Here is a 55,939-nt window from a genome sequence, read left to right as displayed (position 1 = left end):
AGGAGACTGTGGACACGCTCTTCGAGCGTGGACTGCGAGAACGCCTGCGAGCTTGCCTTAGAGGCGTCCCCGCGGTCTGCGGCACTGAGGTCGGCGGAGTTCTGGGACGGGGAGACGTTCTGCAGCAGGAAGACACTCACACCGACCGCGGCGGCGCCCAGTGCGGTGCAGAGCACCGCCGTGCGATGCCGTCGCCGTGCCGACCGGCGGCCGGGACCGGTGGCGGCACGTGAATGTCCGGCGGGGCGGTCCGCGAGTTCCTGCACCGTGGCGGCGTGCTCGGTTTCACGTGAAACATCGGTCTCCGTGTCGGATGCGAGGGAGACGGCACGGGCTTCGTCAGCCAGTGCGGCATCGATGCGGTCCGCTACATCGACGGGCATGGGCTGTGGGGCAGGCATGGAGCCCAGCAGATCGCGGATCTCCTCCAGCGACGCCTGGACGTCGGAGCAGAGCTCGCAGCCGTCCACGTGCCGACGGACGTCCGCTGAGCGTGACGGTGAGAGCACGCCTTCGGTGAGGTCGGAGATCTCCGAGACGTCCGGGTGCTGGGTCGTGTCGGTCGTTGATGTCATGTGCGCCCACCTCCGCCCTTCACTCCAGCTGGATCGCTCGTTCCCGCGTCTCTTGGTTTCGCTGCCGGTGGGACGGATGTTCTCGCCGTCCGGTTCCTTTCCACGCTCCGCTCATCGCTGTCGCCGTTCCCGGCTCGGAGGTGTGTCAGTAGTGGGGCCAGCCGGGCGCGTCCCCGGGCGCAGCGGCTCTTCACTGTGCCGACCGGCACATCGAGGATGCGACCTGCCTCTGCCACCGGATACCCCTGCATATCGACGAGGACGAGTGCCGCGCGCTGCTCGGCGGGGAGGGTGGCGAGGGCCGCGAACAGTTCGCGGTGCAGATCCTGCCGCTCGGCCGGCGCCTCGGCGGACTCGTGCGGCTCCAGGAGCTGGTCGAGCCGCGCCGGGTCGTTGACGGGCGAGGTTTTCCGCGAGGATGCCTTGCGGACCCGGTCGAGACAGGCGTTGACGGTGATCCGGTGCAGCCAGGTGGTGACGGCGGACTGGCCCCGGAAGGTATGGGCGGCGCGGAACGCGGAGACCAGGGCGTCCTGCACGGCGTCGGCAGCCTCTTCGCGGTCGCCCAGTGTTCGCAGCGCCACGGCCCACAACCGGTCGCGATGACGCCTGACGAGCTCACCGAAGGCGTCGGGGTCGCCGGCTACATGGCGAGCGAGGAGGTCTGAGTCGCTGAGTTGCTCGGACGGCTCGGCGGCCACCTCCCCCTCCCTCTCTTTCTGAGTCAAGGTCCGTCTGTCTATCACGGTTCGCGTGGGGAGGGGGAGGGGGAGAGGCGGTCAGCCGAGAACTGAGATCTCCGAGATGCCGCCGCGGTAGCCGCTGCCGGTGTCGTCCGAAGGGAGCTCAGTGATGTGGATGAGGACGTAGCGGGTCCGCACCGGCTTGGTCAGGGTCTTCTTGAGGTTGCTTCCCGCCGTTCCGAGCTGGGTGAGGCGCTGGGGGAAGTCCGAGAGGGACGAGGGGGCGGAGGCATCCTTGTCGGCCGCCAGTACCTCGGCCTTCTGCCCGCTGCGGTACATGCTGATGTCGATGCCCGAGACGTCCTTCACGCTCCCCAGGTCAACGACTATGCCGCTGCCGTCCTTGCGGGAGGGGAGGTTGCCGAAGTTCGCAAAGCCCTGGTAGCGCGGAGTGATCCACGCGGTGTCCGGCTTGCCGTCGATCGCGTTCGGGACGGCCTCCTGCTTGATCCCGGAGCCGCTGGGCATGAACTCCGCCGCATCGGTGATCCGCAGAGGTACGGCAGGCGGCGGCTTGACCTCGTCACCGTTCTTCGGGGTGGTCTGTGTGGTGCCGGGGTCACCCGAGTTGTTGTTCCGGCCCAGGAGGGTCTCGGCGAGCTGCCAGCTGCCGAGGCCCAGCGCGGCGATGAGCAGCGCGGACACGGTCCACTTGAGCGCCTTGCCCGTGCGGCTCTGGAGTGGGGCGGGCGGTATGGCGTGCACGGTCTGGGTGGGCGGGATGCCGGGCCCGGCCGGGCGGCCGTAGGTGCCCTGCTGGTACGTGGTCCGCTGGTACTCGGGCGGTGCGGTGAACGTGGGCTCGGGCGGGCGGATGCGTGGCATCGCCGCGACGGCCCTCGCGAGCTCGTCGGGGGTGGTGCACGGCTGCTCCTGGCGGGAGGCCGTCGCTCCGTCGTTGGCGAGCGCGCGCATCGCGATCTCGGAGAGACCGCGATGGACCCCGGCCCGTACCTGGTCGGGTGCGATCAGGCCGACACCCTTGGGGAGCCCGGTGAGGCCGTAGGCATCGCTCTCGTACGGCCAGCGCTGGGTGAGCGAGGCGTAGAGCAGGGCGCCGATGGCTTCGGTGTCGGCGCGCTGGGGACTGTCGGAGGTGATGCCCCGCAGGGCGGCGTTCACCGCGAGGCCGCGGATGCGGTACTGACCGGAAGAGCTGCGCAGCACCGCTCCGGGAGTGAGCCTCAGATGGGCCAGTCCCTCACGGTGCGCGGCCGCCATGGCCTGGGAGATCTGGCTGACGAGCTGGTACGCGTCATGAGCCTCCATCGGGCCCGCGCCCAGCAGGGCGGTGAGCTCGGTGGCGTCCGGAAGCCACTCGTGGACGACATAGACGAGGTCGTTCTCCTCCACGGCGTCGAGGACCTGCACGAAGCGGGGGTCGCCGAGCAGTGCGGAGGAACGGGCCGCGGCCAGCACGGAGCGGGCTCGTGGGTGGTCTGCGGGAAGGAGATGGACGCCCACCGCGCGGCGCAGTTTCTCGTCGACAGCGCGCCAGCTGCTGAACCCGTCCAGACGGGTGACGCACTCCTCCAGCCGGTAGCGCCCGGCAAGCTTGTGCCCGCTGTGCAGGTCGGGGGGCGACGCGGCGCCATCGGAGCCTGTCGGCTCGTCCCCCGCTTCTTGGGGGCCTGCGCCCGTTGAATCCTGGGCTTCTGCCGTGCCGTCGGTCGTGGCCTTGTCCGCCTTGGCGGACAGCGGCTCGTCGCCGCTGTTGTCGGCCACGTCAACGGCAGCCGTGCTACGTTCCGCCACCGTCGTTCCTGCCTCCCCATCCGTTGCGCGATGTCAGCCAGCTCTGCACAGTCACGCCAATTGTGCCCATACTCCGGCACCATGCACGACACGCGGGAACCGGCGATGGTTGTGCGGGCCGGCGACACTCAGCGGCCGAGCCGTCCCCGGATCATGCCGACCATGCTGTTGATCTCTTCGATCCTCATCCGCTTCGCCGCGACGACGAAGACTCCCAGCAGCACGATCCCACCGCAGATCAGCGCGACGAGCGAGCCCGAGGCGCCGTCCCCGAGCGCGTGGAGAAGAGCGAACCCCACACCGCCGCCGATCACTGCTCCAGGGATCGCGGCGAGGCACAGCCGGGCGTAGGTGCGCAGGACGTGGGCGCCGTCCAGATCGCCGCCCAGACGGTTGCGCAGCCGGCGCCACGCGATACCGACGCCGACGGCGTAGGCGAGGCCGTACGAGCCCGCCATGCCGACCACGGCCCACTGGGCAGGCAGAACGAGGTAGCAGATCGCCGAGGCGGCTGCGTTGACCACGGCGACGATGACCGTGTTGTAGAAGGGGGTGCGGGTGTCCTCGTAGGCGTAGAACCCGCGCAGCACCACGTACTGCACCGAGTAGGGGATCAGTCCGAGGCCGAAGGCCATCAGGATGAATCCCATGGAGCGGGCGGCCTCGGGGCCGCTGGAGGCGTAGAGCAGGGTGCACATCGGGACACCCAGGGCGAGGAACGTGAACGCGACCGGCACGATGGCCACGGCGGAGTTGCGCAGGCCCTGCGAGATGTCGTCGCGGACCGCGCCCGGGTCGTTGTCGTGTGCGGCACGGGAGATGCGGGGCAGCAGGGCGGCCATGACCGAGACGGTGATGATCGCCTGCGGCATGCCCCAGATCAGCTGGGCGTTGGAGTAGGCCAGGATGCCCGCCCCGTTCCTGCCCGACTCCTTGCCGGCCGCGGTCGCGAGCTGGGTGACGATGAGGACGCCGGCCTGGTTGGCGAAGACGAACAGGACCGTCCACTTGGCCAGCTTGATCGTCTTGCCGAGTCCGTGGCCCTTCCAGTCGAAGCGCGGGCGGAACCTGAATCCGGCCTCGCGCAGGTACGGGATCATGGCCAGGGACTGGACGATCAGGCCCAGCAGAGTGCCGATGCCCAGCAGCCGGACGCCTTCCGGCGGGATCGTCTGGACGCCCATGTGGGATTCGTGCGAGGTGCCGTAGACCCAGATGAACATGCCGAAGGTGAAGATCATCACGATGTTGTTGAGGACCGGGGTCCACATCATCGCGCCGAACTTCCCGCGGGCGTTGAGGATCTGGCCCATCACGACGTGCACACCCATGAAGAAGATGGTGGGCAGGCAGTACCGGGCGAAGGTCGTGGCCACGTTGTTGGCGGCGGGGTCGTTCGCGATCGGCAGCGACATCAGCCGGATGAGCCAGGGCGCGGCGAAGACCGCGAGGGCGACGATCAGGCCGAGCGCGACCATCACGAGGGTCAGCAGCCGGTTCGCATAGGCCTCGCCGCCGTCCTCGTCGTCCTTCATGGAACGGACGAGCTGGGGGACGAACACCGAGTTGAGGCCGCCGCCCACGGTGAGGATGTAGATCATCGTCGGCAGCGTGTAAGCGATGGTGAAGCTGTCGCCGAGGAGGGCCGCACCGAGCGCCGCGGTGATCACCAGACTGCGTACGAACCCGGTGAGCCGTGAGACGAGGGTGCCGGCCGCCATGACCGCGCTGGACTTCAGCAGGCCGGAGGCCCGGCCGCCGCCGCCGGACTTCGGCGGTACGGGTGCGGGGGCCGGCTCGGGCCGGGCCGGGCCGGGTGAGCTCGCCGGGCCCTCCTGGTCCCTGAAGAGGTGGGCGAACGCATCGGGTTCGTCGCGGCCCGCCGACGCCTGGGTGACGAGATCGTCCACGCCGACGAACTGGGTGGTCGCCGCGTCGTCGCCGTACGGCAGGTGACGGGACGGACCGTCGGGCTCGGGCGGCGGGGTCTGTGCCCAGATCCGGGGGTCGGGGGCGTACGGGGCCGCGGGCGGCTGCTGGTAGAGCGGCTGGGGCTGCTGGTAGGTGCCAGGAGGCGGCGGCGGATGCGCGGCGCGGTCGTACAGCGCCTCGCCCACCGGATCCTGTGCCGAGAGGTCCTGGGCCCGGTAGGGGTCGTAGTCGTACGCAGCCTGCAGATACGGATCGGGTGCTTGTGGCACCTGTTCCGGTCCGGGGGGCACCGGAGGACCGCCGGAAGACCCAGCTCCGCCCGTACCCTGACCGCGATCACCGTCGTACGGCGCGTTCATCGAAACCCCACCTCATCGTCCCCGGCCGACCGGCCACGACAGACATCGCTCAACGGTCCACTTTCTCACCCGTGCCCGAGGGCTCCGTGCTTTCGGGACCGGTGTCCGGCCTCGGGTCACTCGGCTGCTCGGGTTCACTGCCGTCGTCGCCCGCCGCGCCGCCCGCGTTGGCACGCTTGCGATGTGCATACATCCTGATGCCGGCGAGGACCAGCAGCAGCAGCCCACCGGCGATCACGAGGAGCACGGTCGGCGTCAGCTCCGACACCTTCACGGTGAAGTTCATCTCCGCGCCGTACGGTGTCCCGTCCTCGGTGTAGAGCTGTGCGGTCATCTGGACCTGGCCGTTGATGTTGGCCGCGGCGTCGAACTTCACGGACTGACTGTGACCGCCGGCGATCTGGATCGGCTGCTCCGCCACGGCACCGTCGTCGTTCAGCTTGAGGCGCGTCGCGTTCTCCGACCTCAGGCGCAGCACCAGATGGTCGACGTCCTGCAGCAGTCTGTTCTGCACCGTCACCGGGATCGTGGCGCTGCGGCCGGACAGGGTGACGTCCGACTTCGAGATGAGCTGGACCTCGTTGACGAGGCTCTGCAGGTAGGTGCGCACCGAGTCCCGGTACTGCTGGGCCTCCACGGGCCTGCCCCGCCACGACGTCGACATGGAGCGGTTGATCGCGTTGCCGAAGGGGGTCACCACCCGCTCGGGCTGCGTCAGGATGACCTGGAAGTTGTTGAGGGAGGCCTGGGTGGACTTGATGTCCTGGAAGGCCTGGGTGGGCAGCTCCTGGCTGCGCAGCTTCTTCGGGTACCGGGACGTCGGGGGGACCTGTGTGGTCGCCTTCGCGTCGGGCTTGGCCTCCGCGGCCTGGATCAGCCCCTGGGACTGCGTCCAGCGGCCGTCGTCGAGGGTGCGCAGGGCGCGGGCCATCGACTGGGCCTGGGCGACCGTCGGCATCCGCTGGGGTGTGACGACGACGCTTCGGTCCTTGTCCGTGTCCTGCTCGGCCAGAGAGAGCGTGAGAGCGAGGAACTTCTGCACGGCGAGCGTGGAGTCCCCGGCCTTCGTCATGTCGCCCTGGAACGCCGTGGAGAGCCGGGCGTCGGAGACCACGGCGGTCGTGCCGCCGCCGATCGGCCGGGCAGCGGTGGGCGTGTACACCAGGCCGCCGGTCTCCTGAAGGCTGTCGCTGCGGGCGATCACGTTGTGGGCACCGGCCGAGGTGGCGACGTCCACGATGGACGGGTCGACAGCGCCGTCCACCGGCCACGCGAAGTCCGTCGACGGCTTCAGGTGCAGGATCGTCTGCACGGTCGGCGTGGCCACCTCGCTGGCGTTCTGGAGGTGGCTCAGGGTGCCCGAGACGTTCTTGGCACGGTGCGCGATCGATGCCAGATCGGGATCCCCGAACGGCAGCGCGATGACCTTGCCCTCGGACACCGCGGCTTCCAGCGAGGTGAGCCACTGCTTGGCCACGTTCTGATTCGTACCGGCGATCGTGGTGTCGCCGGACTTGACCCGGTAGTCCCGCGTCATCGCGTCGACACTGGCCAGCAGATCCGGATCGATGATCCAGGTCACGGGTAGCTGCCGGCCCAGCGACACCATCTGTTCCAGGCGACCGCCGGGCGCGATCTCGGCGGCCAGGCCGTCATCGGCGAACACCGGGGTCTGCTGGGAGTCGGAGCCGGTCTCCGCGGTGAGGTGGGCCGCTGCGATCAGGGGCCAGGCGTAGCTGATCCGGGGCTTGGAGTCACGGTCCTCGCTCTGCCAGGGGAGGAAGGTCCGCTGGATCCCGAGCACCTGGTCGTACAGGGCGTGGGGCGTCCGGCCCGACAGGGTGACGCCGAGCTGGTAGACGCCGTCGTCGCCCAGTCCCAGCTTGCTGACGGGCACGGACAGGGTGAAGTCGTGGCTGACCCCCGAGGGAAGCTTGGCGATCTTCACCGTGTACTTGCCGCCGACCGGGGACGGATCGGCGCCGGACAGGTATCCCTTGCGCTGGTTGGCCGCGTCGATCGAGGTCCTGCTGAAGAGCCGGGGCCCCACACGCAGATCGACCTGAGCCGCGGTGACGGTCTCCTTGCCCTTGTTGGTCAGAGTGCCGGAGACCGTGAGGGTGTCCCCCTTCACAGGGGCGCTCGGAGTCACCGTGTCCAGGGTTACCGCGACAGTGCCGGACCCCGTCGGAGCCTTGTCCGTCACGCCGGCCTGCGCCACCGGGGCGGTCGCCCCGGCCAGCAGGGCAGCGACGAGCGGAGCCCCGGCGAGCACGGCGGCTGTGCGCCGCAGCCACCGGCGGGCAGGAGAGTGGTTCTTCCCCTGGAAGTCTGCCGCCTCGGCCACGCGCCTACCCGTCCCTCGTCGTCATGAGCTGCTGTCGATCGTCGTCCGTTGCTGCGTCCACGCATGGTAACGATGTGCGCGGGGGCTAAGTGCTGGGGAGTACGACACATGATCGGCAGAGTCTCGCAGGGCTGAAGGAAACCATGACGCCCGGACCGGTCCGGGCACGTACCCTTTTCTGTTGTGCCGAACGCCAATGAAGACAACTCCAGCGCCCTGACCCAGGTACAGCACCGCGCAGTCAGTGAACTGCTCCGGGTGTCCCCGGTCGCCGACGATCTCGCCCGCCGCTTCCAGGATGCCGGATTCAGTCTTGCCCTGGTCGGCGGCTCGGTTCGGGACGCACTTCTCGGCAGGCTCGGGAACGACCTGGACTTCACCACCGATGCCCGTCCCGAGGACGTCCTGAAGATCGTCCGGCCATGGGCGGACTCGGTGTGGGAGGTCGGGATCGCCTTTGGCACGGTGGGCGCCCAGAAGGACGGTTACCAGATCGAAGTCACCACATACCGGTCCGAGGCGTACGACCGAACCTCGCGCAAGCCGGAAGTTTCCTACGGTGACTCCATCGAGGACGACCTCGTCCGCCGTGATTTCACAGTCAACGCGATGGCCGTCGCGCTGCCTCAGAAGGACTTCATCGACCCGCACGGTGGCATTGAGGACCTGGCGGAGCGCGTCCTGCGCACCCCCGGAACACCCGAGGAATCCTTCTCCGACGATCCGCTGCGGATGCTGCGCGCCGCGCGCTTCGCCGCGCAGCTCGACTTCGAAGTGGCTCCCGATGTCGTCGCGGCGATGACGGAGATGGCGGGCCGGATCGAAATCGTCTCCGCCGAGCGGGTCCGTGAGGAGCTCAACAAGCTCCTGCTCTCCTCGCATCCCCGGAAGGGATTGGCGCTCCTCGTCGACACCGGACTGGCACAGCAGGTCCTCCCCGAGCTCCCTGCGCTCCGGCTGGAAAGTGATGAGCATCACCGTCACAAGGATGTGTACGAGCACTCTCTGACCGTTCTGGAGCAGGCGATCGACCTTGAGGAGGAAGGCCCGGACCTCGTTCTGCGTCTTGCCGCCCTTCTTCACGACATCGGCAAGCCGAGGACCCGGCGCTTCGAGAAGGACGGCCGGGTCTCGTTCCATCACCACGAGGTGGTGGGCGCCAAGATGGTCAAGAAGCGAATGACCGAACTCAAGTACTCCAACGAGATGGTCAAGGACGTCTCGAAGCTGGTGGAGCTGCATCTGCGCTTCCACGGGTACGGAGACGGGGAGTGGACCGACTCGGCGGTCCGCCGCTATGTGCGTGACGCCGGCCCTCTGCTGGAGCGGCTGCACAAGCTCACCCGCTCGGACTGCACCACGCGCAATAAGCGCAAGGCCGCCGCCCTCTCGCGGACCTACGACGCGCTGGAGGAGCGCATCGCTGAGTTGCAGGAGAAGGAGGAGCTCGACGCGATTCGGCCGGACCTGGACGGCAACGAGATCATGCAGGTCCTGAGCGTCGAGCCCGGACCGGTCATCGGCAAGGCGTATGCGTTTCTGCTGGAACTGCGCCTGGAGAACGGGCCGATGGAGCACGACGAGGCAGTGGCGGAGCTCAAGAAGTGGTGGGAATCGCAGAGCTGAGTCCCACGACGACGGTAGGACCGGAAGGGCTGCCGGTCATGTTTCACGTGAAACATGACCGGCAACGAGCACACCGAGGGCGCTGTTTCACGTGAAACAGCGCCCTCGGTGTGCTCGTTGCCGGGTTTCGATTCCGTTGGATCAGCTCGCCGACTTGACCGGCGCGAGGCGGAACAGGGCCGCGGCCACCAAGGCGTAGAGCGCAGCCACTCCGATGACCACCGCGGTCGACTTCCCGTCAGGAGGCAGCATCAGGGCGGAGACCGCGGCGGCGCCCACGAACGCCACGTTGAACAGCACGTCGTAGAGCGAGAAGACCCGGCCGCGGAAGGCGTCGTCCACGGAGGTCTGCACCACCGTGTCCGTCGCGATCTTCGCCCCCTGGGTGACGAGTCCGAGCACGAACGCGGCGACGAGCATCGGCGCGGGGGTGAACCACAGCCCCAGCGCCGGTACGAGGACAGCGGCCGCCGCCGTGCACACCGTCATCCAGCGGAACCGGCCGAGCCGTGCCACCGCCCAGGGAGACAGCACCGCCGCTGCGAAGAACCCGGCACCGGATACGCCCACCGCCAGCCCGAGCAGTGCCAGTCCATGGGACTCCGTGTCGGCCCAGGCGTACCGGCACAGCATCAGGAGCGTCACGGTCAGCGCCCCGTAACAGAAGCGGATCACCGTTATGGCGGCCAGTGCCTGTGCGGCGTGCTTGCGTTCCGCCAGATGCCGCAGTCCGTCGCCGAGCCCACGGGCGGTCACGGCGAGAGCCTTGCTCAGGCGGAGATGGACATGGCTCCGCTCCGGCCCGAGCAGTCCGGTGGCAAGGCTCAGGGACGCCAACGCCGAGGCGAGGTAGAGCCCCGCACCCAGCAGCACCACCGCCGCATCGGAATCCGACAGAGTCAGCCGTACGGCGAAGGCGAGGCCGCCGCCTGCTGTCGCGGCGAGTGTGCCCGCGGTCGGGGAGAGGGAGTTGGCCAGCACCAGCCGGTCCCGGTCGACGACGCGCGGCAGCGCGGCGGAGAGGCCGGCCAGGACGAACCGGTTGACCGCGGTGACGCACAGGGCCGAGGTGTAGAAGAGCCAGTCGGGGGCGGAGCCGAGGATCAGGACCGCGGTGCAGCACGCGAGCGCGGCGCGGAGCAGATTGCCGTAGAGGAAGACCTGGCGGCGGGGCCAGCGGTCCAGGAGCACTCCGGCGAACGGCCCGATGAGCGAGTAGGGCAGCAGGAGCACGGCCATCGCGGAGGCGATGGCGCCCGCCGACGTCTGCTTCTCCGGGGAGAAGACCACGTGTGTGGCGAGGGCCACCTGATAGACGCCGTCGGCCGACTGGGACAGCACCCGTACGGCCAGCAGGCGGCGGAAGTTCCGGAGACGCAGGAGAACGCGCAGGTCACGCACGACGGGCATGGGAGCAAGGGTCACATACGTTGAGGGTCCCCGGGCGGATTGCCCGGGGACCCTCAACGGTGCGGGAGCCGAGGAGCGTTGCCGCTCCTCGCTGTGCCGCGCCGACGCGCCTGGGGCCGTCCGTCCGCAACCGGACGGGAGACCCTATTCAGGTGGCGTCAGTGGGAGACCTCGCCCCTGATGAACTTCTCGACGTTCTCGCGGGCCTCGTCGTCGAAGTACTGGACCGGCGGGGACTTCATGAAGTACGAGGACGCGGAGAGGATCGGGCCGCCGATGCCGCGGTCCTTGGCGATCTTCGCTGCGCGGACGGCGTCGATGATGACACCGGCCGAGTTCGGGGAGTCCCAGACCTCGAGCTTGTACTCCAGGTTCAGCGGAACGTCACCGAAGGCGCGGCCCTCGAGGCGCACATACGCCCACTTGCGGTCGTCCAGCCAGGCCACGTAGTCCGACGGGCCGATGTGGACGTTGTCCGCACCGAGGTCGCGGTCACGGATCTGCGAGGTGACGGCCTGCGTCTTGGAGATCTTCTTGGACTCAAGGCGCTCACGCTCGAGCATGTTCTTGAAGTCCATGTTGCCGCCGACGTTCAGCTGCATCGTGCGGTCCAGGACAACGCCCCGGTCCTCGAACAGCTTCGCCATCACGCGGTGCGTGATGGTGGCGCCGACCTGCGACTTGATGTCGTCGCCGACGATCGGGACACCGGCCTCGGTGAACTTGTCCGCCCACTCCTTGGTGCCGGCGATGAAGACCGGGAGGGCGTTGACGAACGCGACCTTGGCGTCGATGGCGCACTGCGCGTAGAACTTCGCAGCGACCTCGGAGCCGACGGGCAGGTAGCAGACCAGCACGTCGACCTTGCGGTCCTTGAGGATCTGGACGATGTCGACCGGGGCCTCGGTCGACTCCTCGATGGTCTCGCGGTAGTACTTGCCGAGCCCGTCGTGGGTGTGGCCGCGCTGGACGGTGAGTCCGGCGTTCGGCACGTCGCAGAGCTTGATGGTGTTGTTCTCGCTGGCGCCGATGGCGTCCGAGAGGTCGAGGCCGACCTTCTTCGCGTCGACGTCGAAGGCGGCGACGAACTCGACGTCCCGTACGTGGTACTCGCCGAACTGGACGTGCATCAGACCGGGCACCTTGCCGGCCGGATCGGCGTCCTTGTAGTACTCGACGCCCTGGACCAGCGAGGCGGCGCAGTTGCCCACGCCGACGATGGCTACGCGAACCGAACCCATTCCGGTTGCTCCCTGTGTGTAATGGATGTTCCTGATGAGGCCCCGCGGATCTGCGGGTATCTCACTTGGCGGTGTCGCCGGACGGATCCGGCGGGTTGTTACCCCGCCGGGGCAGGCCGTCCGGCTCTCCTGCGGTGTTCTGCTGAGCTGAGCCCTCGGGCGAGGATCGTCGCTGATCCCGTCCCGACCGCTCGCTCTCGATGAGCTCGTTCAGCCAGCGCACTTCGCGCTCCACGGACTCCATGCCGTGTCGCTGAAGCTCAAGTGTGTAGTCGTCGAGACGCTCGCGGGTGCGGGCCAGAGAGGCACTCATCTTCTCGAGGCGCTCCTCCAGTCGGCTGCGACGGCCTTCCAGCACCCGCATCCGCACCTCGTGCTCCGTCTGTCCGAAGAAGGCGAAACGAGCAGCGAAGTGCTCGTCCTCCCAGGAGTCGGGGCCGGTGTGCGAGAGCAGCTCTTCGAAGTGCTCCTTACCTTCCGCCGTCAATCGATAGACGATCTTGGCGCGGCGCCCTGCCAGAGAAGAGGAAGGGGCCACCGCACGGCCGGAGCCGGGCGGAAGGTCTGGTGGAGCGTTTCCCGGCTCCTCGATCAACCAGCCGGTGGCGACCAGCGTCTTGAGGCAGGGATAGAGGGTTCCGTAGCTGAAGGCACGGAAGATCCCCAGTGATGTGTTGAGACGTTTGCGCAGCTCATAGCCGTGCATCGGGGACTCTCTGAGCAGTCCGAGGACAGCGAACTCGAGGATGCCGGAGCGTCTGCTCAACCTCGCCTCCTCCTTCTCCGAGTGCTCTCGGTGTCCCTGTGCCGAGCTGATATGCCGAGCCGATGTACCGAGCTGATGTATCGACTCGATACATCAGCACGATAGATCGGACTCTCCGTCGGGGCAAGGGGGGCCTTAGTGAACGGCGTCACATCGCGAATTCTTAGGAACCGACTTGCGTAATTTGAGGTGAAGTTCGGTCCTAGAAGGGTTTTGACCGTGCGTAGTCTGTCCGGCATGCAGACCACCGGGAACCGTGTGACGCCCGACCGCGTCAGTCTCCGCGGACTGACCGGATGCACTGCGGACGAGCCCGTCGCAGGGATGGTCCGTCATTCGGGGGGACCGGATCTCAACTGCCGCTTCCAGGCGTTCTCGCCTGCCCGAGGAGTAGTCGTTCGATGAGCGAGCACCGTCGCAAAACGCCGCAACCGCAAGGTGGCGGGCGCGCCGCGACCAGACGAGCCACCCAGCAGTCCTCAGGACGCCGTGCGGCACCGTCACGCGGCGTCACCGAGGAATCACCTTCCGGTTCGTCCGGCGAGGACGCCCCGTACGGAGGGCGTGCCGCCGCGAGACGAGCCGCACAGCGCGGCGCCGGCGGCGGTCGTGGTGGTTCCGACGGCGGAGGACGGCGCCGCGGCGGTGGCGACGACGGGGCGGAGGGCCCCGGCCGGGGCCGCGGGCGCGGAAACCAGCGCCCGGTCAAGAAGCGCTTCATCGACTACCCGCGCGCCGGCAAGTACGGCGTGCGGCGCTGGGTGCCCTCGTGGAAGCTGGTCTCCAGCCTCTGCATCGGCTTCCTCGGCCTGCTGATGGGCCTCGCCGGCCTCGCGTACGCGATGGTCGCCAAGCCCGAGGTGAACGCGGCCGCGAAGGCGGAGAACAACGTCTACTACTGGTCCGACAACTCACAGATGGTCGCCACCGGTGGTCAGGCCAACCGTCAGGTCATTGCCTACGAGCAGATCCCCGAGGCGATGCGCAACGCGGTCATCTCGGCGGAGAACAAGTCGTTCGACCACGACAAGGGCATCGACCCGATGGGTATCGCCCGAGCGGTCTGGAACATGGCCAAGGGCGGCCAGACACAGGGTGGCTCGACGATCACCCAGCAGTACGTGAAGAACTCACGGCTCTCCCAGGAACAGACCCTGAGCCGCAAGTTCGAGGAACTCTTCATCACGCTGAAGGTCGGCAAGGAAGAGAACAAGAAGACGGTCATGGCCGGGTACCTCAACGTCTCGTACTACGGGCGGGGCGCGTCAGGTCTCCAGGCGGCGGCCCGTACGTACTACGGCATTGACGCCAACAAACTGAATCCGAGCCAGTGCGCCTTCCTGGCGACCCTGCTCAAGGGCGCCAGCTACTACGACCCGGCCGGTGCCCCGGAGATCGACGCGAAGGAAGCCACCGCGGAGAAGAACCGGGACCGGGCGGAGAAGCGTTGGCGGTGGATCCTCGACGAAGAGGTGAAGGACGGCCGGATGACGAAGGCCGACCGTCTCAAGTACACGAAGTTCCCGATGCCCGATCCACTGAAGAAGGAAGCCCAGCTGGGCGGCCAGACCGGCTACCTGGTCGACCTCGCGAAGTCGTACTTCCTCAACAACAACGACCAGGGCGTCACCGAGGAAATGCTCCGCCTGGGCGGGTACGAGATCCACACGACCTTCGACAAGAAGAAGGTCAAGCAGCTCAACGCTGCGGTCAAGAGGGTCTACGACGAGAGGATCGACCCCAAGAAGCGCCCCGACAAGGACAAGCACGTCCAGTTCGGTGGCGGGTCGGTCGATCCGGCGACCGGCGCCATCAAGGCGATCTACGGCGGCAAGGACGCGACCCAGCACTACACCAACAACGCGGACCCGACGGGCGCCGCGGTCGGTTCGACGTTCAAGCCCTTCGTGCTGGCGGCCGCGATGGAGTACGGCAAGCGGGACCCCGAGCTCAGCGCCGACCAGAGCGACTCGGCACGCGAGAAGGTCTCGCCGATGAGCATCTACAACGGCGACGACAAGCTGAAGATCAAGAAGTACAACGGCGAGGTCTGGACCAACAAGGAGGGCAAGGAGTGGCTGCAGACCAACGACGGGCACAAGTCCGAGGGCGACATCACCCTTCGTAAGGCGATGGAGGTGTCCGCCAACTCCCCCTACGTCCAACTGGGCATGGACGTGGGCACCGACAAGGTGAAGAAGGCGGCCATCGCGGCCGGTCTGAAGGACGACAGGAACATGGCGGACTCGAACGTGCCGTCGTTCTCCATCGGCACGTCCTCGCCGAGCGTGATCCGGATGGCCGGCGCGTACGCCACGTTCGCGGCCAGCGGCCAGCAACGCGAGCCGTTCTCGGTCACCCAGGTGAAGAAGGCCGGCAGGGTGATGTACCAGCACGAGACGGTCACCAAGCGCGCCTTCGACAGTGACGTCGCCGACAACGTGACCGACGTGCTCAAGAACGTCGTCGAGAAGGGCACGGGTACGCCCGCCCAGCTCCCGGGCCGTGACGTGGCGGGCAAGACGGGTACGACGGACGACAACCTCTCCGCCTGGTTCGTGGGCTACACCCCGCAGTTGTCCACCGCGATCAGCATGTACCGGCTGGACGACAACGAGAAGCACAAGAACCGCAAGTTCGAGAAGATGTACGGGACCGGCGGTGAGGAGAAGATCCATGGCGCCTCGTTCCCGGCCCAGATCTGGCACGACTACATGGCCGAAGCGATGAAGAACCAGAAGGTCGTGGACTTCCCGAAGGCGGAGCCGATCGGCAAGACGCTCTACGGGGGCGGCGCGAGCAGCCCCGAGCCGACGCCGAGCTACACGCCCCCTCCGAGCCCGACCCCGTCGCCGTCCGACACACCCACGCCGAGTGCTCCGGCCTCGCCGTCGCCCGACCCGTCCGAGACCTGCGGTACCTGGGACTGGAACTGCCAGAACGACGGCGGTACGTCTCAGGGAGGGGACGGCGGCACCGATCCCGGCACGACCGGCGGGGACAACGGCGGCACGCCCGGCACCTCGACCGGGGCGGTGGGGGGCAACGGCGATCCCGGCGGCTCCAGCCCGCCCACCAGTGACGGGGGCAACAGCAACGGCGACATCTTCGGTGGCCCGCCCGGCTAGCGCCCGGCAGGCAGTGCTCCTCACCCGGCCCGCGGTCCGGGTGAGGCCATCCGGGAGTCATGTCGAGGGCCGTCGCACCACAGGGTGCGGCGGCCCTCGACGTTCGCACAGTCCGGTACGGCAGGATGTGCGGCATGCCAAGTGCAGAGGACACGAGCGTGCATCAGGAACGGTCCGTCGTACGGCCCACGCATGAGGACGAGGTCGCCGCGGCCGGCAGTGAGCTGATCGGTGGGAGGTCGGGCCGCTGGTCGCGGCTCGGCAGCACCGCGCTCACCCCCGTCGGCGCCGTCGCGCTGGTGGCGCTGGGGATGTTCGCGCTCGGCATGGTGCAGAAGCTGCCCTGCTACAACTGGGCCTGGTTCCAGGGCGCCGGCTCCCAGTACACCCATGCCTGCTACTCGGACATTCCGCATCTGTACGCCGGGCGCGGCTTCTCCGACGGTCTGGTGCCCTACTTCGACCGGCTGCCCGGCGATATGCAGTATCTGGAGTACCCCGTGCTGACGGGGGTGTTCATGCAGATCGCCGCCTGGCTGACCCCGGGCGGTTCGATCCAGCACCAGGAGCAGCTGTACTGGCTGGTCAACGCGGGCATGCTGATGATCTGCACCGCGATCATCGCCGTCTGTGTCGCGCGCACGCACCGGCGCCGCCCCTGGGACGGCCTCCTGGTGGCGCTCGCGCCCGCCTTCGCCCTCACCGCCACGATCAACTGGGACCTGCTGGCCGTCGCCCTGACGGCCGCGGCGATGCTCATGTGGTCCAGGAGCCGCCCGCTGGCGTTCGGCATCCTGATCGGGCTTGCCACGGCCGCCAAGCTCTATCCCGTGCTGCTGCTGGGCCCTGCCTTCGTGCTGTGCTGGCGGGCCGGGAAATGGCGGGCGTTCTGGGTGGCGACGCTCGGCGCGGCGGCCTCCTGGCTGGTGGTCAACCTGCCGGTGATGGCGTTCGCGCCCGAGGGGTGGAAGAAGTTCTACACCTTCAGCGAGGAGCGCTCGATCGACTTCGGCTCCTTCTGGCTGATCATCACCCAGCGCACGGGCGAAGCCATCGACGTCAGCACGGTCAACACCGTCTCGACCCTGGGGACGGTCGCACTGTGCGCCGCCATCGGCGCGCTGACGCTGACGGCGCCGCGCAGGCCGCGGTTCGCGCAGCTCGCGTTCCTCGTCGTCGCGGTGTTCATCCTCGTCAACAAGGTCTATTCACCGCAGTACGTGCTGTGGCTGATCCCCCTCGCCGCGCTGGCCCGGCCGCGCTGGCGGGACTTCCTGATCTGGCAGGCGTGCGAGGTCATGTACTTCCTGGGCATCTGGATGTACCTCGCCTACACGACGAGCGGCGACAAGCACCAGGGGCTGCCGACGGAGGGCTACCAGCTGGCCATCGCCCTGCATCTGCTGGGCACGCTGTACCTCTGCGCCGTGGTCGTGCGCGACATTCTGATGCCGGAGCGGGACGTCGTGCGGCGCGACGGATCGGACGATCCGTCGGGCGGGGTGCTCGACGGGGCGCGGGACGTCTTCGTGCTGGGCCATGCGGCCGCGCATCCGCCGCGCCATGCCACGTTCACGGTCGAGGGGCCGCGCGTGGAGTGGGGCACCGGGAGCACGCCGGCCGCGGACTGAGCGGCGCGACGGGTGAGGCTGCGGGGCCGCCGGCACAGCGGCGGCCCCGCAGCGCCTCAGCGGTCGACGAGGCGGTCGAACTGCGTGGTGGTGTGGCGCAGGTGGGCCACCAGCTCGTCGCCGACCCTCGGCTCCTCCGCGTCCGAGGGCACGAACAGGATCGACACCTGCATGTGCGGCGGCTCGGCGAACCAGCGCTGCTTGCCGGCCCAGACGAACGGCGACAGATTGCGGTTGACGGTGGCCAGGCCCGCACGGGCGACCCCCTTGGCACGCGGCATCACGCCGTGCAGCGCCTTCGGGGCCTCTAGGCCCACCCCGTGCGACGTACCGCCCGCGACGACCACCAGCCAGCCGTCGGAGGCGGCCTTCTGCTGCCGGTAGCCGAACCGGTCGCCCTTGACGACGCGCGTGACGTCGAGCACCGCACCCCGGTACTCCGTCGCCTCGTGATCGCCGAGCCAGAGCCGGGTCCCGATGCGGGCACGGAAGCGGGTCTGCGGGAACTGCTGCTGGAGCCGGCCCAGCTCCTCGGCCCGGAGGTGGCTGACGAACATCGTGTGCAGCGGCAGCCGGGCCGCCCGCAGACGGTCCATCCAGGCGATGACCTCCTCGACGGCGTCCGAGCCGTCGGTGCGGTCCAGCGGCAGGTGCAGGGCGAAGCCTTCGAGCCGTACGTCCTCGATGGCCGCGTGCAGCTGCCCGAGCTCGTCCTCCTTGACGCCGTGCCGCCTCATCGAGCTCATGCACTCGATGACGACGCGGGCGCCCACCAGGGCGTGCACCCCGTCCACGGACGACACGGAACGGATGACCCGGTCGGGCAGCGGCACCGGCTCCTCGCCCCGCCGGAACGGCGTGAGCACCAGCAGATCGCCGCTGAACCAGTCCTTGATCCGGGCGGCCTCGTAGGTGGTGCCGACCGCGAGCGTGTCGGAACCGAAGCGGATCGCCTCGTCGGCCAGCCGTTCGTGGCCGAAGCCGTACCCGTTGCCCTTGCAGACCGGTACGAGGCCGGGGAACTGATCGAGCACGGATTTCTGGTGCGCCCGCCAGCGCGCGGTGTCGACGTACAGGGAGAGCGCCATGGCCGGTCCGGAACCTTTCTGGTGGCTGCGGTGTATCAGGGGTATGAGGGGCTTCTTGAAGAACCCATTGAAACGAATGAAGCCGGTTTCGTCAGCCTTGTGCCGCGGATCCTTCTGTCACGGATCCTTCTGTCACGGATCAGCGGCGGGACATGTAGATGTCGAGCGCCTTGTGCAGCAGCTTGTTGAGCGGGAAGTCCCACTCACCGAGGTACTCCGCCGCCTGACCTCCAGTACCCACCTTGAACTGGATCAGGCCGAAGAGGTGGTCCGTCTCGTCCAGGGAGTCGGAGATGCCGCGCAGGTCGTAGACGGTGGCGCCCATGGCGTACGAGTCACGGAGCATCCGCCACTGCATCGCGTTCGAGGGCCGGACCTCGCGCTTGTGGTTGGCCGAGGCGCCGTAGGAGTACCAGACGTGACCGCCGACGATCAGCATGGTCGCGGCCGCGACGTTCTCGCCCTCGTGGCGGGCGAAGTAGAGCCGCATACGGTTGGGGTCCTCGTTGTTGAGGGCCGTCCACATGCGCTGGAAGTAGCCGAGCGGGCGCGGTCGGAAGTGATCGCGCTCGGCCGTGATCTCGTACAGCCGCTGCCACTCGGCGAGCTCGGCGTAGCTGCCCTGGACGACCTCGACACCGGCCTTCTCGGCCTTCTTGATGTTGCGTCGCCACAGCTGGTTGAAGCCCTTGTGGACGTCTTCGAGCGAGCGGTTCGCCAGCGGCACCTGGAAGATGTAGCGGGGCTGTACGTCACCGAAGCCGGCGCCGCCGTCCTCGCCCTGCTGCCACCCCATCTTCCGCAGCCGGTCCGCTACTTCGAAGGCGCGGGGCTCGATATGGGTGGCCTCGACGTCGCGCAGGCGCTTCACGTCGGGGTCCTGGATACCGGCCTTGATCGCGTGGGCGTCCCAGCGGCGGATGACGACCGGCGGGCCCATCTTCACCGAGAAGGCGCCCTGCTGCTTGAGATGCGTCAGCATCGGCTGCAGCCAGTCGGCCAGGTTCGGGGCGTACCAGTTGATGACCGGTCCCTCGGGCAGATAAGCGAGGTACCGCTTGATCTTCGGCAGCTGCCGGTAGAGCACCAGGCCGGCGCCGACGAGCTCGCCGCTCTTGTCGAACCAGCCCAGGCTCTCCGAGCGCCACTCGGCCTTCACATCCGCCCATGCCGGGACCTGCATGTGACTCGCCGCGGGCAGACTCTGGATGTACGCCAGATGCTGCTCACGGCTGATGGTCCTCAGGGTCAGGCTCATGCGGGGCGCTCCTCGGCAGGTGTGTCCCCATCGGTCAGGGGCTCCGGCTCTCGCGCCGAAGCCTACTGTGACCGGGAAGCGCTCGGTCTGGCCCTGTCGTGCCCGGACGGTTCCGGCGGGTGGGGCAGGGGACGGCGCCGGGCTGCGACGCCGTCCCGAGCCCGTGCCGGGACCGCTGGTTCCGGCCCGCTCAGCCCACCACGCCGCCGAAGAGACCGCCGTGGGCCATGCCGAGGAAGAACCCGATGGCGGAGGCTCCGATGCCGAGGATCAGCGGGAACCTCTCCCGCGTCGTCACGGAGATGTACTGCCCGTAGGCACCTGTGAGAATCCCGACGAGCCCGGCCCACGAGCTGATCAGATGCAGGTTGTCGAACATCGCCGTCACGAACGCGAGGACGCCGAGAGCGAGCGTCACCAGCACCAGGGCGTCCTGGAGCGGATGGGCCCTGCCGTCCGTGGCGAAGAGGGAGACGGGGGGATGGGATCGTGCTGTGCGTGCCATGGAGTACCTCCTGGCCGAAAGGCGGCGCGTCGTGGCGCCGCTCACACCCGATGTGTACAGATTGCGTCTCCTGACCACAGGATTTCAACCGGAAGCCTCTCTGCAGGTACTCTGTACGGTCTGCACCGGTGTCTGCCCGGGGCCACCCCAGATCAGCCCCTTCTCGAAGGAGGGCGTTGTCAGTGGCGGCTGTTTTACTCGGAGACACTGTTGCTTACGCATCACGACCCTCCTGCCACGGAACGACCGTGGCCGCTGAGTCCAAAGGAGGTGGGTTCCACATGCGTCACTACGAGGTGATGGTCATCCTCGACCCCGATCTCGAGGAGCGAGCAGTCTCCCCGCTGATCGAGAACTTCCTCTCCGTCGTCCGTGAGGGCGAAGGAAAGGTTGAGAAGGTCGACACCTGGGGCCGTCGTCGTCTCGCTTACGAGATCAAGAAGAAGCCCGAGGGCATCTACTCGGTCATCGACCTGCAGGCCGAGCCTGCGGTCGTCAAGGAGCTCGACCGCCAGATGAACCTGAACGAGTCGGTCCTCCGGACCAAGGTCCTCCGTCCCGAGATCCACTGAGCTTCTAGCTCAGTGGTCATCGGGTTCGAGTAGCAGCAAGCAGCCAGAAGCAATCCCCGCCGAGAGGTTCACCCATGGCAGGCGAGACCGTCATCACGGTCGTCGGCAATCTCGTCGACGACCCCGAGCTGCGCTTCACCCCGTCCGGTGCGGCGGTCGCGAAGTTCCGCGTCGCGTCCACTCCCCGCATCTTCGACCGGCAGACCAATGAGTGGAAGGACGGCGAAGGCCTGTTCCTCACCTGCTCGGTCTGGCGTCAGGCGGCGGAGAACGTCGCCGAGTCGCTCACGCGAGGCATGCGCGTTGTCGTGCAGGGCCGGCTGAAGCAGCGGTCGTACGAAGACCGCGAGGGCGTCAAGCGCACGGTCTACGAGCTGGACGTCGAGGAAGTCGGCCCCAGTCTCAAGAACGCCACCGCCAAGGTCACCAAGACCACCGGTCGTGGTGGCCAGGGCGGCCAGGGCCAGGGTGGATACGGCGGCGGTCAGCAGGGTGGCGGTAACTGGGGCGGCGGTCCCGGTGCTGGTGGCCAGCAGGGCGGTGGCGGTGCTCCCGCCGACGACCCGTGGGCCACGAGCGCGCCGGCCGGCGGCCAGCAGGGCGGGGGCCAGCAGAGCGGCGGAGGCGGCTGGGGCGGAAGCTCCGGCGGTTCCAGTGGCTCTGGTGCATCTGGCGGCGGCTACTCGGACGAGCCGCCCTTCTAAGGGCAGCTCGTACCCCCACTTCTTGATCACACAGGAGAAACACCATGGCGAAGCCGCCTGTGCGCAAGCCTAAGAAGAAGGTCTGCGCGTTCTGCAAGGACAAGACCCAGTACGTGGACTACAAGGACACGAACATGCTGCGGAAGTTCATTTCCGACCGCGGCAAGATCCGTGCCCGCCGCGTCACCGGCAACTGCACGCAGCATCAGCGTGACGTCGCCACGGCTGTCAAGAACAGCCGTGAGATGGCGCTGCTGCCCTACACGTCCACCGCGCGATAAGGGAAGGGTGACCGAATCATGAAGATCATCCTCACCCACGAGGTCTCCGGCCTCGGTGCTGCTGGCGACGTCGTTGACGTCAAGGACGGGTACGCCCGTAACTACCTGGTTCCGCGTGGCTTCGCCATTCGCTGGACCAAGGGTGGCGAGAAGGACGTGGCGCAGATCCGCCGCGCCCGCAAGATCCACGAGATCGCCACGATCGAGCAGGCCAACGAGATCAAGTCCAAGCTCGAGGCCGTGAAGGTCCGTCTGGCTGTTCGCTCCGGCGACGCCGGCCGTCTCTTCGGCTCCGTCACCCCGGCCGACATCGCCTCGGCGATCAAGGCTGCCGGTGGTCCGGACGTCGACAAGCGTCGCGTCGAGCTCGGCTCGCCGATCAAGACGCTCGGCGGACACCAGGTGTCCGTCCGTCTGCACCCCGAGGTCGCTGCGAAGCTCGGCGTCGAGGTAGTTGCTGCCTGACCAGGCCGCAACTCAGCAGAACAGTGAAGGGCCGCACCTCTTGGGGTGCGGCCCTTCGCCGTTTCCGGCTTCGGGTGCATGCCGGCTCGCTGCCTGTTTCACGTGAAACAGGCAGCGAGCCGGCGGCTCAGTGAGCGGCTCCGGTGACCAGCCACTTGCCCGAGCGGGTCCGGAGCCAGAGCGTCGCCATGCGAACGAGCATCATCAGGGCCATCGCGCACCACAGCACCGTCAGCCCGCCACCGAGGTGGGGAACGAGCAGGGCCACCGGGGCGAAGACGGCCAGGGTGACGAGCATGGCCCAGGCCAGGTACGGACCGTCCCCGGCGCCCATCAGTACACCGTCCAGAACGAAGACGACCCCGGAGATCGGCTGGGTCAGGGCAACCACCAGCAGGGCCGGGAAGAGGGTGTCCTGGACGGACTGGTCGCTGGTGAACAACGGCACGAACAGGGGACGGGCGAGAACGATCAGTACTCCGAACAGCACACCGGAGGCGACACCCCACTGCACCATGCGGCGGCAGGCCTCACGCGCCCCCTTTACGTCATCGGCCCCCAGGTACCGGCCGATGATGGCCTGCCCGGCGATGGCGATGGCGTCCAGCGCGAAGGCCATCAGGCTCCAGAGCGAGAGAATGATCTGGTGTGCCGCCAGGTCGGTGTCCCCCAGCCGGGCCGCGACGGCGGTGGCGATCAGCAGGACGGCACGGAGCGACAGCGTACGGACGAGCAGGGGCACGCCTGCCTGGGCGCTGGCCCTGATGCCCGCGGCGTCGGGGCGTAGTGAGGCGCCGTGCCGCCGGGCGCCGCGGACCACCACGACGAGATAGGCGACCGCCATCGCGACCTGGGCGATCACCGTGCCCCAGGCCGATCCGGCGATGCCGAGCCCGGCGCCGTAGACGAGGCCCGCGTTGAGGGCTCCGTTGGCGGCGAAGCCGCCGATGGCGACATAGAGCGGGGTGCGGGTGTTCTGCAGGCCCCGGAGCACGCCGGTCGCGGCCATCACGACGAGCATGGCGGGGATGCCGAGGCTGGAGATCCGCAGATAGGTGGTGGCGTAGGGGGCCGCGGTGTGGGAGGCGCCGAAGACCTCGACGAGCCAGGGGGCCAGGGGGAGCGTCAGGGCGATGACCGCGAGGCCGAGCAGTATGGCCAGCCAGATACCGTCCATGCCCTGACGGATCGCAGAGGTCAGGTCGCCGGCGCCGACCCGTCGGGCCACCGCTGCCGTGGTGGCGTAGGCCAGAAAGACGAAGATGCTCACGGCGGTCGTCAGGAGGGCCGCGGCAACGGCCAGGCCGGCCAGTTGCGGGGTCCCGAGATGGCCGACGATGGCGCTGTCGACCATGACGAAAAGAGGCTCGGCCACGAGTGCGCCGAAGGCGGGAACGGCGAGTGCGATGATCTCGCGGTCATGCCGACGGCGACTGGGTGGCGGGCTCGCCGGTGCCTGGGTCATGAGGGCCAATCTAATCTTCCACAGGTAACAGATGCAATCCCTTACTGATCCTTACATTTGTTGGGGTTCGGTGTTCTCCTGCGTGTGGGTTGCCGTGATCTTGCACCGACTCGGAAACTTTTTCTCCCCCACAGCCGGTGGATGGGGAACGTGCAGGTCAGAAGCGTGATGGCGGGGGCGCTATGAGTTTGTCCACAGTGCTGTCCCCCGGTCCGTGCACAGGTTCTGCGTGGTTCTCCACAGCATCTGGTCCGTCGTCCACATGCCCTGTGGATAACCAGATTGGCTGACGGTGCCGGGAGGCCTACCGTGGTGCGGCGCCCCCACCCCGTTTCGGCCCTGGAAACCCGGCAGAACCCGACACACCGCAACCGGAGTCGGGCGTCTTGTTTGTCGGTGCCGTGCCGTAAGAAAGAGTGGCACGGCTAGGTCCGCGGAGCGGACGGGAGGAGGTGGCCGGATGAGTATTCCCGAGCCTTTGGACGACCCCTGGGCCGACACCGGTCCCAGTGACCGGCTGCCTGTTTCCCGCCAGCGCCGGGGCGAGGGCCGGGACCGCGGCGAGCAGCACGACCGCGGCCGCGAGAGCAACGGCTGGGAGGGCGGCTCCCCGGGATTCGAGCGGGTGCCGCCCCAGGACCTCGACGCGGAACAGTCCGTCCTCGGTGGCATGCTCCTGTCCAAGGACGCCATCGCCGACGTCGTGGAGATCATCAAGGGCCACGATTTCTACCGCCCCGCCCACGAGACCGTCTTTCAGGCGATCCTCGACCTCTACGCCAAGGGCGAGCCGGCCGACCCGATCACGGTGGCGGCCGAACTCGTCAAGCGTGGCGAGATCACCAAGGTGGGCGGCGCCCCGTATCTGCACACCCTGGTCCAGTCGGTGCCGACCGCGGCCAACGCTTCGTACTACGCGGAGATCGTTCATGAGCGTGCGGTGCTCCGGCGTCTCGTCGAGGCCGGCACGAAGATCACGCAGATGGGATACGCGGCCGACGGCGATGTCGATGACATCGTCAACTCCGCACAGGCCGAGATCTACGCCGTCACCGAGCAGCGGACCAGTGAGGACTACCTGCCCCTCGGCGACATCATGGAGGGCGCGCTCGACGAGATCGAGGCGATCGGTTCCCGCAGCGGCGAGATGACCGGTGTGCCGACCGGCTTCACCGACCTCGACGCCCTGACCAACGGCCTCCACCCGGGCCAGATGGTCGTCATCGCGGCCCGTCCCGCCATGGGTAAGTCCACGCTCGCCCTGGACTTCGCTCGGGCCTGTTCGATCAAGAGCAACCTGCCCAGCGTGATCTTCTCCCTGGAAATGGGGCGGAACGAGATCGCGATGCGCCTGCTGTCCGCCGAGGCGCGGGTGGCGCTCCACCACATGCGCTCCGGCACCATGACCGACGAGGACTGGACGCGGCTGGCGCGACGGATGCCGGATGTCTCCGCCGCCCCCCTCTACATCGACGACTCCCCGAACCTCTCCATGATGGAGATCCGGGCGAAGTGCCGTCGCCTGAAGCAGCGCAACGATCTCAAGCTGGTGGTCATCGACTATCTGCAGCTGATGCAGTCCGGTGGCTCGAAGCGTGCCGAGAGCCGTCAGCAGGAGGTCTCGGACATGTCCCGAAACCTCAAGCTGCTGGCCAAGGAACTGCAACTGCCGGTCATCGCGCTCTCCCAGCTGAACCGTGGTCCCGAGCAGCGGACGGACAAGAAGCCGATGGTCTCCGACCTCCGAGAGTCCGGTTCCATCGAGCAGGACGCCGACATGGTCATCCTGCTGCACCGTGAGGACGCCTACGAGAAGGAGTCACCGCGGGCGGGCGAGGCGGACCTGATCGTGGCCAAGCACCGTAACGGTCCGACGGCGACGATCACCGTCGCCTTCCAGGGGCACTACTCGCGCTTCGTGGACATGGCACAGACCTGATCGGAGCCTGTGCGGGCTCGCTTCTCCACTGTCCCCTTCTCGTTGACGGGTCCGCCACGGCATCGACTCGGTCGTCACGTGCCGTTCTCAGCGGATACCGTTCTTGGCCAGCCTGCTCAGCAGGGCGTCCACCACGGGGGGCTTCAGGCCCAGCGCCAATAACACCAGGGGCCTGAGGCCGCGCCGTGCGATCTCGAACCGGTGGAGGGTCATGAAGACCGACGCGCCGCTGTACCCGTTCAGCGCGGTCACCTCGCTCCAGGCCACCGCGTCCTGCACGCCGCCGAACAGATTGGTGACGACCAGGCCGTCCTCGTAGACGTAGCACCGCCTGAGTCCGAATCTGACGGACATACGACGCCATGCCGACATGAGGCCGAACAGGGCGAGCACCACCGCTGTCATGACGGCACCCTTGGTGAACGCCGCCGGGGGCCTGATGGCTACCAAGCAGATGATCAGGGTGACGTAGAGCGCCACGCCGACCCGCCGCGCCATCTGCGCAAGGGCGCCTCCCACTCCCGCGACGGGATAGCTACCGACCTTCTCGCCGAGGCCGAACCCGTCCATGCCCTGTCGCATGATGAATCGTCTCCTCCGGAACAGAGTTCACGCCGAGTCCCGCCGGTCACGGTCGGGCCGGCGCCGTGTCCGCGTGATGAGTTGAGCGAGCAGCCGGGTGCGGGGGACCATCCGCTCGACGTTGACGTACTCGGTGCTCGCGTGAGCGCCACTGCCCACGGCGCCCAGGCCGTCCAGCGTCGGACAGCCCGCAGCCGCGGTGTAGTTGCCGTCCGAGGCGCCGCCGACGGCGATCCCTCGCAGCGGTTCCTCGCCCAGTTCCGCGGCGAGTCGGGAGGCGAGGTCGAACAGTCCGGCGGAGGACCCCGGCTCCATGGGCGGTCGCTGGCTGCCGCCCAGCACCTCCAGCCGGGCGCCGGGCGTCCGCGGCGTGAGCCCCCGGATGAGGGCGTCGATCCGGTCCTGTGCCGCCTGGGTCGGCACGCGCACGTCCAACGACACCCGAGCCAGCGCGGGCACCGTGTTGCGCGCACTGCCGGCCGACAGCAGGGTGGGTGTGACACTGGCGGAGCCCAGGACGGAGTCGGTTCCGTCGACGTCACCCATCGCGGCCCCGAGACCGGCGATGGACAGCACCTGGTGCGCGGCCTCGACCGCGGCGTTGATCCCCTTCTGCGGTTCCAGACCCGCGTGCGCCGCCCTGCCGTGGACGACGACGTCGTACCGCGAAGTGCCCTTGCGGGCGGTCTTGAGCGCACCCTCGTCGTCCGCGGACGGTTCCAGAACGAAGGCGGCCGCGCACCCTCGCACGGATTCCTCGATCAGTTGCCGGGAGGTCGTCGAGCCGACCTCCTCGTCGCCGTTGACCAGGACGCGCACCCCGTCCGGGGACGGAAGCGAGGCCAGGGCGTGGAACATCTGCACCAGGCCCGCCTTCATGTCCAGGACCCCGGGGCCGCGGGCTGTCCCGTCGGCCACCGACCAGGGGTGGCTCTCGATCGAGCCCATGGGCCACACCGTGTCGTGGTGTCCTATCAGCAAGACCCGCGGGGTGCCGAACGTCCACCGCAGATGGGTCACGCCGTTGATCACGATCGTTTCCGGCTCGGCCCCCAGCAGCCTCCTCCCGAGCGCGCCCACCACCTCGGCGCTCCGCGCCACCGCCGCGTGGTCGGCCGAGAAGGACTCGCAGCGCACGAGTTCCGCCAGATCGGCCAGCATCGTCGGCAGGAGGACAGCGGTCCCCCGGGTCACCGGTCCCGCCCCACGCCAACTCCTGGTCGTGCTAACCGTCGTGACAGCACATTTCCCCCTCGGACGTCCTGGGCACTGGTGCGGCGGGGCCGTTCCCCCTGCGAAGCCCCGCCGTGCGAACGACGTTAGGGCGGGCCAAGGCATTCCACCAGCGACTGGATTGCATGGGACCCATGCACCTGGAGAATGGGTTGTGGGAAGACGGGCGATGCCCGGAGGATCGTGAAGGGGGAGGGCCGTGTTCGAGGTCGACGCACTTCGGCTGCTCGTGGCCGTGGCAGAGGCCGGATCGTTCACCAAGGCGGCGGTCCGGCTCAATTACACCCAGTCCGCGGTGTCCCGGCGGATCGCCGCTCTGGAACAGCAGGCGGGCGGCCCGCTGTTCGAACGGCTCCCTCGGGGCGTACGGCTCAATCCCCGCGGCCGGACACTGCACCGGCACGCCGTGGAGGTGCTCGACCGGCTATCCCGGGCGGCCCGGGAGCTGGCCGTGCTGAACGCGGGGAACGGCGGACTGCTGCACGCGGGGGCCTTCGCCACCGCCAACATCTCGCTCGTGCCCACCGCCCTGCGGGCACTCCAGCACGCCAAGCCGGATGTCGAGGTCATCGCGGTCGAGGGCTGGACCGACACGCTGATGGAGCGCCTCCAGGACGGGGCGTTGGACCTTGCTGTCGTCAGCGACTACCCGTCCGGTCTGCCGTCGGCCGCCGGTGTCACGACGACCGTGCTGTGCGAGGACGAACTGTTCGTGGCGCTCCCGCGCGCGCACCGCCTGGCCGGAGCCCCAACGGTCGACCTGCGTGAACTGCGGGACGAGGCATGGCTTCACAGTGCGTACGGCGACCGTCCCACGATGCTCGCCGATGCCTGCGCACGGGCGGGCTTCACCCCCAGGAAGATCATCCGGATCGCGGAATGGACCGGGAAGTTCGGCTACGCGGCCGCCGGCCTGGGGGTGGCACTGGTCCCCTCGCTGGCCGCGCGGGCGGTCCCCGACGAACTCGTCCTGTGCCGCCTCACCGACCCGGCCCTGCGCCGGACCGTCCATGTGGCGCTGCCCGCAGCCCCGCTGCCGGCGGCACTGACACTGAGGGATCTGCTGCACGACACCGTCGCTTGAACCGACGGCGAGGGCCTGCACCTGTGCGGGTCTCAGATCTCGCCGCGCAGTCTCACGGCCGCTCAGAGCGGATGACGGCGCCCCACGGTCAGTTTCGTCGGACCGGCAAGGCGGGAAACGATAATCGGCCCGGTGACTTCTCCATCGCGGAGCTGGACGCGTGCTGAGCGGCTCGATGCCGCCCGGACGGTCGAAGCCCTTCATGCCCGGACCGGTGTCCGCCTGATCCTGGAAGGCCCCTGCCCGGGCGGGCAGGTCGGTGCGGCTTTTGTGCGCTGGCCCGACGCTCACCGCTCTGTCCTCAAGTGGCGACCGCAGAGCCGGGCGGCGGACATGGAGGCAGGGCCGCTCGCCGTCACCGAAGTGCTCCGGCTGGCCGGCTGTCCGGCACCGGCCACCGAACTGGTCGCCCAGGTCGGCCACGCGGTGGTCGTGGTCCAAGAGCTGCTGCCGGGCAAGGCGATCGACCGCCTCGACCACCGTGCCCTGGACCAGGCCCTCGAACTCAACCAGTTGCAGGCCGATCGCCTTGCCGACCGCCCCGAGATTCCAACGGTCGAGTTCCACCTGCGTGACGATGGGCCCGGCTACTGTCTGCACGATCCTCTGCGCCGGCACAACCGTCGCAGTGCCGCGCTCGAACACCGGATCGCCGCTGTCGGCGCGGACCACCCCGCCCGAATGGCCGGGCAGGACGCCGTTCACATGGACTTCCACCCCGGCAACATCCTGGCGGCCGACGGCTCGATCACCGGCGTCATCGACTGGGACGGTGCCGCCCGCGGCGACCGGCGATTCGACCTGGTCACCCTGCGCTTCGGTATCCACGCCGGGGAAGCCGACCCGAGGGTGACACGGCATCTCGACGCCGTCCTGGACTCGCTCCCCGAGGACATCCTGCGGCCCGCATGGGCTCACATGAGCCTTCGCATGGTCGACTGGGCCATCAGGCACTTCACGCCGGCGGACGTGGAGCACTGGCTGGACCTCGCCGAACAACGCGCGAGCTGAGGGTGCCCCTGCCCGACTGCGAGTTCCGGTTCCCGGCACCGACCGCCCCGGCATATCGCCGAACCGGCGGCCGGTGTCGGGATGTCGTGCACGGCCTTCGCCGCACGCCCCACGCCTCACCAGCACGGTCGGCGAGCCGCCGCTCATGTACCTCACCGGGTGGCGGATGGTTCTGGGGGCGGACTTGCTCCGGGACACGGACGCGACCGTCGCGGCGGTGGCCCGCGAGGTCGGAAACGAGGACGCGTTCGCCTTCAGCGTGGCGCTCAAACGCGCCCGCGGGGTCAGCCCCTCGATCTGGCGCCGGCAAGCGCGCTGACCCCATGCCTCCAGCCGCCCCGCGGGCTTGCTTCGTGCGTGCGGGGTCTCAGCGGGGCCGGCCCGATGGCACGACCGGCGGCTGTTCCGTGGCGGATACTCCGCCGGGCGAAAGCTGCTGTGTGATCCGATCGAACAGGTCCGTCAGCGGCTCACCGAGATCCTGGCCGAACTCGGTCAGCCCGTAGGTGACCTGGGGCGGCGTCGTCGGCTCGACCTCCCGCCAGACCAACCCGTCCTGGACCAGTGCGCGCAGTGTCTGAGCGAGCATCTTCTCGCTGATGCCCTGGATGCTGTCGCGCAGTTCGTAGAACCGAAGATCGTTGCTCCGCAGGGAGATCAGCACCCAGATACCCCACCTGCTGGTGACGTGGTCGACCACGCCGCGCGCAGGGCAGTCGGTGTGAAACACCTCATACCGATTGCTGGTCCCGACCGGTGTCAGCTGCGCGCCTTCCCTCATGTTCGGAGCTTACCTCTGGGTATGTTCTTACGAAAAGTAAGCCCGGCTCCTAGCGTCCATTGCCACAGTGCACAACGGACGAGGAGCTGAACATGATCGTGGTGACCGGGGCTACCGGGAACGTGGGCCGGCCTTTGACGCAGGCCCTGGCCGAGGCGGGCGAGCAGGTGACAGCGGTGTCACGTCATGCGGCGGCGGTGCCGGACGGAGTCCGGCATGTGGTGGCCGACCTCACCGAACCGGGCGGCCTCACCTCGGCGTTTGACGGGGCGAAGGCGCTGTTCCTCCTGCTCTCCGGCGACCTGCACGCACCCGGAGCCAGGCCGACCGACATCATCGACCTGGCCGCGGCCAGTGGCGTCCGCCGGGTCGTCCTGCTGTCCTCGCAGGGCGTGGCGACCAGGCCGCTCGGCCCGTCGCGGATCGCGGTGCGCGCGGTGGAGGACGCGTTGAGAGAGTCCGGCCTGGACTGGGCCGTCCTGCGACCGGGCGGTTTCGCCTCGAACGCTCTGGCCTGGGCGGAGTCCGTCCGCACGCAAGGGGTGGTCGCCGCACCTTTCGGCGGTGTCGGGGTTCCGGTCGTCGATCCGGTGGACATCGCCGAGACCGCGGCGGCCTGCCTGCTGGACGACCGGCACACCGGGGGAGTCTTCGAGCTGACCGGGCCCGAGGTGATCACGCCGCGTCAGCAGGCGGAGTCCATCGCCGCCGCTCTCGGCTCGCCGGTGCGGTTCCACGAACTCACCCGCGAGGAGGCCAAGGCCGCGATGACCCAGTTCGTGCCGCCGGAGCTCGCCGACGACACTCTGGACATCATCTCCGCTCCGAACCCGGCCGAACTGCGGATCAGCCCGGACGTGGAACGGGTCCTCGGCCGCGCCCCGAGCTCCTTCAACGACTGGGTCGCCCGGAACATCGACGCCTTTCGCTGAGGCACGCCTCGGCGGAGGCGTCCCGGGCAGCCCCGTGCGGCTACGGCGCACGGGGCTGCCCTGTGTGCCGCCGCCCGCCGGTCCGTGGGACCGGCCGGCTTGTACGGTCCCGTTGAACCGCCCACGTCGGCAAGGCAGAGCGGCCCCGCCGGGAACAGCGGTCCGGTCCGCACGGTTGCATCGACCGAGAGACCGGCGCCGCACGGGCGGGGGACGCGGAGACCACAGGGTCGTCCGCCCCACCAGGATCCGGGCCCAAGGACCGTGGTGAGCCCGCAGCGCACTCGGACCAAGACGTATTTTTCGCAGGAGGACTGTTTCATGACCGACCGGCCGTTGACGCTCATGGCAGTGCACGCCCACCCCGACGACGAGGCCACCGGAACCGGAGGAATCCTCGCGCAGTACGCGGCGGAAGGCATCCGCACGGTGCTCGTGACGTGTACCGACGGCGGTTGCGGGGACGGGAAAGGGGGTGTGAAGCCGGGCGATCCCGGGCACGATCCGGCGGCCGTCGCCTTGATGCGCCGTCAAGAACTGCAGGCGAGCTGTGACGTCCTGAAGATCAGCGATCTGGAGATGCTGGACTATGCCGACTCCGGGATGATGGGCTGGCCGAGCAACGAGGCCCCCGGATCCTTCTGGCAGACCCCGGTGGAGGAAGGCGCCGCCCGGCTTGCGGAACTCATGCGGCACTACCGGCCCGATGTGGTCGTCACCTATGACGAGAACGGCTTCTACGGTCACCCCGACCACATCCAGGCCAACCGCATCACGATGGCTGCGCTGGAGATGACCGAGCTGACACCGAAGGTGTACTGGACGACGATGCCCCGGTCGAGGATGCAGCAGTTCGGGGAGACCCTGCGCGAGTTCCAGGAGGACATGCCGGAGCCGGATCCCGCCGAGGCCGCCGCGATGGCCGAGATCGGCCTGCCCGACGACGAGATCACCACGTGGGTGGACACCACCGCGTTCAGCGGCCAGAAGTTCGATGCGCTGGCCGCGCACGCCAGTCAGGGCGAGAACATCTTCTTCCTCAAGATGGGCAAGGAGAGGTTCGGCGAGTTCATGGGCTTGGAGACCTTTGTACGTGTCAAGGACGCCACCGGCGCCGCCGTACCCGAGAACGATCTCTTCGCCGGACTGCGCTGATCCGTCCGTCCGGCCGGGGCCCGGAAGACCTCATCGGCCGGACGGCGGCTCCGCGACGGGCAGGCACTCGGCGAGCAGATCGACGACATCGCGCCAGGCTCGCTGCGCGTGCCGTGGGTGATGGCCGACACCGGGACGCACGGTGTGGTCGACCGGCGGGTGGTGGAAGGCGTGAAGGGCTCCGCCGTAGACCACGAGACGCCAGTCGACGCCCGCGTCCTGCATCTCGGCGGTGAACGCCTCCCGTTGCGCGGGCGGCATGATGGGGTCTTCCGACCCGACACCGGCCCACACCGGGCAGCGAATGCGTGCCGCCCCGCCCGGTCGGCCCGTGGTCAGTGCGTTGACTGTCCCGATCGCCCGCAGGTCGACCCCGTCGCGCCCGAGTTCCAGCGCGATCGCGCCTCCGGTGCCGTAGCCGACGGCGGCGATCCGGTCGGGGTCGGTCCGCGGTTCGGCGCGCAGCACGTCGAGGGCCGCGTGGCCGATGTCCCGCATCCGGTCGGGGGCGGCGAGCAACGGCATGCAACGGGCCAGCATCTCCTCGGCGTCGCCCAAATAGCGCCCGCCGTGGATGTCGAAGGCCAGCGCCACGTAGCCCAGTTAGGCCAGCGCGTCGGCCCGGCGGCGCTGGAAGTCGTTCAGCCCCGTCCCCTCGGGGCCGATCAGGACCGCGGGCCGGCGGCCGGTACCGGCCGGGAGCGCGAGGTGCCCGACCATCGTCAGGCCGTCTGCCGGATACTCCACCGTGCGCGTGGCAACCGTCTTCATGAGACCGGACTGTAGCGACCGTCGAGCCCGGTCGGGCCGGTCTTCACCGACGGCGGAACAGCCCGGGTGCGGGCCGGCCCACCGCCGATCGCGCACTACTTGAGGGAGAGCCTTGAGGACCGTCGTGCTGTGGTCGACGTTCCCGATGTCGGTGAGCGTCGGATCGACCCCGACCGCCCAGTTCGAACGAGCCGGGAAATGATTTCGCACCCGGCGGTTCGGGGCGGTAGTTGTTGACGATGACTACTCCTGCTGAACAGTTGCTTCCGGGTACCCGGCGCGCTCTGCTGCACCGCATCGCCACCGCCCAGGCCGAAGGCCGCGCGCCCTCCTTGGCCGCCGCGGTGCAGCGCCGGGGGCAGGCCGTCTGGAACGGCTCCCGCACCTGTGTCGACGGCCATGCCCCGGATGCCGACACACAGTTCAGAATCGGGTCCCTCACCAAGACGTTCACCGCGGTGCTGGTCCTGCGGCTGCGTGACGAGGGTCTGTTGGATCTGGCCGATCCGCTGGAGAAGCACCTGCCCGGAACGGGAGCGGGCGAGGCCACCATCCATCAGCTGCTGGGCCACAGTGCGGGGCTCGGCGCTGAGTCGCCCGCTCCCTGGTGGGAGCGGACGCCGGGCAGCCTGCGGCCCGAGCTGGCCGATGTACTCGGTGAGCAGACCCGGATGCACGCTCCCGGCCGCCGTCACCACTACTCCAACCCGGGCTACACGGTGCTCGGAGCGCTGATCCAAACCATGCGCGGAGCGCCCTGGGCGCAGGTTCTGCGGCGTGAGGTGCTGGAGCCGCTGGGCATGCACCGTACGGGTCCGGAGGCGGAGGCGCCGCATGCCGGTGGCTGGGCTGTCCATCCGTGGGCGGATGTCATGCTGCCCGAGCCGGCCGAGGACCTCGGACTGATGGCGCCGGCCGGTCAGCTCTGGTCCACCACCGCCGATCTTCTCCGGTTCGCCGCCTTCTTTACGGAGGGAGACGACCGGGTGCTCTGCGCGGCTTCCGTGGCGGAGATGAAGGAGCCGTCCGCGCCGCCCGAGTCGGGGGACTGGGAAGGGAACTACGGTCTCGGGCTGCAGGTGATCCGGAGGAAGGGCCGCACGCTCATCGGGCACACCGGGTCGCTTCCTGGTTTTCTGGCCGCCCTGTGGTTCTGCGCCGAGGAGGATGTGGCCGCGGTCGTGTTCGCCAACGTCACCTCGGGCCCGCCGATCGGCGAGGTGGCCGCTGAGCTCGTGGACATCGTCGCCGAGGCCGAGCCCCGCATCCCGGAGCCGTGGCGCCCGCTGCCCGAGGTGGACGCGGACCTCCTCGCGCTCACCGGCCCCTGGTACTGGGGCACGCGTGCCAACATCCTGCGCTTGAACCCCGATCGCGGACTGGAACTCCGCGGCCTGCGCGGTGATGGCCGGGGTGCGCGGTTCACCGCCCGGCCGGACGGCACCTGGATCGGGCTGGACGGCTATTACGCGGGGGAGACGCTGCGGATCGTCCGGAACGACGACGGCAGTGTGAACCATCTGGACCTGGGTTCGTTCGTCTTCACGCGTGAACCGTACGATCCCGCGGCGGCCGTTCCGGGCGGGGTGGACGAGAACGGCTGGCGTGGCCTGGGAAGTTGAGTGCCGTGTTTCACGTGAAACAGAGCGGCGGAGCGGTCAGGCCGTCAACTCGCTTTCCAGTGGGGTGCGGAAGCGTGGAGTGATCCGCGCTTCCCCCACCCAGCCCGCCAGCCGGGATGCCTCCTCCTCGATTGCGGCGGTGGCGTCCCGGCCGGTGTCGGTCAGGAGCCGCCAGACCGGCTCGCCGTTGGCGTGCTGTGCCCAACCGCCGACGATGCGGCCGTTCCACCACACCGTGGGGCCGATATTGCCGGAGCGGTCGAAGAGGGCTGCCCGGTGTTCGGGAGCGAGGTGGAAACCGCGGTCGGCCCAGCCCATCGCGCTCGGGTCGAGCGCGGGCAGCAGAGCCGCCCAGGGCTCCGGTGCCGGTTCTGGCGCGGTGTCCCCAGGCGCGACCCAGGCGGTGGTGCCGCTGTCGAGCCGCACCTCCTCGGCTCCGACGGCTGCCAGCGCCTTGCGGACCTGCCCGAGCCCCCAGCCCGTCCACCACTTGAGGTCGGCCTCGGATCCGGGGCCGTACGAGCGGAGCCAGTGCAGGGCCAGTTCCGCCTGTGCCCCGGCGGTGGCGAGCACCGGCCGGGGTTCGGCAGCCGTCCAGCGGAACTGGCTGGACGTCCAGGAGCCCCGGGGCCGGTCCCGGCGGATCCGGCCTTCGGCGGCCAGTATGCGGAGGACCCGGGAGGCCACCCCCTGCACCGCCTCGTACTTCTTGCCTGGGAAGACCGTGATTTTCGTACGCAGGGCGGTCACAGCGGCGGAGAGTTCGCTGCCGGTGGCTGTCCCGCGGGCGGTCAGGGCCGTCAGGGTGGCCTTCTCCGTGTCGTCCAGCCAGGGTTCGTCCAGTCCCTGGCCGTCCTCGGCCAGGTGCTTCAGGAAGGTCCGGCGCTCCTTGGCGGCCACCGCGCGGGCGTTCGACGCCTCGATCTGTGGGGCCAGCACTTCCGACACGGTGAAGAGGGTGTTACGCATGGAGAGCAGCCTGACCAGTGAGACGTCCTCGTACAGGGACTTCTCCACCGCGGCGACGTCCGGTGTGCGGAGCCTGGCGCAGACGGACAGGAAGACGGTGGCCGCGTCGGTGGCATGCAACGCGACCAGGGCGTCGGCCACGGCCACCGGGGATCCGGCCCGCAGGGCGGGTGCCAGGAGATGGCGTCCGGCGAGCCTGATGCGGCGTTGCTCGTCGCTGATGTGGTGCACCGTTGCTCCCTCGGGTGCCGGTCTGCGGTCAGAGGGCGAGCTTGAAGCCCACGTGGCTGGCGGCGAAGCCGAGCCGTTCGTAGAAGCGGTGTGCGTCGGTCCGGGTCGCGTCCGAGGTCAGCTGGACCAACTCGCATCCCTGGCGCCGGGATTCGTCCACCGCCCACTGGATCAGGCGGGTGCCGAGTCCGCTGCCGCGTTCGTCCTTGTGGACACGGACGGCCTCGATCACCGAGCGCGTCGAGCCGCGCCGGGAGAGGCCAGGGATCACGGTCAGCTGGAGTGTGCCGACGATCCGGTCCGCGCGCACGGCGACCATGAGGTACTGGTTCGGATCCCCGGCCAGCCGCTGGAAAGCGGCCCGGTACGGCGTGAGGTCGTCCGGCGACTCGCGCGCCGCGCCCAGCGGATCGTCGGCGAGCATGGCCACGATCTCGGAGAGGTCGTTGATGCCCGCGGCACGTATGTCCAGATCGCTCATGATCAGCAGCCTACGCAGCCGCCCTGGGCCACGCGGCGGCAACCGGGCTATACGGGGACCTTCAGCTCCTCGACCGCCCGGACCAGCGGGACCAGCTCGGGGTCCTTGGCAGCCTCGTCGAGTGCGGCGCGCAGGGCGGTGTCATTGGTCGGCCTGGCCTCGGCGAGCAGAGCGAGACCGGACTCGGTGACGTCGGTGTAGATGCCCCTGCGGTCGGTGTCGCAGAGGTACCGGGTCAGCAGACCGCGGTCCTCGAGGCGGGTGACCAGGCGTGTGGTGGCGCTCTGGCTGAGTACGACGGCGTCGGCCACCTGCTTCATCTGCAGATGTCCGCCCGGTCCGCTGTGCTGCCGGCTCAGCACGTCCAGCAGTGAGTACTCCCTCACGCTGAGGTCGTGCCGGCTCTGCAGCGCACGCTCGATGTGGGCCTCGATCTTCCCGTGGAGCAGGGAGAGCGCGCACCAGCCCTGGGAGAGGGCGGTCAGTGCAGGGTCCGTCGCTGTCATGGGTGTCTCTCCTCCGTGCTGGAGCTGCTTACGTACAGGATAGGCGACGCATGCAATAGCCCGCGCTTGCAATTAACCTGCGTCTGCAATTATTGTGGACGCTCGTAAGGCGCAGACGCAATCTCCAGGGAAGGTGTAACCCATGCCGCTCGCGCTTCTCGCCCTCGCCATCGGGGCATTCGGTATCGGAACCACCGAGTTCGTGATCATGGGGCTGCTCCCCGAGGTGGCTGCGGACTTCCAGGTCTCGATCCCGGCCGCCGGATTCCTCGTCACGGGCTATGCGCTCGGTGTCGTCCTCGGCGCCCCGCTGATGACCGTTCTCGGGACCAGGGTCACCCGCAAACGCATGCTGATGATCCTGATGGGGCTGTTCGTCATCGGCAACGTGGTGTCCGCGACCGCACCCGTCTTCGAGGTGATGCTCGCCGGCCGGGTCATCGCCTCCCTCGCCCACGGCGCCTTCTTCGGCATCGGATCGGTGGTGGCGGCCGATCTGGTCGCTCCGCACAAGAAGGCCGGTGCGATCGCCATGATGTTCACCGGTCTCACCGTCGCCAACGTCGTCGGTGTCCCGCTCGGCACCTACATCGGGCAGAGCGTCGGCTGGCGGGCCACGTTCTTCGCGGTCGCCGGCCTCGGTGTCATCGGCCTTCTCGGAGTGGCCAGGCTCGTCCCCGACCAGCCCCGCGCCGAAGGCGTCCGGCTCCGCCACGAACTGGCCGCGTTCCGCAATGTGCAGGTCCTGCTCGCCATGGCGATGACGGTGCTGGGCTTCGGCGGAGTCTTCGCGGCGATCACGTACATCACACCGATGATGACCGAGATCGCCGGCTACTCGGCCTCCTCGGTCACCTGGCTGCTGGTCCTCTTCGGACTCGGCATGGTCGGTGGCAACCTGCTCGGCGGCAAATTCGCCGACCGCCACCTGATGCCCCTGCTGTACGTGTCGCTGGGCGCGCTCGCCCTGGTCCTGTCGCTGTTCACCCTGACCGCGCACAACAAGATCGCGGCAGCCGTCACCATCGTGCTGATCGGTGGCCTGGGCTTCGCGACCGTGCCCCCGTTGCAGAAGAGGGTGCTCGACCAGGCGGCGGGCGCCCCGACCCTCGCCTCCGCCGTGAACATCGGCGCCTTCAACCTCGGCAACGCCCTGTCGGCCTGGCTCGGCGGCGTCGTCATCGCTGCCGGTTTCGGCTACACCGCGCCCAACTGGGTCGGCGCGGTCCTCGCCGCCTCCGCGCTGGTCCTCGCCGTCGTCTCCAGCACCCTGGAGCGCCGCACGGCCACCCGGAGCCGTCTGGTCGCCACCCACATCCCGGGTACGGCCGCCGTGCCCGAGCCGGCCGCCGTACCCGCGGCCCGGCACTGATCCGCCGCACACGTCCCACGCGTCAACCCACGCACCCCCGCAGCGCGCCGCATCGCGTCGCACTGCATCGCACTACACCCGCATCAAGGAGAGACCCCCATGAGCACCACCATCACTGCCGCCGTCGCCCCGCTCACCACGCAGGACGCGGAGGCGCTCGTGGAAGCGGCCCGTACGGCCGCCGAGGCGGCAGGCGTCGCCGCGGCGGTCACGGTCCTCGACGCGGGCGGCCATCTGCTGGCCTTCCGCCGCGACGACCGGGCCGTTCTCATCGCCGGTGAGACCAGCACCCGCAAGGCCTACACGGCCCTTCAGCTCAACGCCCCCACGGCCGACCTGGTCGACGCCGTCCAGCCGGGAGGGCTCTTCCACACCCTGCCGACCGCACTGGACCGCCCGCTGCTGTTCATCGCCGGCGGCGTCCCGGTCCACCGCGACGGCCGTCTGATCGGCGCTGTCGGTGTCGGTGGCGGGGCACCCGAGCAGGATCACGGGTTCGCCACAGCCGCTGTGGACAGCCTCGTCTGAGCTCGCGACGACCGGGCCGAGCCGGCCGGGACCACCGGCCGGCGGAACCGCCCGGACCGTACGGCCCTCCGCCGGGGTTGTCAGCCCGTCGCCACGCTCAGCGGCGCGAAGCACTGCGTCCAGTCCCCCGGCGGCTGCTCCCCGAGGGTCATCACCGTGGTCGCCGAGTCGTGTCCAAGTCCGCGCTCCCCGAGCCAGCGGAGCAGTTCCTCGTGACGGCCGTCGATGTCGGCGCGCAGCGGCCGGTCGGTCGCCCCGGCCAACGAGGACACGAGGAGTTTCGCCGTGGCGGTGTCCCGCGCGACGAGCGGGCCGACCACATGGCTGGCCAAGCTCGGCCAGAGCCCCGCATAACCGACGAGCTCTCCGCCTTCCTCGGCCACCCGCAGGTGGTCGGCGAAGGCGGGGAGGCGGGTCAGGAGGTGTGTCCGGTCGAGCCCGAAGGCGTTTCCGTCCAGCCGGAGCATGGCCTGAAGGTCTCCGGCCGAGGCAGGGCGAACGGTGAGGCCGGGGCTGAGCCCAAGACCTGGATCAACATCCGCATCCGTGCTGCCGGGATCGGCAGGCGGCTGGAAATGCCCGCTCATCCGCTCGGCGCGGCCCACCGCGACGAACCCGAGCTTCTCGTAGAGCGTCCGGCCCTGTGCCGTCGCGTAGAGGCTGAGAGGAGTGCCCCCGGTCGATTCGATCACCTGGTGCATCAGCTGCCGGGCGATCCCCTGCCGGGCGTGGCGGCCGGCGACCAGCAGCATGCCGATGGCGGCCATGCGCGGGCCGTAGGAGGTCACCACGCAGGTCGCCATCAGGCCCTTACGGTCGGGGTCGTCGATGCCGAAGCACGTTCCCGCTGCGAGGAGCAGTCCCCATCGGTGCTCGTCACGCGGCCAGCCGCGGTCCTCGGAGAGATCGGCGCAGGGGACCAGATCGTCCCGGGTGAGGCGCCGGACGGGCAGACCGGCGAGCGGGCGGGGCAGTGGACTGGACATGAGGGTCAGGCTCTCCGACGTAATGATCGCTCGTCCACCGCTTTAACGGAACTGGCCGAGACCCGCAGCCGCCGGCCACGCCGGGACGGCCTTTTGCGTGAGCCGTTTCGCCTGAGCTGAATAGCCTGAGCCGTTTTCGCGTGGCTGTTTCACGTGAAACAACTCCGCAGCCGATCAGCCCAGATCGGTCGCATGCATCGCGCGCACGCCCTCGATGTTGCCGTCCAGGTAATGGCGCAGCGACAGCGGTACGAGGTGGACGGCAGCGATCCCGACCCGGCTGAACGGCACCCGGACGACGTCGTACTCCCCGCAGGGGGCCTCGATCTCGGGTCCATGACGCAGGGACAGGTCCATCGAGTCGAGCCGGCAGACGAAGAAGTGCTGGACCTTGACGCCCTTCACTCCGCCGCCCTCGATGTGTTCCACGGTGTCGACGAAACAGGGGACCACATCGGTGATCTTGGCGCCGAGTTCCTCGTCCACCTCGCGGTGCAGGGCGTCGACGACGGTCGCGTCCTCGGGTTCGACCCCGCCGCCCGGAGTGAGCCAGTACGGATCCACCCCCGGCTTGGTGCGCTTGATGAGGATGAGGTCGTTGCCGTCGAGCAGGATGGCGCGTGCGGTGCGCTTGACCACGGGACGTTCGGTCATGGCAAGAGAGTGGCCCGCTGGACCCGTTCTGAAACACCTGAGGGCTGCTGGACCGTTCTGAGGTCACCAGTCGGCTGCGGCGCGCAGCAGCCACTCGTGCGCGCGAGAGAGATGCGGCAGCGCGAGCGTGCCGCTCCGCGCGGCGAGGAAGTAGGTGCGCAGCGGGGGCACCGGAGGATCGAGGAGTGCCACCACCTCGCCCCGCTCCAGCGCGCCCTCGCAGAGGTAGCGGGGCAGGACGGCCAGCCCGGCGCCCGCCACCGTGCATTCCAGAACCGCCCGGAGGTCCGGTGCGATGACGGCCCCGGCGGCTGCGGGCCGGCTGTCGAAGACCGCGGCCCAGTAGCGGGAGACGAGCGGCAGGCTCTCGTGCACCTCCACCACCGGCAGCTGTTCCAGGACCACCGGGCCGTTGCGCCGCAAAGTGCCCGGCCCCAGCCGCCCGGCCCAGCGGGGCGCGGCGACCAGGACGTGCTCCTCGTCGCAGAGCGGGGTCGCGGTGAGCAGCCCACCGCGCGGGCGGGCCGTCACGATGGCCAGATCGTGGTGTCCGGCGGCCAGGCCATCCAGCGTCTCGTCGGTGTCCGCGGAGAACGAGCTGCGCAGGGCGAGGCCCTGGGTGATCAGCGGCGTGAGCGCGGGCAGCGCCCGTAGCGAGGTGAACTCCGGTGGCCCGGCCAGATGCAGCGTGCGAACGCCCGACTCCTCGTCGAGCTCCGCCTCGGTGATCTCCACCAGCGCGTCCAGGTGGGGAGCGGCCCGGTGCGCGAGTTCGTCCCCGATGGTGGTGGGAGTCACACCGCGGGCTCTGCGCAGGAAGAGGGGGCGTCCCAGTTGCCGCTCCAGGGTGCGTATCTGGGAGGTCACGGCGGGCTGGGAGAGGCCGAGGAGCGCGGCAGCCCGGGTGAACGAACCGGCCCGGTGCACGGTGACGAAGGTGCGCAGCAGGGCCAGGTCCATGTCCTGTCCCCTCTCACCGTTGCGACGTGTCGGGCCCGGACAACCATAAATATGCCGATAGGCCGCTGCCGCTACTGTGATTGGACACTGACGCAGAGTCAACTAGCCTTGTCGAGGCGGTTCGTCGCGTGCGGAACGCGGCGTGCCGGGACGGCCCGAGCCACGAGGGGGGAGGCTCGGGCCGTCCGTACCGCATCGGCTGCTGTCCGTACGGACGCTCAGCTTCCGGCGACTGCCTCGGCCAGCGCCCGCTCCACGTCGGCCACCAGGTCCGCCGGGTTCTCGGCGCCCACCGAGAAGCGGATGAAGCCTTCGGGCACGGCGTCGCCGCCCCAGCGAGCCCGTCGCTCGGCGGTCGAGCGCACACCGCCGAAGCTGGTCGCGTCCTCGGCCAGCCGGAGCGCAGAGAGGAAGCGCTCGGCGGTCTCCCGGTCGGCCAGGACGAACGACACCACTGAGCCGAAGCGCCGCATCTGCCGCACGGCGTTCGGGTGCGAGGGGTCGGTGGGCAGCCCGGGATACCGGAGCCCGGTCACCTCCCGGTGCCCGGCGAGCGCCTCGGCGAGAGCGAGGGCGTTCGCGCACTGCCGCTCGACGCGCAGTTCCAGGGTGGCCAGCGAGCGGTGCGCGAGCCAGGCCTCCATCGGCCCTGGGATCGCACCGACCACCTTGCGCCACCGCCGCACCCCCGCCGCCAGCTCGGGATCGAGACAGGCCACGTGGCCGAGCAGGATGTCGCCGTGCCCGGTCATGCCCTTGGTGTCACTGGCCACCGAGAAGTCGGCCCCCAGCTCCAGCGGGCGCTGGCCGAGCGGGGTGGCGAGCGTGTTGTCCACGGCCACCAGCGTCCCGCCCGCGTGCGCCGCCTCGACGAGCCGCCGCACGTCGCAGACGTCGAGCCCGGGGTTGGACGGGGTCTCGATCCACAGGAGCTTGGCCCCTTCCAGGACGGCCAGCTGGGCATCGCCCCCGGTCGGGGCGGTCCGCACCTCGACCCCGTAGGCCTCCAGCTGCGCCCGTACCAAGGGGAGCGCCTGGTATCCGTCGTCGGGCAGCACGACCACGTCGCCGGTGCGCGTCTGGGAGAGCAGCACGGCCGAGACCGCCGCCATCCCGGAGGCGAAGACCGTGGTCTCGACGCTCTCCCCCGGCGCTTCGAGCTCGCCGATGGCCCGTTCCAGATGGGTCCAGGTCGGGTTGGTGTCACGGCCGTAGGTGTACGGGCCGGTCGGCTCGCCGGAGAGGTGGAAGTGAGCGGCGAAGACCGGACCGGGGAGAGTCGGTTCGTACTGTTCCGGTTCCGGCAGGCCGGCCCGTACCGCGCGGGTTCCGTCGCCCATGGTGCTCATACTGCGTCCTCACTGCTCTCCCCGGTCCGTCACCGGTTCTGCCTGCACTGTTCCAGGTGTACGCGGATCAGTCCTCGTCGGGCAGGACGACGTTCAGCGCCCAGGACACGATCGAGATGATCAGTCCGCCGAGGACGGCGGTCCAGAAGCCGTGGACGTGGAAGCTCAGATCGAACTGGCCGGCCAGCCAGGAGGTCAGCATCAGCATCAGGGCGTTCACCACCAGGGTGAACAGCCCCAGGGTGAGGATGAAGAGCGGCAGCGTGAGCAGCTTCAGGACGGGCTTCACACAGAAGTTGACCAGGCCGAAGATCAGCGCGACCACGATCAGGGTCAGTACCTTGCGGCCGGTGCTGCCGCCGGACAGCGTGATGTCCTGGAGCAGCCAGATGGCCACTGCCAGCGCACCCGCGTTGGCGATCGTCTTGACTACGAAATTCTTCATGTGTCTGATCGTGGCAGACATGATCGGTGGTGGACACCGGCTGGGCAGAGGCAAGGGACGGACAGGTCATGAAGGCATTCAGACTGGACGAGCTGGAAGCGGAACGGGCCGCCAACGACGGGGCGTATCTGCAGTTCGTACGCGAACGGAACATGTCTGTCGGCCTGTACGCGCTGGACGCCGGTGACCTCGACCCGCAGCAGCCGCACCAGCAGGACGAGGTCTACCTCGTCGTCAGCGGGCGCGCGTCGATCACCGTGGGCATGGAAACCACCCAGGTGGGCAGAGGAAGTGTCGTGTATGTACCTGCCGGCACGGCCCACAAGTTCCACCACATCACCGAGGACCTGCGGGTGATGGTGGTCTTCTCGCCGCCCGAGGGCTGAGGGGGTCCGGGAGGCGGAGCCGTCTCTCGGGGATCCCTAGGGGTTCGATCAGGGGAGTTCAAGGGCTGCGAGGCCCCCGCCGACCACCCCCGCACCTCTAGCATCGGAGCAGGAACTCACAGAGACGAGGTATGGACGATGGCCGTGCGGGAGATATTCGCGGGAATGCCCTGGTGGGTGAAGTGGATCGCGGTGCCCGTCATCGCCATCGTCGTGTTCGGCGGCCTGATCGCCAGCGTGGTCGGCTTCGTCGTCTGGCTGCTCTTCAAGGTCCTGATCTTCGTGGTCCTGGTCGGCGGGATCGTATTCCTCGTGCGGAAGTTCATGTCGTCCTCCTCGGGCGGTGGCTGGTAGCCGCGCGACCGGGAGGCCGTTAGCCCAGCTGAGCTAAGCGGAAGACGAAACGACACCCCCTTCGGGCGCTGCCGATACAGTGAAATTCGCTGTCGCCGCCTGGGAGAGCACCGCCAGTCACCACCTGACCAGTGGTGGGCACGCCTTCCGGAGTCAGGCCCGCGGCAGACATGTGGGGGCGGCCTCCACAGGCGGGCTGACCGCCCGTCACCATGCCTGGGGGTGACCGTTGACCACGGCATCGAGTACCGCTGTGCCGACGTTGATCGGATCGGTGCAGCGGGCGCTGAAGCTGCTGGAGGCCGTGGGCGCCCATCGCGACGGGGCTCCGGCCAAACAGCTCGCGCGGGAGGCGGGGCTCCCGCTGCCCACCGCCTACCACCTGCTGCGCACCCTCACCCATGAGGGATATCTGCGCCGGGAGAACGGCGTCTTCCTCTTCGGTGCCGCCGCCGAGCGGCTGGTGAACGACGGCGCCCTGCAGAACCGTCGCAGCCGGATGACCCAGTCGCTGGGCCGCTGGCGGGACATCATCGGAGCCCCGGTGTACTGCGCCGTCTACCGCGACGGCGAGATCGAACTCGTCGCGGTCGCCGACACCCCGGCAGCGCCCGCGGTGGAGGAATGGGCTGCCTTCCAGGAGACCGGGCACGCCCACGCGATCGGCCAGTGCCTGCTGAGCCAGCTCGACGAGAAGGCCCGCGAGGACCACCTGGACCGGTATCCGGTGCGCCCGCTGACCCGCTACTCCGTGCGCGACCGCCCGGCGCTGGTTGAACGGCTGAGGTCGCTGGAGCGAGCGGAACCTGTCGTCGAGCGACAGGAGTACGCCCTCGGGACGGTCTGCGCGGCCATCCCGATCACGGCCGGTTTCACGGCGGCGGCGATGGCCATTTCGATACCTCTCGACCAGGAAGAACGGTTGCTCCCCGCAGTCGAACGACTACGTGGCGAAGTGGCCAGCCTCTTGCGTTCGTTCGTGTTCTCTATCAGTATCTGAAAAATCACTCCTTGTGATCTGCTATCGCGTGCACCACGATGGCGTCAATAGGGCCACGGGGGATCATTCCTGGCCAGATTCATCTACTGCGGGGTTGAACGATGCGCGAGTCGGTTCAAGCTGAGGTCATGATGAGCTTCCTCGTCTCCGAGGAGCTCTCTTTCCGGATCCCGGTGGAGCTCCGGTACGAAGTGTGCGATCCGTACGCGATCCGGATGACCTTCCATCTGCCCGGCGACGCCCCCGTCACCTGGGCATTCGGCCGTGAGCTGCTGCTCGACGGCCTCAACAGCCCCAGTGGCGACGGCGACGTACATATCGGGCCGACCGAGCCCGAAGGGCTGTGCGATGTCCACATCCGGCTCCAGGTGGGGGCGGACCGCGCCCTGTTCAGGGCAGGTACGGCACCACTTGTGGCCTTTCTCGACAGGACGGACAAGCTCGTCCCCCTCGGGCAGGAGTGCACGCTGGGTGATTTCGAGGGCAATCTCGAAGAGGCGTTGGGGCGAATTCTGGCCGAGGAACAGAACGCCGGCTGACGGGGATCGTGCTTCCAGACCCGGGTGTCGGTCGAACATCACACCTGCCGAACGGGTGAATCACTTTCCGTGACCGACTGTTAGGACCTCGCCCGTCGGCGGCGTCCTCCGCCACTCCGTACGGGTGCCGAAGCCCCGGCTTCCGCGCCGACCCCCGTACGGTCCGTGGAGACGACCAGTGCCGCGAGCGCGGTGGTCACCGGCACCGAGGCGACCAGCCCGATCGAGCCGACCAGTGTGCGCACGATCTCCTCCGCCACCAGCTCGCTGTTGGCCACCGTGCCCATGCTGCTCTGGGCGATCGAGAACAGCAGCAGCAGTGGAAGCGCGGCGCCCGCATAGGCGAGCACCAGGGTGTTGACCACGGACGCGATGTGGTCCCGTCCGATCCTGATCCCTGCCCGGTAGAGCTGCTTCGCGTTCATCGTGGGGTCCGCCTGGTGGAGTTCCCAGACCGCCGACGTCTGGGTGACCGTCACGTCGTCGAGCACTCCCAGCGAACCGATGATGACGCCGGCCAGAAGCAGACCGCTCATGTCGATGTGCGGATACAGGCCGTGGATGAGGCCGGTGCTGTCGTCGGTGTTCCCGCTCAGGCTCGCCCAGCCGATGAAGAGCGAGCCGAGGAGCCCGATCAGCAGCAGTGAGATCAGGGTGCCGATGACGGCGACCGAGGTGCGGGCGGTCAGCCCGTGGCAGATGTAGAGGGCGATCAGCATGATGGCACTGGCCCCGACGACCGCCACGAGCAGCGGATTCGAGCCCTGCAGGACGGCCGGGAGGATGAACAGGGTCAGCACGGCGAACGACAGGGCGAGCGCCACCAGTGCCATGACCCCGCGCAGTCGGCCCACGACGACCACCGCCACGGCGAAGATTCCCGCCAGCAGCGCCATCGGGAACTTCCGGTTCACATCCGTCACGGAGTACTGGAGGTCATGGGGCGCGTCGGGGGCGTACGCGACCACGACCCCCTGCCCCTCCCGCAGCTGTCGGGGTGCGTCGGGCTGGACCACCTCGATGAAGGTGCGCCCCTTGTCCTCGCCGCTCGTGACCTCGACCGTGGCCTTCTCGCAGAGTCCGGCCCCGTCGCCACCGGTGGCCGGGTCTCCCGTCGACGGCGTGGTCTCGCCGCTGGTGGGCAGTTGGGCCGCGTTCACGTCCTTGCAGTCGACCCTGTCGATGTTCACCACCCTGGCCTGCTGGGTCTGCCGGTCGAACCCGACACCGGTGCGCTCGTGCGCCGGCGCACCACCGGGCCAGAGCACCAGCAGACCGACAGCGACCGCGGCCGCGAACGGGATCAGCACGGCGGCGATCACCTTGCGCAGGTGCTTGGACACGGGGGCGGCGGGGCCGTGGCTGTGCGAGTGGGTGTGCTGATGGCCCGGCTGTTCGGGAACGGTACGAGGGGCTGTCACCGGCCGATCATCGCAAGAACAGGGCCCTCTGTTCAGCACACCCGCGAGGGCGTTAGCGTGGTGGCACCTTTGCACACGCGGGAGCTCGGAGCACCGGGCTGAGAGGGCGCTGATCTCCGTACGTCCGTACGGGACACGCTGCGCCGACCGCCGAACCTGTTACCGGGTAATGCCGGCGTAGGGAGTAGGTCTCATGACCACAGCGGACGCACGCACGCCTGCCTCCAATCAGAGCGACGAGGCCGGGAAGTCCATCGGCTGGCACAAGGGATACGTCCAGGGCGCGCGCCCGGACCTCCGGGTGCCGGTCCGTCAGGTGCACCTCACCAACGGCAAGGACGTGGCGCTGTACGACACGTCGGGGCCGTACACCGATCCCGCCATCGACACCGATGTCCGCCGCGGACTCGCACCTCTGCGGGAGAACTGGATCATCGCCCGGGGCGACACCGAGGAGTACGCCGGCCGGGCCGCGCGGCCCGAGGACGACGGGTTCAAGCACACCTCACCGCGGACGGGGTCTCCCCTGCCCGAGCGAAGCCGGGAGCTCGGGGAAGGACTGCGCAATCTGGACGCCGTCTTCCCCGGCCGTCCGCGCCGGCCGCGGCGCAGCCGGGACGGGCGCCCGGTGACCCAGCTCGGGTACGCCCGGCGGGGCGAGATCACCCCGGAGATGGAGTACGTGGCGATCCGGGAGAACGTCGAGCCCGAGGTGGTGCGCGAGGAGATCGCCGCGGGCCGGGCCGTGCTGCCGGCCAACGTCAACCACCCGGAGATCGAGCCGATGATCATCGGCAAGCGGTTCCTGGTGAAGGTGAACGCCAACATCGGCAACTCCGCGGTGACGTCCTCCATCGAGGAGGAGGTGGACAAGATGACCTGGGCGACCAAGTGGGGCGCCGACACGGTCATGGACCTTTCCACCGGCCGCAACATCCACACCACCCGTGAGTGGGTTCTGCGTAACTCCCCGGTGCCGATCGGCACCGTGCCCCTCTACCAGGCCCTCGAAAAGGTGGACGGCAGGGCGGAGGAGCTGACCTGGGAGATGTACAAGGACACCGTCATCGAGCAGGCCGAGCAGGGCGTCGACTACATGACGGTCCACGCCGGCGTGCGCCTGCCGTACGTTCCGCTGACGGCCCGCCGCAAGACCGGCATCGTCTCCCGGGGCGGCTCGATCATGGCCGCGTGGTGCCTCGCGCACCACAAGGAGTCGTTCCTGTACGAGCACTTCGAGGAGCTCTGCGAGATCCTCGCCTCGTACGACGTGACGTACTCGCTGGGCGACGGGCTGCGCCCCGGATCGATCGCGGACGCCAACGACGGGGCGCAGTTCGCCGAACTGCGCACGCTCGGCGAACTGAACACGGTGGCCAAGCGGTTCGGCGTCCAGACGATGATCGAGGGCCCGGGGCACGTCCCGATGCACAAGATCAAGGAGAACATCGACCTCCAGCAGGAGCTCTGCGAGGAGGCGCCGTTCTACACGCTCGGCCCGCTGACCACCGATGTCGCGCCGGCGTACGACCACATCACCTCGGGCATCGGGGCCGCGATGATCGCCTGGTGGGGAACGGCGATGCTCTGTTACGTGACGCCCAAGGAGCACCTCGGCCTGCCCAACCGGGACGATGTGAAGACCGGGGTCATCACCTACCGGATCGCGGCCCATGCGGCGGACCTCGCCAAGGGGCACCCGGGGGCGCAGGAGTGGGACGACGCGCTGTCGGACGCCCGGTTCGAGTTCCGGTGGGAGGACCAGTTCAACCTGGCGCTCGATCCGGACACGGCACGGGAGTTCCACGACGAGACGCTGCCGGCCGAGCCGGCGAAGACGGCGCACTTCTGCTCGATGTGCGGTCCGAAGTTCTGCTCGATGAAGATCTCGCACGACATCCGGCGTGAGCACGGCGGTTCGCAGTCGGAGATCGAGGCGGGTATGGCGGAGAAGTCCAAGGAGTTCGCGGCCGCGGGCAACCGGGTCTACCTGCCGGTCGCGGACTGAGGCACGGCGCGTCGTACCGGCGGGCGCGCGCCGGCCGGTACGACGCGCCGGCGTCCCCCGGACCCGTCAGTCCATCTCGTGTTCGGGGCCACCGAAGTCGGGACTGGAGAAGTCCGGGCTGGTGAAGGTCGGCCGGGGCGCGGCCGCCGGGCCGTCGTCCGGGCTGGAGAAGTCCGGCCTGCTGTAGCCGATCTTCGGTATGCGGTTGGCCGAGGGGTACGGGGTACGGGCGGCGGGGGCGGCGCCGGGGTCGGCGAGCGCGTCGCGCAGGAACGGCAGGATGCCCCGTTCCAGCAGTGCGTGCCGCCAGGCCTCCCGGGCGCGGGCCACGTCCTCCGGCAGTTCCTCGCCGGGGTCGTCGGCGGCCAGGGAGGTGGAGCCGTTCCGCAGGGCGGTGATGAGGAGGCCGATGGCGGCGATCAGGATGGCGGCCGCGGTGAGCGCCGCGAAGAACCAGCCCGCGCCGACCATGGTCCCCGCGAAGGACGGTGGCGGGCTCAGCATCTTCAGGACGTAGCCGACCAGCAGGAAGATCACCGCGGCCGTGCCGGCGAGCACCGGGGCCAGCACCGTGACGACGGCTCCTATGCCGGCGCCCAACTGGCTGGGATCGCCGGCTCCGGTTCCCCGGGCGGCGTCCTGGTCGGTGCCGGCGGCCGTGGCGCGCAGCTCCTCGCGGGCCTTCACGTAGTGCTCGTACTCGGTGGCCGCTGTGGCGGTGATGAGGGCGGTGGCGGCCATCGCCATGGTGCGCAGCTGGACCGGGTTGAGCTGTTCGCCGACTGCGGCCAGATCTGGTCGTTCATGGGCGTGACGCAGCGCGTCGTCGAGGATCCGCTCGTACTCGGGGCGGTCCTCGGTCAGCAGGTGCGGAGCGCTGTTCATGTGCATCCCCCGATGCTCCGTAGGGCCTGTATGCCCGATTCGACCGGGCAGTTGGGCGGAAACGGAGGAGAGCCTGCTACTGGTACGCCGATGGTAGAGCGCCCACGGCACAGGGTGACAGGGGGTTTCCGGAAATAGGCCCAGCGGTTGGCATGGTCAGGTCGTTCATGCGTCTTCCCCGAAGGCCGTCAGTCATGCAGGGGGAGTTGGACGACCAGTAGCTTTCCGGCCATGGTCACTCCGCCGTCCATGGCGATGGCGAGCCCGTCCGCGTACACGTGGGGGCCGTCGATCAGCGGGGTCGCGCTGTCCTCGCCGTCCTCGGAGCCGACCTCGCCGAGCAGGTACGGAATGGGGCTGTGGCCATGGACGACACGTCGGCCGCCGTAGGCCGCCATCAGCTGCTGGACGGCCTGCGGGCCCGACTCGTCGCGGAAGGCGAAGCGCTTGGTGAGCTTGCGGAAGAGGTCCCAGCACTCATCGGCGTCGTTCCGCGTCAGAATGGCGTGCACCGTGTCGTTGACGTCCTCGATGGTGGTTCCGTAGTCGAGGTAGGCCGTCGTGTCCGAGTGCATCAGCAGATGCCCGTCCTCCTCGACGACCGCGTCGAGCCGGGACATCCACTGGAGGTGGACGTCCTGGAGCCGCTCCATGTCGGTCTTCTGGCCGCCGTTGAGCAGCCAGGCGGCCTGGAAGGTGGCGGTGCCCGCGCCGGAGTTCACCGGGGTGTCGCCGAACCGCTTGGCGCCGAGGAGCAGCAGCTCGTGGTTGCCCATGAGGGCCTTGCAGTAGCCGCCCGCGGCCGCGGCCTCCGCGGACAGCCGCATCACGAGGTCGATGACGCCGATGCCGTCGGGGCCCCGGTCGGTGAAGTCGCCGAGGAACCAGATCCGCGCGTTGCCCGCGGACCAGTTGCCTTCGGCGTCGATCAGGCACTGTTCGGCGAGGGCGGCGTGGAGCTCGTCCAGATATCCGTGGACGTCACCGACCACGTACAGGGGGCCGAGCTCCGGATCCTGGGCGGGCCGCGGTTCGGGTACGGCCCGCACCTGGACGGTGTTGTCGCGGGTGATCACCGGAAGGTCGCGCTCGGTGGGGGTGTACCCCACCGGCGGCTCACCTTCCGGGAAGGCGTTCCCCGGGTGCGGAGCCGCAGGCGGCGCCGGGGACTGCGCATAGGGCGGTACGCGGAAGTCGCGCAACGTCGCCGTCCGCACCGCGGGTTCCTGACCGGCCCCCTGTGTCATCGACCCCTCCACCACCGTCGCGCCGCCGTACACCTGACGGGCCCTGCTGGTCGGGGCGGTCCGCGGTGTCGTCCGCCCATCATAGGAATGCGAATCGTGCTCTGTGACGCACCAGGGGTGGTCAATCCGAACGCACGCCGGGTTATCCGGTCGATTAGTCCCAATTGGTCTGATCAATCCCCTGCTGGAGAGCGCGGCGCGCTGACCGTGGTGCGGGGCGGACGGCGTTGCGAGGAGGTCCGGACGATGAGCTCCGTCGGTATCACCTGCTCCACCGGGCCGTCCTGGTCCACGCCTTCGATGGCGTCGATGAGCAGTTGGACGACCGCGGTGCCGATCCTGCGCGGTTTGAGCGAGAGCGTGGTGATGGGCGGCTCGGTCGTCGCGTAGACGGTGGATTCGCTGCAGCAGACCAGCAGCAGGTCCTCAGGGACGCGCAGACCGTACCGGCGGGCCGCCGCGAGCAGATCGGTGCCGTTGGGGTCGAAGAGCCCGTAGACGGCGTCAGGGCGGTCCGGACGCGCCAGCAGGCGGTCGGCGGCCACCGCGCCCGCACACGGGTCGTGGGCGGGGTAGGACTCGTACACGGGATCCTGGCCCACCCGCTCGCACCAGTGCAGGTACGCGGTGGTGGACAGCCGGGTGTACGTGTCGGTGGTGGTGCCGGTGAGCAGCCCGATGCGGCGGGCCCCGGCGGCGGCGAGGTGGTCGAGGAGATCGAGCACGGCGGCCCGGTGGTCGTTGTCGACCCAGGCGGTGACCGGGAGGGTCCCGGCCGGCCGGCCGTCGGAGACGACGGGCAGGCCTTGGCGGACGAGTTCGGTGACGACCGGGTCCTGGTCGGAGGGGTCGATGACGACGGTGCCGTCGAGGGCGACGTTCGACCAGACGTCGTGGCGTGAGGTGGCGGGCAGGATGACGAGGGCGTAGCCGCGGGCCAGCGCGGCGGACGTGGCGGCTCTGGCCATCTCGGCGAAATACGCGAATTCGGTGAAGGTGAAGGGTTCATCCCCGTAGGTCGTCACGGTCAGGCCGATCAGGCCGGACTTGCCGGTACGGAGCGTTCGGGCCGCGGCGGATGGGCGGTAGCCCAAGCGCTCGGCGACCTCGCGGACATGGCGACGGGTGGCGTCCGGGAGCCTGCCCTTGCCGTTGAGCGCGTCGGAGACGGTCGTGATGGAGACTCCGGCGGCGGCGGCCACATCCCGGATACCTGCTCGTCCCCGCCTGCCGCCGCGCCGGGGGGTCTCCGTCCGGCTCACCTGGTGCTTCCCTGCTGCTGTCATGGCGAGCCGATAGTAGGGCGCGCACGGGCAGTTGGTCTGACCGCATATGCACGCGTTGGCAGGCACGTTTCTGCATGGTCATCAGCGGTCAATAGCCTTGTTAACCAAGGGTGTTGTTGGGCAGGACCATCATGTGTCGGGTGTCGGACCGGATGGGCCTGCCGTGGGGGCGATGTCTCGAAGAGGTCTCAACTCACCTCTTCGAGGGACGCGCGCCACGGAGTGAGCCACCGGCGCGCGCCAGGGGGCGGAGCGCTCCCCCTCATTCCGGGGCCCACCGGACGAATCCTCTGTCCCGCCGTTCGCAGCGGCGCTCAATCCTCATATGGTGAGCAGTATTGATGTGTGCGGACGGTCGAGGAGGACCTGCGGTGAGCCAGACGAGCCCCAAGTTGCGCGCCGAGCTGGACGGCGTTCCCGCCTATGTGCCGGGCAAGCCGGCCGCCTCGGACGGACCGGTCGCCTTCAAGCTGTCCTCCAACGAGAATCCGTATCCGCCGCTGCCGGGGGTGATGGAGTCCGCGATGGCCGCGGCCGCGCACTTCAACCGCTACCCGGACATGGCCTGCACCGGCCTGATGAACGAGCTGTCCGACCGTTTCGGTGTGCCGGTCTCGCACCTGGCCACCGGCACCGGCTCGGTCGGTGTGGCGCAGCAGCTGCTTCAGGCCACCTCGGGACCGGGTGACGAGGTCATCTACGCGTGGCGCTCCTTCGAGGCGTACCCGATCATCACGCAGGTCAGCGGCGCGACGTCGGTGAAGGTGCCGCTGACCGACGGTGAGGTGCACGACCTGGACGCGATGGCGGACGCGATCACCGACCGGACCCGGATGATCTTCGTCTGCAATCCGAACAACCCCACCGGCACCGTGGTACGCAGGGCCGAGCTGGAGCGGTTCCTGGACCGGGTGCCGGGCGATGTGCTCGTGGTGCTGGACGAGGCGTACAAGGAGTTCATCCGCGACGCCGACGTGCCGGACGGCATCGAGATCTACCGGGACCGGCCCAATGTGGCGGTGCTGCGGACGTTCTCCAAGGCCTACGGTCTGGCCGGTCTGCGGGTCGGCTTCGCCGTGGCCCACGAGCCGGTGGCGGCCGCGCTGCGCAAGACCGCGGTGCCGTTCGGTGTCAGCCAGCTCGCCCAGGACGCGGCGGTGGCGTCGCTGCGCGCCGAGGACGAACTCCTGGGACGGGTGGGCTCCTTGGTGTGCGAGCGGCAGCGGGTGCAGGAGACGCTGGTGCGGCAGGGGTGGACGGTGCCGGAGTCCCACGCGAACTTCGTCTGGCTGCGGCTGGGGGACCGTACCGCCGACTTCGCCGCGGTCTGCGAGAAGGCCGGCGTGGTGGTCAGGCCGTTCGCGGGCGAGGGTGTGCGGGTCACGATCGGCGAGGACGAGGCCAATGACCTGTTCCTGAAGGTGACGGAGTCGTACCGCAAGGAGCTGTGAAGGGGTGGGCGCGGCCGGCGGGCGGCAGGTCGTTCAGGTCGGCGCGGGTCGGAGGCGGCCCGCGTTCGGTGGCCGCGCGACCTGGACAGCCACCGCGGCCGGTCAGGTCCTCGCGGCCGTCATTCCCGATGCCCGTCGGCCGGTGCCTGTAGCAGCCTGTTCAGTTCGTCTGCGGCCCCGTCGTACCCGGCGTCGGCGATCCGTTGGAGCTCGCGCAGATCACGGGCCGAAGCCGCGCGTCGAGTGAGCAGAAGCCCGGCGCGCGTGGATCCCTCGTCCAGCAGCTCGCTCAGCTCCCCGACCTCGCCGGCCGCGTCGGCGAGGTCGGCCAGCCGGTCCAGGGCGGTCTCGTTGCCCTGGTCGGCCAGCTCGCGCAGGGTGTCCCGATCGATGTTCGTGTTCGCCATGACGCCATCGTGCGACCCTGCCCCAGGGGAAGGGTCAAGTGGGACGATGGCCGGGTGATCACCATCGGGCAGCTGGCGAGGTACGTCGGGGTGTCGGTCAAGACCATTCGCGTCTACCACGACAAGGGCCTGCTCCCCGAGCCCGGCCGCGATGCGTCCGGCTATCGGCGGTACGGTGCGCGCGACGCCATCGAGCTGATCAAGGTCCGGACACTCGCCGAAGCCGGCGTCCCCCTGGCCCGTATCCGTCAGCTGAGATCGGCGACCGACGAGGAGTTCCGGCAGGCGCTGCGCGAGATCGACGGCGAGCTCACCGATCGCATCCGTGGCCTGCGGGCGACGCAGGGACGCCTGGGCCGGCTCGCTGCCGGAAGTCTGGCCCCGCTCCCCGCCGAGGTCCGTGCCCATCTGGAGCACCTGGCCGGCTGGGGGTTCACCCCTCGCTGGGTGGACCTGCAACGCGACCTGTGGATCCTCGTGTTCGCCGCCCACCCGCACCAGGCGACGCGCCTGTTCCAGGACCAGGCCGAGAGCCTGGCCGACCCGGCACTGCGGCAGCTCTTCCTCCACTACGACCACGCGCACGGCCTCGATGCCGGCGACCCCCGCATCGACGACCTCGCCCGCAGGATCGCCGAGGCGACCCGGGAACGCTACGGCCCCGACGAACCGCCCGAGCTGGACGCGGCCTCCGACATCCCCGCCCTCGTCCAGAGCACGGTCAACGCCTCGTCGCCGGCGTGGCAGCGACTCGACACGCTCATCCGCGCACGACTGCGTGCGTGACTCGACGCTCCGGCCCTCCCACGTGCCTCGTCCCGGGGCCGGAGCGGTGTCTGCTTCGGGGGAAATGATCAGTACGTCCCCGGAGAGGTACCCCGGCCGAGAGTTCGATTCAGGGGTGGGCCATAATTGCTTGTGAATGTGAACGCGTTCACAAGCGTGTCCTGCTTCCTCCCATGATCAGTCGGATTTAAGGGACAAAATGCCGGTGCAACTACGGCGACGTAAGGAGAAGACGACGTGGAGCTAGCTCTGGCGCCGGAGACCCTGGCGCGATGGCAGTTCGGAACGACCACCGTCTACCACTTCCTCTTCGTTCCCCTGACGATCTCGCTCGCCGCGCTCACCGCGGGCCTGCAGACCGCCTGGGTGCGGACGAACAACGAGAAGTACCTCAGGGCCACCAAGTTCTGGGGAAAGCTCTTCCTGATCAACATCGCCATGGGCGTCGTCACCGGCATCGTCCAGGAGTTCCAGTTCGGCATGAACTGGTCGGACTACTCGCGGTTCGTCGGAGACATCTTCGGTGCCCCACTCGCGTTCGAGGCGCTGATCGCGTTCTTCTTCGAGTCCACCTTCATCGGGCTGTGGATCTTCGGCTGGGACAAGCTGCCGAAGAAGATCCACCTAGCCTGCATCTGGATGGTCTCGATCGGCACCATCCTCTCCGCGTACTTCATCCTGGCGGCCAACTCCTGGATGCAGCACCCGGTCGGCTACCGCATCAACA

At 69.0% G+C, this 55,939-nt stretch carries 52 protein-coding genes, 1 pseudogene and 1 riboswitch (2 of these 54 cut by a window edge); of the genes and pseudogenes, 24 read left to right on the top strand and 29 right to left on the bottom strand.

All coding sequences use genetic code 11. From position 1 onward, the window contains the following. The 5 genes from ACIQM0_RS29945 to ACIQM0_RS29925 all read right to left on the bottom strand — a co-directional run. Positions 1 to 575 carry the 5' portion of an anti-sigma factor family protein gene (locus ACIQM0_RS29945; RefSeq protein WP_401292520.1) on the bottom strand. Its footprint begins 358 nt before the window's first position, so 575 of the gene's 933 nt are visible here — the first part of the coding sequence; the start codon lies at positions 573 to 575; the stop codon falls past the left edge of the window. Beyond that, positions 572 to 1,276, bottom strand: coding sequence for an RNA polymerase sigma factor SigM (sigM, locus tag ACIQM0_RS29940; protein ID WP_401292518.1), 705 nt, complete (start codon positions 1,274 to 1,276; stop codon positions 572 to 574). Before sigM ends, ACIQM0_RS29945 begins: the two co-directional genes overlap by 4 nt. Positions 1,277 to 1,354: 78 nt before the next feature. After that, positions 1,355 to 3,073 carry a serine/threonine protein kinase gene (locus tag ACIQM0_RS29935; protein ID WP_401292516.1) on the bottom strand — a complete coding sequence of 573 codons (1,719 nt, stop codon included), beginning with the start codon at positions 3,071 to 3,073 and terminating at the stop codon, positions 1,355 to 1,357. Between the two features lie 128 nt (positions 3,074 to 3,201). Beyond that, the gene (murJ, locus tag ACIQM0_RS29930) at positions 3,202 to 5,364 is read right to left on the bottom strand and encodes a murein biosynthesis integral membrane protein MurJ (protein WP_401292514.1); all 2,163 of its coding nucleotides are present in this window, start codon (positions 5,362 to 5,364) and stop codon (positions 3,202 to 3,204) included. A gap of 49 nt (positions 5,365 to 5,413) precedes the next feature. Next, complete coding sequence (locus tag ACIQM0_RS29925; protein ID WP_401292511.1) at positions 5,414 to 7,711, bottom strand: DUF6049 family protein; 2,298 nt, start codon at positions 7,709 to 7,711, stop codon at positions 5,414 to 5,416. Positions 7,712 to 7,894: 183 nt separating this feature from the next. Between ACIQM0_RS29925 and ACIQM0_RS29920 the strand changes: the two genes are divergently transcribed. After that, entirely contained in the window at positions 7,895 to 9,337 is a 1,443-nt protein-coding gene (locus ACIQM0_RS29920) for a CCA tRNA nucleotidyltransferase (protein WP_401292509.1), read from the top strand. Positions 9,338 to 9,478: 141 nt separating this feature from the next. Here the strand turns inward: ACIQM0_RS29920 and ACIQM0_RS29915 are convergent, their stop codons facing one another. From ACIQM0_RS29915 to ACIQM0_RS29905, 3 genes are all read right to left on the bottom strand, one after another. After that, on the bottom strand, positions 9,479 to 10,747 hold the full coding sequence (locus ACIQM0_RS29915) for an MFS transporter (protein ID WP_401292505.1): 1,269 nt from the start codon (positions 10,745 to 10,747) through the stop codon (positions 9,479 to 9,481). Between the two features lie 158 nt (positions 10,748 to 10,905). After that, the gene (locus tag ACIQM0_RS29910; protein ID WP_363022851.1) at positions 10,906 to 11,988 is read right to left on the bottom strand and encodes an inositol-3-phosphate synthase; all 1,083 of its coding nucleotides are present in this window, start codon (positions 11,986 to 11,988) and stop codon (positions 10,906 to 10,908) included. Between the two features lie 61 nt (positions 11,989 to 12,049). Further along, positions 12,050 to 12,754: a PadR family transcriptional regulator gene (locus tag ACIQM0_RS29905; protein WP_401292503.1), complete on the bottom strand. Its 705-nt coding sequence runs from the start codon at positions 12,752 to 12,754 to the stop codon at positions 12,050 to 12,052. Between the two features lie 401 nt (positions 12,755 to 13,155). On the opposite strand from ACIQM0_RS29905, the gene ACIQM0_RS29900 reads away from it, so the two are divergent. Next, a complete protein-coding gene (locus ACIQM0_RS29900; protein WP_401292500.1) occupies positions 13,156 to 15,882 on the top strand; it encodes a transglycosylase domain-containing protein in 2,727 nt (908 codons plus the stop codon). 134 nt (positions 15,883 to 16,016) lie between these two features. After that, on the top strand, positions 16,017 to 17,513 hold the full coding sequence (locus ACIQM0_RS29895; RefSeq protein WP_401292498.1) for a glycosyltransferase family 87 protein: 1,497 nt from the start codon (positions 16,017 to 16,019) through the stop codon (positions 17,511 to 17,513). Positions 17,514 to 17,569: 56 nt separating this feature from the next. Here the strand turns inward: ACIQM0_RS29895 and ACIQM0_RS29890 are convergent, their stop codons facing one another. From ACIQM0_RS29890 to ACIQM0_RS29880, 3 genes are all read right to left on the bottom strand, one after another. Continuing rightward, positions 17,570 to 18,601, bottom strand: a complete 1,032-nt coding sequence (locus ACIQM0_RS29890) for an alanine racemase (protein ID WP_363022857.1) — start codon at positions 18,599 to 18,601, stop codon at positions 17,570 to 17,572. Between the two features lie 139 nt (positions 18,602 to 18,740). Continuing rightward, positions 18,741 to 19,859 (bottom strand): peptidoglycan bridge formation glycyltransferase FemA/FemB family protein, encoded by a 1,119-nt coding sequence (locus ACIQM0_RS29885; protein WP_328696292.1) that lies wholly within the window; start codon positions 19,857 to 19,859, stop codon positions 18,741 to 18,743. 190 nt (positions 19,860 to 20,049) lie between these two features. Beyond that, complete coding sequence (locus ACIQM0_RS29880) at positions 20,050 to 20,364, bottom strand: hypothetical protein (RefSeq protein WP_401292496.1); 315 nt, start codon at positions 20,362 to 20,364, stop codon at positions 20,050 to 20,052. 281 nt (positions 20,365 to 20,645) lie between these two features. Between ACIQM0_RS29880 and rpsF the strand changes: the two genes are divergently transcribed. The 4 genes from rpsF to rplI all read left to right on the top strand — a co-directional run bounded on the left by rpsF (position 20,646) and on the right by rplI (position 22,386). Beyond that, the gene (gene rpsF, locus ACIQM0_RS29875; protein WP_018101872.1) at positions 20,646 to 20,936 is read left to right on the top strand and encodes a 30S ribosomal protein S6; all 291 of its coding nucleotides are present in this window, start codon (positions 20,646 to 20,648) and stop codon (positions 20,934 to 20,936) included. 74 nt (positions 20,937 to 21,010) lie between these two features. Beyond that, a complete protein-coding gene (locus tag ACIQM0_RS29870; RefSeq protein WP_363022860.1) occupies positions 21,011 to 21,640 on the top strand; it encodes a single-stranded DNA-binding protein in 630 nt (209 codons plus the stop codon). Between the two features lie 44 nt (positions 21,641 to 21,684). Continuing rightward, positions 21,685 to 21,921, top strand: a complete 237-nt coding sequence (gene rpsR, locus ACIQM0_RS29865; protein WP_003967857.1) for a 30S ribosomal protein S18 — start codon at positions 21,685 to 21,687, stop codon at positions 21,919 to 21,921. An 18-nt stretch (positions 21,922 to 21,939) separates the two neighbouring features. Next, positions 21,940 to 22,386, top strand: a complete 447-nt coding sequence (gene rplI / locus ACIQM0_RS29860) for a 50S ribosomal protein L9 (protein ID WP_073733221.1) — start codon at positions 21,940 to 21,942, stop codon at positions 22,384 to 22,386. A gap of 127 nt (positions 22,387 to 22,513) precedes the next feature. On the opposite strand, the gene ACIQM0_RS29855 is transcribed toward rplI, so the two are convergent. Next, positions 22,514 to 23,851 carry an MATE family efflux transporter gene (locus ACIQM0_RS29855; RefSeq protein ID WP_401292491.1) on the bottom strand — a complete coding sequence of 446 codons (1,338 nt, stop codon included), beginning with the start codon at positions 23,849 to 23,851 and terminating at the stop codon, positions 22,514 to 22,516. 460 nt (positions 23,852 to 24,311) lie between these two features. Between ACIQM0_RS29855 and dnaB the strand changes: the two genes are divergently transcribed. Further along, the gene (dnaB, locus tag ACIQM0_RS29850) at positions 24,312 to 25,790 is read left to right on the top strand and encodes a replicative DNA helicase (RefSeq protein WP_123524846.1); all 1,479 of its coding nucleotides are present in this window, start codon (positions 24,312 to 24,314) and stop codon (positions 25,788 to 25,790) included. An 87-nt stretch (positions 25,791 to 25,877) separates the two neighbouring features. Here the strand turns inward: dnaB and ACIQM0_RS29845 are convergent, their stop codons facing one another. Beyond that, positions 25,878 to 26,372, bottom strand: a complete 495-nt coding sequence (locus ACIQM0_RS29845; RefSeq protein WP_401292488.1) for a hypothetical protein — start codon at positions 26,370 to 26,372, stop codon at positions 25,878 to 25,880. Positions 26,373 to 26,399: 27 nt separating this feature from the next. Continuing rightward, positions 26,400 to 27,533 (bottom strand): M20 family metallopeptidase, encoded by a 1,134-nt coding sequence (locus ACIQM0_RS29840; protein ID WP_401292700.1) that lies wholly within the window; start codon positions 27,531 to 27,533, stop codon positions 26,400 to 26,402. A 271-nt stretch (positions 27,534 to 27,804) separates the two neighbouring features. Here ACIQM0_RS29840 and ACIQM0_RS29835 point away from each other — a divergent pair, with 271 nt between their 5' ends. The 3 genes from ACIQM0_RS29835 to ACIQM0_RS29825 all read left to right on the top strand — a co-directional run bounded on the left by ACIQM0_RS29835 (position 27,805) and on the right by ACIQM0_RS29825 (position 30,019). After that, positions 27,805 to 28,689: a LysR family transcriptional regulator gene (locus ACIQM0_RS29835; RefSeq protein WP_401292485.1), complete on the top strand. Its 885-nt coding sequence runs from the start codon at positions 27,805 to 27,807 to the stop codon at positions 28,687 to 28,689. Between the two features lie 132 nt (positions 28,690 to 28,821). Next, positions 28,822 to 29,700, top strand: a complete 879-nt coding sequence (locus tag ACIQM0_RS29830; protein WP_401292482.1) for a phosphotransferase — start codon at positions 28,822 to 28,824, stop codon at positions 29,698 to 29,700. Positions 29,701 to 29,845: 145 nt separating this feature from the next. Further along, positions 29,846 to 30,019: a helix-turn-helix domain-containing protein gene (locus ACIQM0_RS29825; RefSeq protein WP_401292479.1), complete on the top strand. Its 174-nt coding sequence runs from the start codon at positions 29,846 to 29,848 to the stop codon at positions 30,017 to 30,019. A gap of 48 nt (positions 30,020 to 30,067) precedes the next feature. Here the strand turns inward: ACIQM0_RS29825 and ACIQM0_RS29820 are convergent, their stop codons facing one another. Further along, positions 30,068 to 30,481, bottom strand: a complete 414-nt coding sequence (locus ACIQM0_RS29820) for a winged helix-turn-helix transcriptional regulator (RefSeq protein WP_401292476.1) — start codon at positions 30,479 to 30,481, stop codon at positions 30,068 to 30,070. A gap of 92 nt (positions 30,482 to 30,573) precedes the next feature. Between ACIQM0_RS29820 and ACIQM0_RS29815 the strand changes: the two genes are divergently transcribed. Together ACIQM0_RS29815 and ACIQM0_RS29810 are read left to right on the top strand one after the other, a co-directional pair. Continuing rightward, a complete protein-coding gene (locus ACIQM0_RS29815; RefSeq protein WP_401292474.1) occupies positions 30,574 to 31,413 on the top strand; it encodes an SDR family oxidoreductase in 840 nt (279 codons plus the stop codon). A gap of 321 nt (positions 31,414 to 31,734) precedes the next feature. Further along, positions 31,735 to 32,568, top strand: a complete 834-nt coding sequence (locus ACIQM0_RS29810; RefSeq protein ID WP_401292697.1) for a PIG-L family deacetylase — start codon at positions 31,735 to 31,737, stop codon at positions 32,566 to 32,568. A 30-nt stretch (positions 32,569 to 32,598) separates the two neighbouring features. Here the strand turns inward: ACIQM0_RS29810 and ACIQM0_RS29805 are convergent. Beyond that, a pseudogene (locus tag ACIQM0_RS29805) lies at positions 32,599 to 33,339 on the bottom strand (dienelactone hydrolase family protein). A gap of 239 nt (positions 33,340 to 33,578) precedes the next feature. On the opposite strand from ACIQM0_RS29805, the gene ACIQM0_RS29800 reads away from it, so the two are divergent. Continuing rightward, the gene (locus ACIQM0_RS29800; RefSeq protein ID WP_401292471.1) at positions 33,579 to 34,961 is read left to right on the top strand and encodes a serine hydrolase domain-containing protein; all 1,383 of its coding nucleotides are present in this window, start codon (positions 33,579 to 33,581) and stop codon (positions 34,959 to 34,961) included. 36 nt (positions 34,962 to 34,997) lie between these two features. Here the strand turns inward: ACIQM0_RS29800 and ACIQM0_RS29795 are convergent, their stop codons facing one another. The 3 genes from ACIQM0_RS29795 to ACIQM0_RS29785 are packed head-to-tail and all read right to left on the bottom strand — an operon-like array spanning position 34,998 to position 37,148. Continuing rightward, positions 34,998 to 36,161: a winged helix DNA-binding domain-containing protein gene (locus ACIQM0_RS29795; RefSeq protein WP_401292468.1), complete on the bottom strand. Its 1,164-nt coding sequence runs from the start codon at positions 36,159 to 36,161 to the stop codon at positions 34,998 to 35,000. 28 nt (positions 36,162 to 36,189) lie between these two features. Further along, the gene (locus ACIQM0_RS29790) at positions 36,190 to 36,642 is read right to left on the bottom strand and encodes a GNAT family N-acetyltransferase (RefSeq protein WP_401292465.1); all 453 of its coding nucleotides are present in this window, start codon (positions 36,640 to 36,642) and stop codon (positions 36,190 to 36,192) included. Positions 36,643 to 36,689: 47 nt separating this feature from the next. Continuing rightward, the gene (locus tag ACIQM0_RS29785) at positions 36,690 to 37,148 is read right to left on the bottom strand and encodes a MarR family transcriptional regulator (RefSeq protein WP_363022891.1); all 459 of its coding nucleotides are present in this window, start codon (positions 37,146 to 37,148) and stop codon (positions 36,690 to 36,692) included. 142 nt (positions 37,149 to 37,290) lie between these two features. On the opposite strand from ACIQM0_RS29785, the gene ACIQM0_RS29780 reads away from it, so the two are divergent. Both ACIQM0_RS29780 and ACIQM0_RS29775 read left to right on the top strand, forming a co-directional pair. Next, complete coding sequence (locus ACIQM0_RS29780; RefSeq protein ID WP_401292462.1) at positions 37,291 to 38,520, top strand: MFS transporter; 1,230 nt, start codon at positions 37,291 to 37,293, stop codon at positions 38,518 to 38,520. Positions 38,521 to 38,619: 99 nt separating this feature from the next. Continuing rightward, positions 38,620 to 39,048 carry a heme-binding protein gene (locus tag ACIQM0_RS29775; RefSeq protein ID WP_401292459.1) on the top strand — a complete coding sequence of 143 codons (429 nt, stop codon included), beginning with the start codon at positions 38,620 to 38,622 and terminating at the stop codon, positions 39,046 to 39,048. A gap of 80 nt (positions 39,049 to 39,128) precedes the next feature. On the opposite strand, the gene ACIQM0_RS29770 is transcribed toward ACIQM0_RS29775, so the two are convergent. The 5 genes from ACIQM0_RS29770 to ACIQM0_RS29750 form a co-directional block, all read right to left on the bottom strand. Further along, complete coding sequence (locus ACIQM0_RS29770) at positions 39,129 to 40,034, bottom strand: GNAT family N-acetyltransferase (protein ID WP_401292457.1); 906 nt, start codon at positions 40,032 to 40,034, stop codon at positions 39,129 to 39,131. Between the two features lie 174 nt (positions 40,035 to 40,208). After that, complete coding sequence (locus tag ACIQM0_RS29765; RefSeq protein ID WP_401292455.1) at positions 40,209 to 40,688, bottom strand: NUDIX domain-containing protein; 480 nt, start codon at positions 40,686 to 40,688, stop codon at positions 40,209 to 40,211. A 63-nt stretch (positions 40,689 to 40,751) separates the two neighbouring features. Further along, positions 40,752 to 41,648: a LysR family transcriptional regulator gene (locus ACIQM0_RS29760; protein WP_401292453.1), complete on the bottom strand. Its 897-nt coding sequence runs from the start codon at positions 41,646 to 41,648 to the stop codon at positions 40,752 to 40,754. Between the two features lie 218 nt (positions 41,649 to 41,866). Beyond that, a complete protein-coding gene (locus ACIQM0_RS29755; protein ID WP_401292450.1) occupies positions 41,867 to 42,997 on the bottom strand; it encodes a cystathionine gamma-lyase in 1,131 nt (376 codons plus the stop codon). 67 nt (positions 42,998 to 43,064) lie between these two features. Continuing rightward, complete coding sequence (locus ACIQM0_RS29750; protein WP_385041271.1) at positions 43,065 to 43,442, bottom strand: phage holin family protein; 378 nt, start codon at positions 43,440 to 43,442, stop codon at positions 43,065 to 43,067. 68 nt (positions 43,443 to 43,510) lie between these two features. On the opposite strand from ACIQM0_RS29750, the gene ACIQM0_RS29745 reads away from it, so the two are divergent. From ACIQM0_RS29745 to ACIQM0_RS29730, 4 genes are all read left to right on the top strand, one after another. Then, a complete protein-coding gene (locus tag ACIQM0_RS29745; protein WP_363022907.1) occupies positions 43,511 to 43,828 on the top strand; it encodes a cupin domain-containing protein in 318 nt (105 codons plus the stop codon). Positions 43,829 to 43,966: 138 nt separating this feature from the next. Beyond that, complete coding sequence (locus tag ACIQM0_RS29740) at positions 43,967 to 44,182, top strand: DUF5326 family protein (RefSeq protein ID WP_363022909.1); 216 nt, start codon at positions 43,967 to 43,969, stop codon at positions 44,180 to 44,182. Positions 44,183 to 44,411: 229 nt separating this feature from the next. Continuing rightward, positions 44,412 to 45,182: an IclR family transcriptional regulator gene (locus tag ACIQM0_RS29735; RefSeq protein ID WP_401292446.1), complete on the top strand. Its 771-nt coding sequence runs from the start codon at positions 44,412 to 44,414 to the stop codon at positions 45,180 to 45,182. A gap of 101 nt (positions 45,183 to 45,283) precedes the next feature. Continuing rightward, entirely contained in the window at positions 45,284 to 45,721 is a 438-nt protein-coding gene (locus ACIQM0_RS29730) for an SsgA family sporulation/cell division regulator (RefSeq protein ID WP_024489558.1), read from the top strand. Positions 45,722 to 45,801: 80 nt separating this feature from the next. On the opposite strand, the gene ACIQM0_RS29725 is transcribed toward ACIQM0_RS29730, so the two are convergent. Beyond that, entirely contained in the window at positions 45,802 to 47,142 is a 1,341-nt protein-coding gene (locus ACIQM0_RS29725; protein ID WP_401292443.1) for a YibE/F family protein, read from the bottom strand. A gap of 67 nt (positions 47,143 to 47,209) precedes the next feature. Then, a riboswitch (TPP riboswitch) is annotated at positions 47,210 to 47,343 on the top strand. Between ACIQM0_RS29725 and thiC the strand changes: the two genes are divergently transcribed. Next, a complete protein-coding gene (gene thiC, locus ACIQM0_RS29720) occupies positions 47,336 to 49,150 on the top strand; it encodes a phosphomethylpyrimidine synthase ThiC (protein WP_401292441.1) in 1,815 nt (604 codons plus the stop codon). (Overlaps the previous riboswitch by 8 nt.) Positions 49,151 to 49,216: 66 nt before the next feature. Here the strand turns inward: thiC and ACIQM0_RS29715 are convergent, their stop codons facing one another. From ACIQM0_RS29715 to ACIQM0_RS29705, 3 genes are all read right to left on the bottom strand, one after another. Then, entirely contained in the window at positions 49,217 to 50,041 is an 825-nt protein-coding gene (locus ACIQM0_RS29715; protein WP_401292439.1) for a hypothetical protein, read from the bottom strand. 182 nt (positions 50,042 to 50,223) lie between these two features. After that, a complete protein-coding gene (locus ACIQM0_RS29710; RefSeq protein WP_401292438.1) occupies positions 50,224 to 51,282 on the bottom strand; it encodes a metallophosphoesterase in 1,059 nt (352 codons plus the stop codon). Between the two features lie 173 nt (positions 51,283 to 51,455). Beyond that, complete coding sequence (locus tag ACIQM0_RS29705; RefSeq protein WP_078617615.1) at positions 51,456 to 52,568, bottom strand: LacI family DNA-binding transcriptional regulator; 1,113 nt, start codon at positions 52,566 to 52,568, stop codon at positions 51,456 to 51,458. Positions 52,569 to 52,939: 371 nt separating this feature from the next. Here ACIQM0_RS29705 and hisC point away from each other — a divergent pair, with 371 nt between their 5' ends. Then, on the top strand, positions 52,940 to 54,019 hold the full coding sequence (hisC, locus tag ACIQM0_RS29700; RefSeq protein ID WP_401292437.1) for a histidinol-phosphate transaminase: 1,080 nt from the start codon (positions 52,940 to 52,942) through the stop codon (positions 54,017 to 54,019). Positions 54,020 to 54,138: 119 nt separating this feature from the next. Here hisC and ACIQM0_RS29695 read toward each other — a convergent pair whose 3' ends face one another. Then, on the bottom strand, positions 54,139 to 54,426 hold the full coding sequence (locus tag ACIQM0_RS29695; protein ID WP_401292435.1) for a hypothetical protein: 288 nt from the start codon (positions 54,424 to 54,426) through the stop codon (positions 54,139 to 54,141). Positions 54,427 to 54,480: 54 nt separating this feature from the next. On the opposite strand from ACIQM0_RS29695, the gene ACIQM0_RS29690 reads away from it, so the two are divergent. After that, positions 54,481 to 55,212, top strand: coding sequence for a MerR family DNA-binding transcriptional regulator (locus ACIQM0_RS29690; protein WP_401292433.1), 732 nt, complete (start codon positions 54,481 to 54,483; stop codon positions 55,210 to 55,212). Between the two features lie 237 nt (positions 55,213 to 55,449). Continuing rightward, positions 55,450 to 55,939: the 5' end (the start) of a cytochrome ubiquinol oxidase subunit I gene (locus ACIQM0_RS29685; protein WP_401292430.1), read on the top strand. 1,019 nt of this gene lie beyond the right edge of the window; 490 of the gene's 1,509 nt are visible here — the first part of the coding sequence; it begins with the start codon at positions 55,450 to 55,452; the stop codon falls past the right edge of the window.

This window comes from Streptomyces sp. NPDC091387, from assembly GCF_044756945.1.
Lineage (GTDB): Bacteria > Actinomycetota > Actinomycetes > Streptomycetales > Streptomycetaceae > Streptomyces.
Note: the sequence above shows the minus strand (reverse complement) of the source record. Positions and strands in the feature narration are given on the sequence as shown.

Excerpts from the sequence above, each read along its gene's own strand:
- murJ (WP_401292514.1), bottom strand. The coding sequence starts at position 5,364 with ATGAACGCGCCGTACGACGGTGATCGCGGTCAGGGTACGGGCGGAGCT.
- ACIQM0_RS29915 (WP_401292505.1), bottom strand. The coding sequence starts at position 10,747 with ATGCCCGTCGTGCGTGACCTGCGCGTTCTCCTGCGTCTCCGGAACTTC.
- ACIQM0_RS29910 (WP_363022851.1), bottom strand. The coding sequence starts at position 11,988 with ATGGGTTCGGTTCGCGTAGCCATCGTCGGCGTGGGCAACTGCGCCGCC.
- ACIQM0_RS29900 (WP_401292500.1), top strand. The coding sequence starts at position 13,156 with ATGAGCGAGCACCGTCGCAAAACGCCGCAACCGCAAGGTGGCGGGCGC.
- ACIQM0_RS29895 (WP_401292498.1), top strand. The coding sequence starts at position 16,017 with ATGCCAAGTGCAGAGGACACGAGCGTGCATCAGGAACGGTCCGTCGTA.
- ACIQM0_RS29890 (WP_363022857.1), bottom strand. The coding sequence starts at position 18,601 with ATGGCGCTCTCCCTGTACGTCGACACCGCGCGCTGGCGGGCGCACCAG.
- ACIQM0_RS29885 (WP_328696292.1), bottom strand. The coding sequence starts at position 19,859 with ATGAGCCTGACCCTGAGGACCATCAGCCGTGAGCAGCATCTGGCGTAC.
- ACIQM0_RS29880 (WP_401292496.1), bottom strand. The coding sequence starts at position 20,364 with ATGGCACGCACAGCACGATCCCATCCCCCCGTCTCCCTCTTCGCCACG.
- rpsF (WP_018101872.1), top strand. The coding sequence starts at position 20,646 with ATGCGTCACTACGAGGTGATGGTCATCCTCGACCCCGATCTCGAGGAG.
- ACIQM0_RS29870 (WP_363022860.1), top strand. The coding sequence starts at position 21,011 with ATGGCAGGCGAGACCGTCATCACGGTCGTCGGCAATCTCGTCGACGAC.
- rpsR (WP_003967857.1), top strand. The coding sequence starts at position 21,685 with ATGGCGAAGCCGCCTGTGCGCAAGCCTAAGAAGAAGGTCTGCGCGTTC.
- rplI (WP_073733221.1), top strand. The coding sequence starts at position 21,940 with ATGAAGATCATCCTCACCCACGAGGTCTCCGGCCTCGGTGCTGCTGGC.
- ACIQM0_RS29855 (WP_401292491.1), bottom strand. The coding sequence starts at position 23,851 with ATGACCCAGGCACCGGCGAGCCCGCCACCCAGTCGCCGTCGGCATGAC.
- dnaB (WP_123524846.1), top strand. The coding sequence starts at position 24,312 with ATGAGTATTCCCGAGCCTTTGGACGACCCCTGGGCCGACACCGGTCCC.
- ACIQM0_RS29845 (WP_401292488.1), bottom strand. The coding sequence starts at position 26,372 with ATGCGACAGGGCATGGACGGGTTCGGCCTCGGCGAGAAGGTCGGTAGC.
- ACIQM0_RS29840 (WP_401292700.1), bottom strand. The coding sequence starts at position 27,533 with ATGCTGGCCGATCTGGCGGAACTCGTGCGCTGCGAGTCCTTCTCGGCC.
- ACIQM0_RS29825 (WP_401292479.1), top strand. The coding sequence starts at position 29,846 with ATGTACCTCACCGGGTGGCGGATGGTTCTGGGGGCGGACTTGCTCCGG.
- ACIQM0_RS29820 (WP_401292476.1), bottom strand. The coding sequence starts at position 30,481 with ATGAGGGAAGGCGCGCAGCTGACACCGGTCGGGACCAGCAATCGGTAT.
- ACIQM0_RS29815 (WP_401292474.1), top strand. The coding sequence starts at position 30,574 with ATGATCGTGGTGACCGGGGCTACCGGGAACGTGGGCCGGCCTTTGACG.
- ACIQM0_RS29810 (WP_401292697.1), top strand. The coding sequence starts at position 31,735 with ATGACCGACCGGCCGTTGACGCTCATGGCAGTGCACGCCCACCCCGAC.
- ACIQM0_RS29800 (WP_401292471.1), top strand. The coding sequence starts at position 33,579 with ATGACTACTCCTGCTGAACAGTTGCTTCCGGGTACCCGGCGCGCTCTG.
- ACIQM0_RS29790 (WP_401292465.1), bottom strand. The coding sequence starts at position 36,642 with ATGAGCGATCTGGACATACGTGCCGCGGGCATCAACGACCTCTCCGAG.
- ACIQM0_RS29785 (WP_363022891.1), bottom strand. The coding sequence starts at position 37,148 with ATGACAGCGACGGACCCTGCACTGACCGCCCTCTCCCAGGGCTGGTGC.
- ACIQM0_RS29780 (WP_401292462.1), top strand. The coding sequence starts at position 37,291 with ATGCCGCTCGCGCTTCTCGCCCTCGCCATCGGGGCATTCGGTATCGGA.
- ACIQM0_RS29775 (WP_401292459.1), top strand. The coding sequence starts at position 38,620 with ATGAGCACCACCATCACTGCCGCCGTCGCCCCGCTCACCACGCAGGAC.
- ACIQM0_RS29770 (WP_401292457.1), bottom strand. The coding sequence starts at position 40,034 with ATGTCCAGTCCACTGCCCCGCCCGCTCGCCGGTCTGCCCGTCCGGCGC.
- ACIQM0_RS29765 (WP_401292455.1), bottom strand. The coding sequence starts at position 40,688 with ATGACCGAACGTCCCGTGGTCAAGCGCACCGCACGCGCCATCCTGCTC.
- ACIQM0_RS29760 (WP_401292453.1), bottom strand. The coding sequence starts at position 41,648 with ATGGACCTGGCCCTGCTGCGCACCTTCGTCACCGTGCACCGGGCCGGT.
- ACIQM0_RS29755 (WP_401292450.1), bottom strand. The coding sequence starts at position 42,997 with ATGAGCACCATGGGCGACGGAACCCGCGCGGTACGGGCCGGCCTGCCG.
- ACIQM0_RS29750 (WP_385041271.1), bottom strand. The coding sequence starts at position 43,442 with ATGAAGAATTTCGTAGTCAAGACGATCGCCAACGCGGGTGCGCTGGCA.
- ACIQM0_RS29745 (WP_363022907.1), top strand. The coding sequence starts at position 43,511 with ATGAAGGCATTCAGACTGGACGAGCTGGAAGCGGAACGGGCCGCCAAC.
- ACIQM0_RS29740 (WP_363022909.1), top strand. The coding sequence starts at position 43,967 with ATGGCCGTGCGGGAGATATTCGCGGGAATGCCCTGGTGGGTGAAGTGG.
- ACIQM0_RS29730 (WP_024489558.1), top strand. The coding sequence starts at position 45,284 with ATGCGCGAGTCGGTTCAAGCTGAGGTCATGATGAGCTTCCTCGTCTCC.
- thiC (WP_401292441.1), top strand. The coding sequence starts at position 47,336 with ATGACCACAGCGGACGCACGCACGCCTGCCTCCAATCAGAGCGACGAG.
- ACIQM0_RS29715 (WP_401292439.1), bottom strand. The coding sequence starts at position 50,041 with ATGCACATGAACAGCGCTCCGCACCTGCTGACCGAGGACCGCCCCGAG.
- ACIQM0_RS29710 (WP_401292438.1), bottom strand. The coding sequence starts at position 51,282 with ATGACACAGGGGGCCGGTCAGGAACCCGCGGTGCGGACGGCGACGTTG.
- ACIQM0_RS29705 (WP_078617615.1), bottom strand. The coding sequence starts at position 52,568 with ATGACAGCAGCAGGGAAGCACCAGGTGAGCCGGACGGAGACCCCCCGG.
- ACIQM0_RS29695 (WP_401292435.1), bottom strand. The coding sequence starts at position 54,426 with ATGGCGAACACGAACATCGATCGGGACACCCTGCGCGAGCTGGCCGAC.